The sequence below is a fragment of the Streptomyces sp. NPDC044033 genome (assembly GCF_056434425.1).
The window spans coordinates 248,297-290,718 of record NZ_JBWKFF010000002.1 but is presented as its reverse complement, the minus strand read 5'-3'; the positions used below and the strand labels follow the sequence as shown (position 1 = coordinate 290,718).

Annotated in this window: 15 protein-coding genes and 1 tRNA gene (1 of these 16 cut by a window edge); 5 read left to right on the top strand and 11 right to left on the bottom strand. The window is 73.5% G+C overall.

Features of this window, described 5'->3' with window-relative positions:
- Positions 1–85 precede the first annotated feature (85 nt).
- On the bottom strand, positions 86–3,340 hold the full coding sequence (locus tag AC07AB_RS05035) for an amidohydrolase family protein (RefSeq protein WP_478560187.1): 3,255 nt from the start codon (positions 3,338–3,340) through the stop codon (positions 86–88).
- 276 nt (positions 3,341–3,616) lie between these two features.
- Here AC07AB_RS05035 and AC07AB_RS05030 point away from each other — a divergent pair, with 276 nt between their 5' ends.
- Positions 3,617–3,979 (top strand): MmcQ/YjbR family DNA-binding protein, encoded by a 363-nt coding sequence (locus AC07AB_RS05030; protein WP_478560184.1) that lies wholly within the window; start codon positions 3,617–3,619, stop codon positions 3,977–3,979.
- A gap of 10 nt (positions 3,980–3,989) precedes the next feature.
- Here the strand turns inward: AC07AB_RS05030 and AC07AB_RS05025 are convergent, their stop codons facing one another.
- Complete coding sequence (locus AC07AB_RS05025) at positions 3,990–4,283, bottom strand: YiaA/YiaB family inner membrane protein (protein WP_478560181.1); 294 nt, start codon at positions 4,281–4,283, stop codon at positions 3,990–3,992.
- 180 nt (positions 4,284–4,463) lie between these two features.
- On the opposite strand from AC07AB_RS05025, the gene AC07AB_RS05020 reads away from it, so the two are divergent.
- Together AC07AB_RS05020 and AC07AB_RS05015 are read left to right on the top strand one after the other, a co-directional pair.
- Positions 4,464–4,537: transfer RNA gene (locus AC07AB_RS05020), tRNA-Pro, on the top strand.
- 239 nt (positions 4,538–4,776) lie between these two features.
- Positions 4,777–5,805 (top strand): sulfotransferase, encoded by a 1,029-nt coding sequence (locus AC07AB_RS05015; protein WP_478560178.1) that lies wholly within the window; start codon positions 4,777–4,779, stop codon positions 5,803–5,805.
- Between the two features lie 66 nt (positions 5,806–5,871).
- Here AC07AB_RS05015 and AC07AB_RS05010 read toward each other — a convergent pair whose 3' ends face one another.
- From AC07AB_RS05010 to AC07AB_RS04970, 9 genes are all read right to left on the bottom strand, one after another.
- Positions 5,872–6,645 (bottom strand): class I SAM-dependent methyltransferase, encoded by a 774-nt coding sequence (locus AC07AB_RS05010; RefSeq protein ID WP_478560175.1) that lies wholly within the window; start codon positions 6,643–6,645, stop codon positions 5,872–5,874.
- Positions 6,646–6,654: 9 nt separating this feature from the next.
- Positions 6,655–7,425, bottom strand: a complete 771-nt coding sequence (locus AC07AB_RS05005; RefSeq protein WP_478560173.1) for an SDR family oxidoreductase — start codon at positions 7,423–7,425, stop codon at positions 6,655–6,657.
- On the bottom strand, positions 7,407–8,246 hold the full coding sequence (locus AC07AB_RS05000) for a TauD/TfdA family dioxygenase (protein ID WP_478560170.1): 840 nt from the start codon (positions 8,244–8,246) through the stop codon (positions 7,407–7,409). Before AC07AB_RS05000 ends, AC07AB_RS05005 begins: the two co-directional genes overlap by 19 nt.
- 43 nt (positions 8,247–8,289) lie before the next feature.
- Positions 8,290–9,555, bottom strand: coding sequence for an aspartate aminotransferase family protein (locus tag AC07AB_RS04995; RefSeq protein WP_478560167.1), 1,266 nt, complete (start codon positions 9,553–9,555; stop codon positions 8,290–8,292).
- 89 nt (positions 9,556–9,644) lie between these two features.
- Positions 9,645–13,949 (bottom strand): AMP-binding protein, encoded by a 4,305-nt coding sequence (locus AC07AB_RS04990; protein WP_478560164.1) that lies wholly within the window; start codon positions 13,947–13,949, stop codon positions 9,645–9,647.
- Positions 13,946–14,497, bottom strand: coding sequence for a DUF6309 family protein (locus tag AC07AB_RS04985; RefSeq protein ID WP_478560161.1), 552 nt, complete (start codon positions 14,495–14,497; stop codon positions 13,946–13,948). Before AC07AB_RS04985 ends, AC07AB_RS04990 begins: the two co-directional genes overlap by 4 nt.
- A 15-nt stretch (positions 14,498–14,512) precedes the next feature.
- Positions 14,513–15,313, bottom strand: a complete 801-nt coding sequence (locus AC07AB_RS04980; protein WP_478560158.1) for a phytanoyl-CoA dioxygenase family protein — start codon at positions 15,311–15,313, stop codon at positions 14,513–14,515.
- A 269-nt stretch (positions 15,314–15,582) separates the two neighbouring features.
- Entirely contained in the window at positions 15,583–16,920 is a 1,338-nt protein-coding gene (locus AC07AB_RS04975) for an MFS transporter (protein ID WP_478560155.1), read from the bottom strand.
- A 1,011-nt stretch (positions 16,921–17,931) separates the two neighbouring features.
- Positions 17,932–18,441, bottom strand: coding sequence for a hypothetical protein (locus AC07AB_RS04970; protein WP_478560153.1), 510 nt, complete (start codon positions 18,439–18,441; stop codon positions 17,932–17,934).
- 567 nt (positions 18,442–19,008) lie between these two features.
- Here AC07AB_RS04970 and AC07AB_RS04965 point away from each other — a divergent pair.
- Positions 19,009–33,918, top strand: coding sequence for a type I polyketide synthase (locus AC07AB_RS04965; RefSeq protein ID WP_478560150.1), 14,910 nt, complete (start codon positions 19,009–19,011; stop codon positions 33,916–33,918).
- Positions 33,919–33,934: 16 nt separating this feature from the next.
- On the top strand, positions 33,935–42,422 hold the 5' portion of the coding sequence (locus AC07AB_RS04960) for a type I polyketide synthase (protein ID WP_478560147.1). 6,674 nt of this gene lie beyond the right edge of the window; the window shows 8,488 of its 15,162 coding nt (coding positions 1–8,488); the start codon lies at positions 33,935–33,937; its stop codon lies beyond the right edge, outside the window.

Here is a 42,422-nt window from a genome sequence, read left to right as displayed (position 1 = left end):
AGAAAAAAAAAACAAACCTCCCCCCCCCCCCCCCCTCCCCCCCCCCCCCCCCCCCCCCCCCCCCCCCCCCCCCCCCCCCCGGCGCTCAGCCGTCCATGTCGCAACACGAGTCGCGGCGCAGTTGGCGCCCGACCGCCAGCCACCCCTCGTCGTCGTGGTGCGCCGCCGCCCGCTTCGCCGCCGTGCTCGTCGCCTCGTACGCGCCGACCAGCTTCCGCTGCTCGAACGGCACCCCGCCGCGCAGCACCGACACCGTCCGTACGAGCGAGTCGAAGTCCGTGAACGGGTCGCCGTCCACTACCACCAGGTCGGCGAGCTTGCCGACCTCCAGCGTCCCCAGGTCGCGGTCCGCGCCGTAGACGCGCGCGGGCAGGATCGTCGCCATGCGCAGCGCCTGAGCGGCGGTCAGGCCGCAGCGGTGCAGCGCCCGCAGCCCCATGTGGAGCGAGAGGCCGACCGGGACCAGCGGGGCGTCGGTGCCCAGCGCGACGAGCCCGCCGCCCGCCAGCACCCGCCGGTACACGCTGACCTCCGTGCGCAACGCCTCCAACTGCGCGGCGGTCGGCGGCGTTCCGGCGGTCTGCTTGACGAGCGCGGTATCCCAGGGCGGCATCAGCTCTGTGACCCGAGGGTCCTTCGCCAGTTCCGGTGAGTCGCCGATCAGCGGGGTGGATGTGAAGAGCGTCGCGACCATGTGGAAGTCGGTGGCCGTATAGATATCGGCCACGTCCTCATAGGCGTGCCCGGCGGCGGTCACCGCGTGGCCGAACTCCAGCCGCTGCGTCGCCTGGAGATGGGTCGTCAGGTCCTGCCCGACCTGGATGCCCGGCGTGCACAGATGGCTGCCACTGCGCACGCCCAGCTCCTCGTGGGCGAACTCCGCGGCCTCCTTCATCACCCAAGAAGGCGCACGGACATAGGTTTTGACGAAGTCCCAGTCCAGCGCGGCCGCCCGGTCCAGGGATCTGCGCAGCCCATCGCGGGTGCGGTGGGCGCGGCCCATGCTGTACGCGACGCGCGAGCCGTCCAGCAGTTCCCCGGTCGACAGCAGCCGCGGCCCGGCCAGCCCGCCCGCCGACACCGCCTCGCGGACCCGGGCCTCCTCGTACGCGAAGCCGCCGAGCGCGACCGCCGTGGTGATGCCGTACGCGAGCTGCAGCGCCGTCTGCCGCCCGCCGTAAGTGCTCTGCCAGGGGTGGGTGTGCGAGTCCCACAGGCCGGGGATGACGGTGCCCGCCGACGCGTCCACCGTGTGTCGGCCGGACCGGCCCGCCCGATGGGGTTCGACGGCGGCGATCCGCCCGCCCCGCACCACCACGTCGACGTCCTCGCGGACCGTGTCGCCCGTGGCGTCCCAGAACTTCCCGGCGTGCACGACCGTGTCGGCGGGCCGTGGCCGCCGGTAGTCCAGCGGGATCCGGACCGTACGCGCCGAGCCGCCCGCCACGTCCAGCAGCCGCAGCCGGCCCGCCGAGAGATACATCAGCGAACGTGAATCCCCGGACCAGGACGGGTGGTCGGCGGCCTCGTCGGTGAGTCGCCGGGGCGCCCCGTCCGGCGTACCGTCGGGCCGCACCGGCAGCACCCACAGCGCGGACTCGATGATCAGTGCCATCGAGCGGCCGTCCGGGGACCACACGGGGCCCGAGTCGTAGCGGTCGGAGATCGAGACGTGTGGGGCCGCGGCGTGCAGCCGGTCCTCGCCGGTCGCCGCGTCCACGACGCGAATGAGGTTGTAGCCCTCGCGGAACCGCTGATTGAGGCGGTTGCGATCGCACAGGGCGATAGAGCGGCCGTCGGGGGACCAGCTCGGCCTGCCGGGCAGCCCGCCGCCGCCCATCGGGGCGGCCAGCACCCGCTCCGCGCCGCTCGCCAGCTCGCGCACGACCAGATTGCCCGACATGTCGACGGCGGCGAGCCGCTTGCCGTCGGGCGAGAGCGCCGGGTGCACCCGGCCGCCCTCGGCCAGCACCGTCTCCTTCCCGGAGGCGAGGTCGCGGCGGCGCACGGCCAGGAGCCCGTCGCGGTCGTCCGCGTAGACGAGCGCCTTGCCGTCGCCCGTCCAGGACGGGGCCAGTACGTACCGGGTCGGGTCGGCCCGTACGATCCGGCGCGGCTTGCCGCCCGCGACATCGGCGACCCAGAGGGAGTTGAGGGCGGCGAACGCCACCTGACGGGCGTCCGGCGACAGGGCGGGCAGATGCAGGGACCGCACCGGGCGGACCCCGTAGCCGTTGAAGTCGTAGCGCTTGACGCGGTAGCGGGGCCGGTCCACGGACAGGGACCCCTTGAAGGGGATCGCCGTTCCGGCCTCCGGCTTGTCCGGCCGCACCAGCCGGAACTGCCCGTCCACCGTCAGCAGCACCTCGTCCCGCGACACCCAGCGCACCGGCACCGGGGCCACATCGCCGTGGACCGGCACGGCCTCGCCGTCCACGACGAGGGTGCAGGACCCGCGGCCGGACGCGGCCGCGGCGGCGGTCCGCAGATAGGCGAGCCGCCCCGCCGGGGAGAGCGCCGGGGTCATCACCTGCGCTTCCGTGCTCTCGGTGTGTTCGGTCTTGACCGCGCCCCCGCCGTCGGCCGGCAGGGAGGCGACCGTACGGGCCTCCAGCGCGGACCCGGCGACCGCCGCCCGTACGAACAGCAGGCGCGCGCCGTCCGGCGACCAGGACGGGTCGAAGTCCTCCCACGCGCCGTCCTGCAACGGGCCGTCCTGCCCCGCGAGCCCCGTGACCTGCCGCAGCGCCCCGGTCCGTACATCCACCACCCAGACGCGGTAGGGACTGCCCGCCACCGGATCGCCGCCGCGCTCGGAGGCGAACGCGATCCGGGTGCCGTCGGGCGACCAGGACGGGCCGCGGTCGTCCCACGGGCCGTCGGTGAGCTGCCGGAGCCCGCTTCCGTCGGGCCGCAGCGTCCAGATGTGGAAGCCGCCGCCCCGGTACGCGCAGACGGCGAGCGTCCGGCCGTCGGGCGAGAAGACCGGACGCGTGGGCTCCAGATCGGGCGGGGTGAGGGGGACGGCCGTACCGGGCTCGTGCGCCTTCCGGCCGACCGAGGCACCGCGGGGGATCGACCACAGGATGTTCTGCACCTCGACGACGAGGCGGTCGCCGGTGGGGGAGAGGGTGCCGGAGCCGTTCGTGGCGGCGGTGAACGACAGGGTGGCCGGTGCGGTGCCCGTAGGCGTCGCGGTGGCCGTCCCGGCGGCCAGCGCCTCCGAGGGGATGGCCACGGCAGCACCCGCCGCGGCGGCGGTGCCGGCCGCCGCCTGGATGAACCTGCGCCGGGAGAGCGCGGAGGGTTCGGGGGTGTCCGTGGGATCGGCGGTGGCCAACTGTCCTCCTGGGGCGCGGGGATCGTGCGGGTCAGGGGTGGGACGTCCGCAGGTTGCCTCCCGCCCGGGTCCTTGGTCAACACCGCGTCACAAGATCGTCGAATCGATACCGGGGCCGCCCGAACGCGGAAGACGCGCGGAAGACGCATCGTCGCCGACGCCGTTGTCAGTGCCGGGCGCTACGGTCGTTCGTACCGTACTGATCCAAGGAGGACCGGCACGCCACCCGACGGTGCGCGCCGGTATCGCCACGAACGGCTGAACGGAGAGGCCCTGATGCCCACCGCCGAGGATGTGCGCGCCCTCGCGCTCTCGCTCCCCGAAACGCAGGAAAAGCTCGCCTGGGGCCTGCCCACCTTCCGGGTCGCCGGCAAGATCTTCGCCTCCCTCTCGGACGACGACGCCTCCGTGGGCGTGAAGTGCCCGCAGGAAGAGCGCGCGGAGCTGATCGCGGCGGAGCCGGAGAAGTTCTTCCTGAGGCCGGGGCACGACGACAACTACGACTGGCTGCGGGTGCGGCTCGCGTCCGTCGAGGACACCGAGGAGCTGCGGGCCATCCTCATCGACTCCTGGCACCAGGCCGCGCCCCGCAAGATCGCCGACGCGCATCCCGGCCTGGCGGGTACGGCCGGAGCCTGAGCGGGCGTCTTCAGACGCTGCCGGGGTTGAACACGTCCTGCTCGACGAGCAGCTTGTCGATCCGGGCCTTGTCCACCCGGTTGGTCACCTCCTCGACCTCCTGCCGGTCCCGCACGCACTTCGCCAGCGTGAAGGCCGACGACACGACGAAGATCAGCCCCAGGGCCAGAAACGCCCGCTCCCACGCCCCCACGGGCAGCTTCGCGATGCCGACCGCCAGCGCGGTCAGGGACAGCCCGAACGAGATCGCGGCCTGAACGAAGAACGCGGCCGTCGTCGGCCGCTGGATCGATGGAGTGCTCATGTGCGAAGCGTGTCCGACCAGTGACGTGCGCACATGAGTACACCTACTCATCCGGACCCGGGCCCGCCCCCTCATCACCCGAAGACTCACAGGTCAGAAGGTGGGAGCGACCACCCGCCGAAGTGCGGTATCGTTCTCGTGCGCGGTCGGTCAGGGCAGATGCCAGGGCCGGGTGAGCATCGGGACGTGGCGCAGCTTGGTAGCGCACTTGACTGGGGGTCAAGGGGTCGCAGGTTCAAATCCTGTCGTCCCGACTCGAAAGAGTCGCAGGTCAAAGGGTCGTATCAGAGAAATCTGATGCGGCCCTTCGCTGTTGTCGGGGGTTCGTTGTTGGGGGGGCTTCGGCGGTGTGGAGAAGGTCGGCGGGCGCCAGTGGGGCGCCGGCCGGTTCGACCGTCACGAGCCGGGTCACTCGCGTCACCGTGGGTAAGGATGGGCGCGGGCGATCACTCGGCGGACGGCGGCGCCCGACCGTCCTGGAAGGAGAACGGCTGTGCGCACCCTGACCTTCGTCGTCGGCACGGGACGCAGCGGGTCGACCGCACTGTCCCATATCGTGAACGCGCATCCGGACGTGCTCAGCCTCAACGAGCTGATGGCTTCGGTGGGTTCGGACGGAATGCCCGCGGGCGAGCTCGACGGCCCGGGGTTCTGGCGGCTCCTCGCCGAGCCCAACCGGGTCTTCGACACCATGATCCGCAGCGGTGTGCCGATGCCGGAGTTCGTCTACATCCGTAAACCGGGGCGGTTCGGGACGGAGACCACCGGGATTCCCGCGCTCTCCCTGATGGTGCTGCCGCACCTCACCGACGATCCCGACGGGCTCTTCGACGCGCTCGGAGAGGAGGTCACCCGGTGGCCGAGCCGCAGCGCGGCCCGGCACTACGAGGCGCTGTTCGAGACGTTGTGCGCGCGGTTCGGCCGGGGTGCGGTGGTCGAGCGCTCCGGGTACTCGACGCACTCGGTGCCGCGCCTGCGGGCCGCCTTTCCGCAGGCGCGGTTCGTCCACCTGTTCAGGGACGGACCCGACTGCGCGCTGTCCATGAGCCGTCACACCGGGTTCCGGATGATCTTCCTGCTGCGGGAGCTCATGGACCGGGCCGGCGTCCGGAGCCTGAAGGAGTTGGCCGAGGACGACGTACGGGCGCTGCCACCCGAGATGTCGGCGCTGCTCGGCCACCGCTTCGATGCCGCACTCGTACGCGACCGCGACCTGCCGCTCGAAGAGTTCGGCGCGCTGTGGTCGGAGCTCGTGGCGCAGGGAGAGGCCCACCTCGGTGACGTGCCGGACGCCATGCGCACCCAGCTCGCCTACGAGGAACTGCTCGACGCTCCCCGCGAGGAGCTGACGCGGCTCGCCGAATTCATCGGCGTCGAGCCGCTCCCGGAGTGGCTCGACGCCGGGAGCGCGCTGCTCGACAGCGGGCGGCGCGGCGCTTCCCGGCGGCTGCCGCCCCGCGAACTCGACGCCCTCAAGGAGCGGTGCGCGCCGGGAGCGCGGGTGCTGGCGGCCCGGCGCTGAGAGCCCGGGGCGCCGGCCGGCCGGCTGCCCTGTCCGGGGAGCCCATGACACGGCAGCCGGTTGGCCCTACCCGCGCTGCGCGCCCACCGTCGGGGACCCGCCCGCGTCCCCGAGGTGGCGCCACCGCACCGGGTCGTGGGCGTCCGCCCCCTCCCGGGCCGAGGGCAGCGCGCCCCGGTCGGCGCACTCCAGTACGAGCATCTCGTCGCCGCCGGGCTGGAATTCGTAGTCGACCCGGTCGAGCCGCGAAGTGACGCCGTAGCCGTCGAGCGCCTTGCGCATCCGGTCCAGCGGCTCGTAACGCCTGTCGCTGGTGTGCTGCACCAGGGGGAACAGCCGCACCTGCCGCCGGGCCACACGGGCCAGCTCGATCAGCGAACTCAAGTGGAACGCCTCGTCGAGCTGGGCCCCGTAGGAGAACAGGAGATGGGAGCTGAGCACGAGGTCGAAGGAGCGGTCGGGGAACGGCAGGCTGGGCAATGAGCCCTCGACGTAGCGGTCCGGGCGCGTGCGCAGGTCGGCCGCGAAGGTGCGTGCGGCCTCGGTGCGCAGCCGGGTGTAGCGCTGGGCGTCGCCGAACCAGCTCCAGACGAAGCTGGAGGCGTTCTCCGTCATGAACGCGTGCTTGTGCGCTATCTCGTGCTCCACCAGAGACCCCAACCCGGCGCGTCGAGAGCCGTATTGGGGGTCCACGGCGACGGCGTCGGTGCCGCGCTCCCCGGCCAGGGCCGTGAAGCTCGCGGACCCGCCGGGGCAGTCCAGCACACGCAGCGCGAGATCGGCGTCCGACAGCGCGAACATCGCACGGTACTCGTCGAAGGAACGAGCGCTGATCAGCATGGCACCGCCTCACCCTCTGCCGATGAACGGCATGGTCGTGGGCAGGACCGTGAGGAACTGCACATTGGCGTCGAGCGGCATCGACGCCATCAGCAGCAGCGCCTCGGTGAAGCGCTCCACGGGGATCGTCGCTTCCACGGCCATCGTCCCGTCGCCCTGCATCGCGGGCGGCTGCGGGCTGCCGTCCACCGGGGTCACGTTTCCGACGTCGATCTGCCCGCAGGCGATGCCGTGTTGGCGGCCGTCCAGTGACAGTGCGCGAGTGATCCCGAGGACCGCGTGCTTGGCGGTGGTGTAGGCGATGGCGTTCGGGCGGGGCGAATGCGCGGACGGGGCACCGTTGTTGATGATGCGTCCGCCCTGCGGCGACTGGTCCCGCATCATGCGGAACGCCTCCTGCGCGCAGAGGAACGTCCCGGTGACGGTCGTGTCCATCACCCGGCCCCAGTCCTCGAAGTCCACGTCCGCCACCGGCCGGCGCGGAACGGCCGCGCCCGCGTTGTTGAACAGCAGGTCCAGCCGGCCGAAATGGGCCCGTACGGTCTGGAACAGGGCCGCGACCTCGCCCGGGTACCTGATGTCCGTGGGGACGGTGATCACCCGGTCCGGGCCGGCGCCCGAGTGGGCGGCGGTCTCCTCCAGCGTGTCCTTGCGGCGGCCGGCCAGCGCGACCGACCAGCCCTGGTCGAGCAGGGCGAGCGCGCTCGCCCGGCCCAGTCCGCTACCGCCGCCCGTGACGACGGCGATCTTGCTGTCGCCGGTCACCGTTCGTTCATCCAAGCGCGAAGGATCCGCCGGGACTGAGGTCCGGGGACATCGGTGTAGGGCGAACGGCCGTGCAGCACACGGCTGTTGCGGATCATCAGCAGATCGCCCGCGTCCAGCCGCAGCCCGAAGGCGATCTCCGGCCGGTAGAGCACCTCGTCGAGATAGTCCAGGGCCGCCAGACGCTCGGCGTCGAGGTCGGCGGAGGCCCGTACGGTCCGGGTCTGGTAGTAGCAGCCGACCGTCCCGTCGTCCTGGGTGAACAGGATGGGGGTGACGACGATCTGTCGGCCCGCCCGGCCGGTGCGGTCGAAGGTCCACTCCTCCTTGAGGAGGGCGAGTACGTCCGGGCGCTCCCGCTCGATGATGTCGTGGACGTGCCGGGCGCTGGCCAGCTTGGTGTTGCCGCCGCCGTCCGCGGCCGGCTGGAGGCACAGCAGCACCAGCAGGTCGCAGGTGTCGCAGTGGAAGCCCAGCTCGGTGGCGCCGTCGCCGTCGCGGTCGCGCAGGATGGTCCACAGGTCGCCCTGGGCGTTCTGCGGGATGGCCCCGGCCACGTCCCGCAGGACGAACGACAGCTGGGTGATGAGGTCCGCGTCGGGCGCGTCCGGGGAGATGAGGTTGCGGACGTTCACGAACCCCACGGCGTCCAGGCTCCGCCCGATGAAGGAGCGTACGGCCGTAGACGCCTGCTCGCCCGCGCCCCAGCGCTCGGCCAGCGCGTCGGCCCCCAGCAGCCGCCGGTCTCCGTCGCCGACCGACAGCGACCACACATCGCGTGCGGACTCCAGGTACTCACTGGTCCAGCCGATGTCGCCGATCGTGGTTCCGGTCATGGTGCGATCAATCCCTTCGGGAGTCGTGCGGACTTACGGTCGTTCACTCCGCGGCCGTGGCGGACGACGAGACGGCCTTGGCCCAGAGACCCAGCGCCTCGTCGATCTGCTCAGCGGTGACCACGAGCGCCGGAACCATCCGGATGACGTTGCCGTGCACCCCGCAGGGCAGCAGCAGAAAGCCCAGGTCGGAGGCGGCGCGCTGGGCGCGCTGGGCGGCCGCCGCATCGGGGGAGCCGTCCGGCCGGCAGAACTCGTTGCCGGCCATGAGCCCCAGCGCGCGTACGTCCGCGATGGCCGGGGCGTCGGCGGCGATCTTCCGCAGCCCGCTCGCCAGCCGCCGGCCCTGCTCGGCGGCGTTGTCCACCAGCCGTTCGTCGCGGATGACATCGAGCGTCGCGAGGGCCGCGGCGCACGCCACGGCGTTGCCGCCGTACGTACCGCCCTGCGACCCCGGCCTTGCCTTGGCCATCAGTTCGGCGGGCGCCGCGATCGCGGAGAGCGGGAAACCGCTCGCCAGACCCTTGGCCGTGGTCACGATGTCCGGCACGAGACCGGCGCTGTGCTGGTGCGCCCAGAACTTCCCCGTCCGGCCGAACCCGGTCTGGATCTCGTCGAACACCAGCAGAATCCCGTGCCGGTCCGCGCGCTCCCGAAGGCCCGTCAGGAAGCCGGCGGGCGCGGGCACATAGCCGCCCTCGCCCAGTACCGGCTCGATGAACATCGCGGCGGTCTCCTCGGGCGCGCTGACGGTGGCCAGCACCCGGTCCAGCCCGCGCAGGGCGTGCTCGACGGCCTCCTCCTCGCTCATCCCCAGCCGGAAGGCGTCCGGGAACGGCGCCACCGCGACGCCCGGCATCACCGGACCGATCCCGGCGCGGAAACGGTGCCCCGCCGTCGTCATCGCCGCCGCGCCCATGGTGCGGCCATGGAACGAGCCCTCGAAGACGATCACGTTCTGCCGGCCGGTGGCGTGCCGGGCGAGCCGCAGCGCCGCCTCCACCGCCTCACTGCCGGAACTCATGTAGAACAACGAGTCCAGACCGGGCGGCAGCACCTCGCCCAGGCGCTCGGTGAGCGTCAGCAACTGGTCGTGCAGCACGGTCGTGTACTGCCCGTGGATCAGCCGGCCCGCCTGCCGCTGCACGGCCTCGACCACCCGCGGATGGCAGTGGCCCGTGTTGGTGACGCCGACCCCGGAGGTGAAGTCGAGGTAGCGCCGGTCGTCGGCGTCGAAGAGGTACATCCCCTCACCCCGGGTGGCGACGACGGGAGTGGCCTGCTTGAGCACGGGGGACAGCTGGGACATTGCTTCACCTTCTGTTCGGACGGGCGCGGTCATCGGGTCGGCGGCCATTGGGGCGGTGGTCCTTGAGTCAGCGGTCATCGGGTCAGCGGTCATCGGATCAGCTGGGGGGAGAGGGCCGGCGCGGGGAGGAAACCGGCGGCGGCCGCCCAGGACAGGGCCGCGGACCACCACTGAGGGCTCGGCTCGGCGAACCGCACGCCGAGCCGGTCGAGCACGGACGTCGTCCACGCGCTGTCCACGGCGACGTTGCGGTCCCCGAGCTGGAACCAGGTCGACGCCAGCCGGGCCGTGGTCGGATCGTCCCGCTCGGCACGGGCCAGCGCCGCCGCGAACGTGTCGTCGTCCGTCAGGCTGATCGGGTAGCCGTGCTCGATCATCCAGGCCACGAGGTCGTCGTGGGCCACCGTGTGCGGGGTCTCGACGTGGTAGACGCCCGGCGCGGCGTACGGATGGGCCGCGATCGCCGCGATCCCCGCCGCCACCGTGTCGACGTAGGAGAACTCGAAGGTCGTCGACGGCCGGCTCGGCGCCGCGCCGGCCAGCACATAGCCGCGGACGGTCTGGTAGATCCGGTTGTCCTGGACATTGCGCTGGAAGGCGCCGGTGCGGCTGTGCGCCGCTATGTGGCCGCTGCGGTGGATGTACGCCTGACGCCCCGTCGCGGCCCAGGAGCGCACGGTCTCCTCGGCCCGGAACTTCGCCTTCTCGTACGGCGTGCGGAAGCTCTGGCCGATCCGCAGGTCGGCCTCGCTGAACCGGCGTACGGGCCCGTCCACGCCCCCCGACACGGCGAGCGTGGAGACGTGGTGGAAGCGGGCCGCGGGGGTCTCCGCGTCGATCCAGGCCAGCAGCCGCCGGACCGCGAGATTGTTGGTCCGCTCCAGATCGGTGGGCGAGGCCACCAACCTGGTGTCGGCCGCGGCGTGCACGACGACCTGGGCCTCCCGGGCCCGGGCGAGACCGGCGGCGGACAGGCCCAGGTCCTCGCGGTCGATGTCACCGGCGATCGCGTCGACGCCGCCGAGCCTGCGGGCCGCGTCGGCGTCGCTCTCGCCGCGCACCAGGCAGGTGACCCGCGCGCCCCGCTCGGCCAGTTCGGTGAGCAGATGGCCGCCGAGGTAGCCGGTGGCCCCGGTGAGCAGCACCCGGGCCGGCTCGCGCAGTATTCGCCAGCCGCTCCGGGGCGCTGGGACGCCGGTGTGCAGCAGCTGGCCGGAGGTCGATACCGCCGCCCTGACGTGCGGGGGAGCGGTGGCGTCCGCCGCGGCGGCCACGTCGCGGGCGAAGGCGGCGAAGACCCGGTCCGCGTTCTCGTGGGACAGCCGCGGCCACGCGTACACGAGGTCCGTCACCAGCCTGCCCTCGACGACGCGTGCGGTGAGACGGATCCGGTAGAGCGAATCCCCGGTGGCGCAGCGGGCCGAACCGGCCTGCTCGTCCGCGACCGACCACCCCAGGGACGGCTCGTCGGGCAGCCGGAACGTACCGAGGAAGTTGAAGGCGACCTCGGGGCGGATGCCGTCGACGTCCATCGGCAGCTGAGCGGCCTGCCGCAGGCGGCTCTCGACCTCGCGCACCCGCTCCGCCCCGCCGAGCCCGGCACGGGCGCCGGGGGCGTCGAGGGCCACCCACTTCACGGCGGTGAACCAGCCGATCGTGTCCAGATACCGGCCGGCGTCGCCGTCGGTCTCCCGCCCGTGCGTCTCCACCTCCACGCCGAGGCGGTGCTGACCGCTCCAGGCCGCCATGGCATCGGCGAACGCCGACAGCAGGACCGCTTCGAGCCGTTGCGCGCGCCCGTGCCGAGCTACGAGCCGCTCGGTCGCCCGCTCGTCGAGCCTCCAGGTGAGGGTCGCCGGTTCGGCGTCGCCGGCCGGTTCGTCCACGGGCAGCAGCGGAGCGACCGCTCCGTGCACGGCGGCGGTGGCCGGCGGCGCGGTGGAGGCCCACTCGTAGAAGTCCGCCGTCGGCGGGAGGTCGGCCGGGTCCCCCGACAGCGCCGCTCGGTAGGCGGCGGCGAGATCGTCGAGCAGGATCCGCCAGGACAGCCCGTCGACGGCGAGATGGTGCGCGATCACCGCGAGCCGGTCGTCGACGCCGGGCCCGCCCGCGAAGAGATGTACGCGCAGCAGCCGCCCGGCCTCCGGGTCCAGGCTGCGGTGCAGCTCGGTGCAGACGCCGCCCACCGTCTCGGCGACGGGGTCCGCCGGCCGGATCGGCGAGTGGGACACCGCGTCCAGGTCGCCCACGTGCCGCGGCTCTCCCGGACCGTCCGGGCCGATGGGCCGGCGCAGCGCCGGGTGGCGTCCCAGGACGGTCGCGAGGGCTGACGAGAGGGCCTGGGCGTCGACCCGTACGCCGCAGCGCAGGACGACGGACTGGTTCCAGTGCCGCGGTTCGTCCACGGGCTGCCGGAACAGCCACCGCTGCGCGGGGGCGAGATGGCGCGGCGCGGCGGAGGCCCCGCCGGCCTGCGGCTGGGGGCGTTCGGGGGCGGCGGGGGCGGCGAGCGCGGCCGACGCGAGGAGCGCCGGGGTCGGGTGCTCGTAGAAGTCCTCGAACGCGACGCGGTGGCCGCGCCTGCGCAGGAACGCGATCGTGCGCATCGCGAGGATCGAGTCGCCGCCGAGGCTCAGCACGTCGGCGTGCGCGTCGACGACGGGCAGGCCGAGGGCGTCCGCCCACAGTTCCGCTACGGCGCGGGCCAGCGACTCGGCGGGCCGGTCGGCCTCCGGGGGACGTCGGGACTCCGGGGCCGCGGAGGCGGCGCTCGGGTCGCGGCCGTCTTCCGTGGCCCGGCCGTTGTCCTCGGTCCGGCCGTCGTCCGTGTTCCGGCCGTTTGCCGTGGTCAGGCCGGGGCCCGTGCCGCGCGCCCGGGACGCGATGAGACCGGTCACGATCTCACCGAGGCGCTCCCGGTCGAGCTTTCCGTTGGCGCCGTACGGGAAGTGCGGCACCGCGAGTATCGGCTGCGGCACGGAGTAGCCCGGCAGCCGGTCGCGCAGGTACGAGCCGAGCGCGGCGATCGTCTCGCTCTCGCGGCCTCCGTCGGCCAGCCGCACCGCGGCCAGCAGTTGACTGCCCGTCGGCGTGTCGCGGACGATCACCGCGGACTGGGCGGCGCCGGGAAACCGCTCGATCGCGTGCTCGATCTCGACGGGATCGACGCGGAAGCCCCGCACCTTCACCTGGCGGTCGGAGCGGCCGACGAAGACGAGGTTCCCGTCCGGCCGGCGGCGGCACACGTCGCCGGTGCGGTACACCCACGCGCCGTCGTGCTGGATGAAGCTGCGCGCCGTCTCCTCCGGCCGGCCGAAGTACCCCGCGCTGACACCGCGCCCGCCGATGTGGAGTTCGCCTTCCGGCCCCCCGGGGACCAGCTGGAGATCCGCCTCGCCGATCGCGGTGCCGATGGGCACCGTCGGTTCATCCAAGGGCAGTTCGGCCGCCGAGGAGGCGAGGAAGCACGTGGCGCCGACCGTCGTCTCGGTCGGGCCGTAGTGGTTGACCACCCGCGCCGCGACCCCCTGCTGGAGCAGGCTCGCGGCGAGCGAGCGCGGCAGCGCCTCGCCGCCGAGCAGCACGGTTTCCAGCGCCGGGCTGTCCGACGGCCGACCGGCCAGCAGCGCCGTCAGATGCGACGGCGTCGTCTTGAGGACCGACACCCCCGCTCCCCGCAGCGTGGCCCAGAAGGACTCCGGATCGCGCGCCCGGTCGTCGGGCACGACGTGCACCGAACCCGCCGTCGCGAGCGCGAGCAGCCAGGCCGTGTGGCCGAGGTCGGCCGCCAGCGTGGTGACGTGGGCGACGCACGGCGCGTCGGCGTCGGTGAGCCCCAACCGCTCGCGGAGCGATTGCGCGTAGTGCACGGTGTTGGCGTGGGTGACCGCGACGGCCTTCGGCTCCCCGCGCGACCCCGAGGTGAACGACAGATACGCCACATCCGTCGGCAGGCAGCGGGCGGCGCTGGGCGCCTCCACGGGCGCCGCCGCGGCCAGTGCGTCGATGTCGAGCGCTTCGGTACGGTACGGCTCGGGCGCCCGGATCGCCGCGGCCGTGGTGAGCGCGCAGCGCGCCTCGACGGAGTCGAGGCGCCTGAGCACGTCGGCCGCGCTCCACCCCGCGTCGACCAGCACCGCGGCGGCCCCCGAGCGCAGCACGCCGTACAGCAGGGCGCACATCCGGGCGTCCCTGGCCCCGAACAGCGCCACCCGGTCGCCGCGGCCGACGCCGAGACCGCTCAGGCGGGCCGCGACGTGGCCGGCCACGACATCGAGCTCCCGGTAGTCGAACGTGCGGTCGCCGTCGCTCAGGGCGGGGCGGTCCGGGAAGGCGGCGGCGTTGCGTATGAGCAGGTCGGACAGGGATGCGGTGGAGCGAAGGGCACGCGTCATGTTCGTTGGCCTCCGGTTGTGGCATGCGAGGAGATGTCGCCGGCGATGAAGGCGGTCAGTTCCTCGCCGGCCGGCAGCCGCTGGGCCAGCTCCCACGCGACCATGCGGTGCAGACCGTCGAGGTGGATGAAGCCGTCGCCGACGCGCACGTCCGCGTAGTGGTCATGCGGTACCGGGTGAGTGCTGAGGTAGAGCGAGGTGAACGCGGAGTCCCGGAAGAGGGAGAGCTTCGCCGTGCACACCGGGTTCGCCCCGGCCCACTCCGCCTCACCCGCCCCGATGAGCCGCGCGGCCTGACCGACGGTCAGTCCGGTGCGCGGTACGAGCTCGTACGCGCCGCCCTCGCTGAGGTGCCAGGGCAGCATGACGTCGAGGACATCGGCGCGGCACAGCCGTACCTTCGACCAGCTGCCGAAGGACTTGTCGGCCAACTCCAGGCAGTTCTCCGTGTCCTGATTGGTGTTCCCCTGGTGCTGCCGCGCGATGGGGTGCTCCCGGCGGAATTCCGTCTGCACCTCGTCGAAGGTGACTGAACTGACGACCTGCATGCTTAATGCCCCTCCTCACAGTGAGTCGGCGTACTCGGTGAAGTGCCGCTCCGAGAACAGCTCCGGCCACCGGCCGCCGTCGAGGTCGAGGTCCCGCGCCTTGGCGAGCATGCCTCGCCAGTAAGGCTTCACGGGCCGCCATCGAGCTCCGGTCTGGCAGTATGACGCGTCGACGAAGTAGCGGGGGCGGGCCGGCTCGTCGGATTCCGCGACGGGCCTGCGTGCGTGCAGCAACGCCGAGTTGACGAGCACCGTCGAGCCCGGGGGCAGGGTATCGATCTCGATCTCGCCGGGCAGCTCGGTGGTGCCGAGGTGGGCCAGCGCGGACTTGCTCCGGGGATCGCGGTGGGAGCCGGGCAGGACCGTGAGGTTGCCGATCGTCCCGTCCAGCCCGCCGATGTAGTGCAGCGTGTGCACCATCAACAGCGAGGGATCCCCGTCGTCGTTGGGTTCGTAGTCGTGATGCCACGGCTTGCCGGCCATCCCGGGATTGTGCCGGTCGCTGTGCAGATGATGGAAGACGAATGAGGTTCCTATGAGTTCCCGAAGCACCCGCATCAGCGGCTCATAGGTCAGCAGTTCACCGTGTGCGGACAGCTCCAACTCCAGTACTGGCAATAAACCGTTGGGGGAGGGGTCGACACAGGCGGCAATGGAACGGGCGCGCAGGCCGTCGTCCACCCAGTGGTCCACCTCGACCGTGAGGCGGTCCCGCAGCGACTCGGGCAGCAGGCCGGGGAGAACGAGGTAACCCGACTCCGCGAACTGCTCCCGCCGCGTCAGGACGGTCCCGCTGTCCTTGTATATCGGTGGCATGTGGGCATTCACACCCTCTCACGTGGCGATCACGTCGTGAACGTGTCTTCCAAGCGGCCGGTTTCAATGGGACGAACCCGGTTCAATGTCTGTTCGATACCGCGCGGTAGCTTTGCCGAAATGCTGGGGATCGGCTTGTCACGGGGCCGGTGGACACCAAGACGGCTGCGGTGATTCCGTCCCGGTACGGCTGCCTTGGATTCTGTGCCATTCAGCTGTGGGCGGCATGGTCAAGGTTTGGTTCAAGGTTGGGAAAATTCGCGACGGCGTCATCCCGGATCTCCGGAGTCGACGACCGCGACGCGCTCGGTTTCGCGTGGTGGGGATATGTGGGGGAGCGGCGGGGCCGGGCGTGCGGCGGCCGGTGCTTCAACCTCTCCGGTATCGGGGGCAGTCGGCGAACTCGCGCTGCCCAGCGGTGAGAATTTGGTGCCGAGCCATACGAGGAACTGAACGGCGGCCGCGGCTGCGAACAGCGTCGGGGCGCCGAACTCGGTGAGCAGCAGGCCGCCGCTGACCGCGCCCAACGGTACGGCCGCGAACGGAACGGCGCGTTGCAGTCCCACGACTCTCCCCAGGAACTCGGCGCCGACGGCGCCCTGACGGTAGGTCCGCCACGGCACGATGAAAAGTGAAGTGGAGGCACCGGCGAGAAACCAGGCCACGGCCAGAGCGCCGACATCGATCCGGACAGCGGGCAGCAGCAGGGCGAGGGCCATCGCCCCCATCGCGCTCTGCATGAGCGCGCCCGCTCGGAACCTCCGCAGCAGCGCCGGCGCCGCGGCGGCGCCGAACACGGCACCGAGCCCCTGCGCCGCGGACACCACCGCGAGCGACACCGAGAGCTGCCCGTCCGGGCCGGCCACGATGTAGATCAGGTTGGCCGTGACGGCGGGGAAGGAGAAGTTGGACAGCGTCAACAGAATCGTGGCCCACAGCAACCCCCTATTCCTCGTGACCACGCGCAGGCCCGCGAGGGAATCCGCGCCCAGGGAACGGCACATCGCGCCCAACGGCGCCCGCCGGCGCCGCCCGGTCGCGAGGACGGCCGTGGCGCTGATCAGCACGGCGGACAGCATGAACGAGACCGCGTTCGCGAGGCTCGCGACGGTAGGTCCCAGCAGTGCGACGACCGCGACGCCCGCGATGGGGCCGAGCATGCTGAGCGTGCCGTCCGCGCCCTGGATCCAGGCGTTCATGGCGGCCCGCCGCTCCGGCGCCACCCGCTCGGTGAGGAACCCCTGGAAGGCGGGGAACGAAAACGGCCGAACACAGCCCAGCAGGAACGCCGCCGCCAGGACGGGCCCGACCGACGCGTGGGCCAGGCACAGGGCCCCGACCCCGGTGACGATCACCGCGGAGACGGCGTCGCATCGGATCATGAGCTGCCGCCGGTCGGTACGGTCGGCGATCACCCCGCTGAACAGGCCGATCACCACGTAGGGCACGAACTCGACGGCGTAGGTGAGCGCCGTGGAGATCGCCGAGCCGGTCAGCTGGAGCACCAGGACCGGCAGCGCGAACCGGAAGATCCAGTCGCCGCCGCTGGAGACGATGAACGCCGCCCGCAGCAGCACCTCGTCCCGGCGCCGGGCGCCGTCGCTCATGACGAACCGGCGACTGCGTCTCCGAGCGGTGGTCGGTGGCCGTGGGGAGCCCCTCTCGTATCAGGGCGGCGTGCGCATCGTAATGGGGATTCGCCCAGTTGATTCCGGTGCTCACGGTGATTCCGGTGCTTGCCCGGGGAAACGCTGTCGACCCGCGGTCGGCGGGTGGGTGCTGCCTGGTCGAGGGGCGGCCGCGAACAGGATTCGACCGAAGGCCGTGCGTTGTTCATCAACAATCCCCTCGGCTGCGTCCGTGTATGCCGCACGATATGGAAGCCGTTTCGGCGTGCGTGCCGGGTAGGGGCGATACTGCAAAGTCAGGCAGACCCATGTCTGATGCCTCATCAGGAAGAAAGCCCGGATCGGTCGCGACTGGCCGGGATTCGGTTTCGACGCGCTGGGAATGGGCGGCCGCTGAGCGAGGTCGCGCCTAGTGGTGCGGCCCCCGGCCAGGGTTCCGGCGGAGTGCGGAGAGCGTGACTAACGGATGCCCTCGGCAACGCAGTTGGTATACGTAGCGATCAATGGGATGTGAACTTAACAAGGGCTCAAGCATCATGTCTAGACCTCTGCGGAGGGGCGCTCCGGGTTCGACACATGACGCGGCGTCACTAATGTGTGACCTGGGACACATAGTTCTTGACAGTTGTCCGGGCACTCCTCAAGCTCGACCTGCGTTGGCCGGAACCAAAACATTGCTCTGGGCCGAGTCGGAGACGGAGGCTCATGCTCCAGCTGTCATGTGTTTTCTGCGCGGGCGACCGGCATTCACCCGATGAACACCGAGTGAGCGTAATGCGGAAGTCGCCGCAGGGCGGTGCCGTCTCAGGACGGCTCGCTGTTCGCTAATTCTCCAGGGCGGCATTCGCAATCCGGTCGGCCGCGGGCCGCCGCCCTCGTGCCTCGATGCCATGCCGCTGTCGAGCCGCGCCCTGTGGCCGAGCGGGCTGAGACCGTCACACGCCTGCCCCGGCCGACGGAGGTGTCGACCGGGGCAGGCGTGTGACGGCCTCAGATGTCGCAGCGGCCCCGGTCCGCGGCCTCCACCGAGAAGTCCGACACCTTGTCCTGCTCGTCGAAGGCGAAGCGGTAGCGCTGGCCATGGGTCCCGCCGGGGACGGGGGTGTCGAAGATCCAGTCGCTGACCTTGTGCAGTCGGGGGTAGGCGGCCTTGACCCGGTCCAGACCGGTGCCCATGGTGACCCCCTCGGGCGTGTGGATCAGGTCCGTCCCGGTGATCATCGCGACGCCTTTACGGGACTCGATGAACACACCGCCGCCGGGGTTCGGCTTCCCCTCGGCGGGGCGCAGGCGGTAGATGGCGCAGTTGCCGTCGGTCTGCTTGTCCACCAGCAGACCGGTCTTCTCCGCATCGTGCTCGGATTGCCCGAGGCGGAGACTCTTGTAGCCGTTCGGGCCCAGAACGCCGCCGCCGGGGGCGTCGGCCGAGGCGGTGGCGGTGCCGAGCGGTGCGAGCAGCAGCAGTCCGGCTGCCGCCGCGGTCGCGATGAAGCGCTTCATCATGAGCTCCGTTTCTCTTCTGACATGTCTGACGTGTCTGACGTGATCCGTACTGGTGTCCGATACTTGGCCCTCAGTACTGGCCCTCAGTACTGGGGATGAGTGCTTGCGGTCCGTGTTCTCGTGCGGGGCGGGGCCTCCGACTGCACGTGCCGAACGGGGGTCCGGGGGCCGGTGTGCAGGTCGATGCGTACGGTCAGTGGCTCTGTACCCCGGACCCGAGCGGCGATCACCTGGCCGGAGCCCGTAGGAGTGTGTACGCCTCTCCGCCCCGCGCGTTCCCCCGGCCGCCCCGCGCGTTTCCCCGGCCGCCCCGCGCGTTTCCCCGGCCGCCCCTCCCGCGTACCCCGGAGTGCGTACCCGAGCGGCATCCCCCACACACCGTCCGCCGCTGTCGCGCCTTGCGATATCGGGTTGCTACACCGGCCCGGCAAGATCTCCACTGCACGTCCCGTAGCGGCTGCCAAAGGGCGTTGATCAGTCCGCAGGTGACCGGCGCGCTCTTGAGCACCCGCTGAGAGCACCGAACTTATGGCCCGACTCGCTGCGAAGGAGCCCTGAGGCGCGATGGTGCATGGAACCGGTTCAGGCTCACCGCTGTTGTGGATGCTGACCGGCAGCGGCAGGGAGTCGCTGGCGGCCCGGGCGCGGCACCTGCGCGAGCACCTGAGCCGCCGGGAGGACTGGCGCGCGGCCGATGTCGGGCTCGCCCTCGCCGGTTCCGCGCTCACCGGAAGACGGCGCGCGGCGCTGATCGCGGAGGACCGGAGCGGATTCCTGGACCTCCTGGAGGCGCTCGCCGACGGCAGGGGCGCGCCCGGGCTGGCCGAGGGCGAGGGCAGCCGCGGCAGGACGGCGTTCGTGTACCCCGGGCAGGGCGCCCAGTGGCCCGGCATGGCGGTCCGATTGCTGGAGACCTCCCCGGTCTTCGGGCGCCGGATGGACGACTGCGCCCAAGCGCTCGAAGCCTTCACCGACTGGTCCCTGATCGACCTGCTGCGCGGCGCGCCGAACTCGCCCGCCCTCGGCCGGGCGGACGTCGTGCAGCCCGTGCTGTTCGCGATGACGCTGTCGCTGACGGAGCTCTGGCGCTCGTACGGAGTGGAGCCCGGCGCGGTGCTCGGCCACAGCGTCGGCGAGATCACCTCGGCCGCCGTCGCCGACGCGCTGTCCCTGGACGACGCCGCGCGGGTCGTCGCCCTGTGGAGCCAGGCCCAGGCGACGCTGGCCGGCCGTGGCGAGATGGTCTCTGTCATGGCGGCGGCGGAGGAACTGGCCCCGAGGCTGGAGCGCTGGTCCGGCCGGCTGGTGGTCGCCGCGGTGAACGGACCCCGAGCCGTGATCGTCTCCGGCGACGCCGACGCCGCCGAAGAACTGCTCACGGACCTGGCGCGGGCCGGTGTGCACGCCCGGAAGGTCGCTGTGGGGCTCGCCGCCCACTCCGCGCACATCGACGACATCCTTCCCCGGATGCGTACGGACCTCGCGCCCATCCGGCCCCGCCCCGCCAGGCTCCCCTATTACTCGGCGCTGACCGGCGGCCTCCTGGAGAACCCCGTCCTGGACGCCGACTACTGGTGCCGAAATCTGCGCAGCCGTGTCAGCTTCGCCTCGGCTACCAGGGCCTTGCTGGCCGACGGCTACGACACGCTGCTGGAGGTCAGCCCGCACACCGTCCTCACCTCCGCCATGCAGGACACCGCCGAGGAGGGCGGCGCCGAACCACACATCATGGGGACGCTCCGACGCGAACAGGGGGACCGCACAAGGTTCCTGACCTCGCTGGGCGAGCTGTACGCACACGGTGTCGCACCCGACTGGCAGGCGGTGTACGCGGACCACGACGCCCGGCCCGCCGAACTTCCGCAGCACCTCCTCGAACCCGACTACCCCGGCCGCCCCGCCCGCCCCGGCCGCGCGGAGACCGGTCGCGCGGAGACCGGCCACGCGGAGGGGACCGCCGACGATCCGGGGTGCGCACTCCGCGCCGAGCTGGCCGCACTCCCGGCGGCGGGGCAGCGCGCGGCGCTGCTGAAGCTCGTCACCCGCGAGGTCGCCGGGCTCACGGGCCGGTCGGGGCCCGTACCGGCGGACCAGCCGTTCCTCGACCTCGGTTTCGACTCCGTCACGGCCGTGGAGCTCCGCAACCGGCTGAACGCGGCGACCGCGCTGCGGATTTCGGCCACCGCCGTCTTCGACCACCCGACACCGGGCGCCCTCGCCGACGCACTCTGTACCGAACTGGCCGGTGACCGGACCGACGCCGGCGCTGAGGAAGCGGAGCGGACGCCCCTCGCGGCCGCCGACGACAACGACCCTGTCGTGATCGTGAGCATGGGCTGCCGCTACCCCGGCGGCGCCCGCACCCCCGACGAACTCTGGCAGCTGGTGTCCGACGGGGCCGACGCCGTGTCGCCCTTCCCGGCCGACCGGGACTGGGACACGGCGGCCCACTACGACCCCGAGCCGGGCCAGCCCGGCCGCTACTACCAGCGCGAAGCGGGCTTCCTGCACCACGCGGCCGAGTTCGACGCTCGCTTCTTCGGCATCTCGCCCCGTGAGGCCCTGGCGATGGACCCGCAGCAGCGGCTGCTGCTGGAGACCGGCTGGGAGGTCTTCGAGCGGGCCGGAATCGACCCGACGTCGCTGCGCGGCAGCCGGACCGGGGTGTTCGTCGGCGCGATGACCATGGACTACGGGCCCCGACTCCAGGAGGGCGCCGAGGTCGGCGGACACCTGCTCACCGGCAACACCGGAAGCGTCGCGTCCGGCCGACTGGCCTACACCCTCGGGCTGGAGGGCGCCGCGATCACCGTCGACACGGCCTGTTCCTCATCGCTGGTGGCCCTGCACCTCGCGGCCCGCGCCCTGCGCTCCGGGGAGTGCTCCATGGCACTGGCCGGCGGTGCGACGGTGATGTCCACCGTGGGCATGTTCGTCGAGTTCAGCCGCCAGGGCGGCCTCGCGCCGGACGGGCGCTGCAAGGCGTTCGCGGCCGACGCCGACGGGTTCGGCCTGGCCGAGGGTGTGGGGGTGCTGTTGTTGGAGCGGTTGTCGGATGCGCGGCGGTTGGGGCATCCGGTGTTGGCGGTGGTGCGGGGGAGTGCGGTCAATCAGGATGGTGCGAGTAATGGTTTGACGGCGCCGAATGGTCCGTCGCAGCAGCGGGTGATTCGTGCGGCGTTGGCGGATTCCGGTGTGCGTGCGGTGGATGTGGATCTGGTGGAGGCGCACGGTACGGGGACCCGACTGGGTGATCCGATCGAGGCGCAGGCGCTGCTGGCGACGTACGGTCAGAACCGCGCGGCAGAACACCCGTTGAGGCTCGGGTCGCTGAAGTCGAACATCGGGCACACGCAGGCGGCCGCCGGTGTGGGCGGTGTGATCAAGACGGTGTTGGCGATGCGGCACGCGGTGATGCCGAAGACGCTGCATGTGGACCGGGTGTCGCCGGAGGTGGATTGGTCGGCGGGTGCGGTGGAACTGCTGACGGAGTCCCGTCCGTGGGAGGAGGCGGCCGGCCGTCCGCGTCGGGCCGGGGTGTCGTCGTTCGGTGTGAGCGGCACCAACGCGCACGTCATCCTCGAAGAGGCGCCGCCGACGCCCGACGAGCCGGTATACGGCGTGGTGGCGGACGCTGGGCCGCGTAACGCGACGGTTCTGCCGTGGATGCTGTCCGCCCGGAGCGAGCAGGGGCTGCGAGATCAGGCACGCCAACTGCTGGATGCCCAGGCCGGGTTGAACGCGGCGGACGTGGGCTACTCCTTGGCCACCGGCAGGGCGGCGCACCAGTACCGGGCGGTGCTGATCGGCGCGGACGCGGACGGCTTCCGGCAGGGCCTGAGCGCCCTGGCGGAGGGCTCTGCCTCCCCTGGGCTGGTACAAGGGGCGGTCGGGGCGAGCAGTGAAGTGGTGTTCGTCTTCCCGGGGCAGGGTTCGCAGTGGGTGGGGATGGCCGCTGAACTGCTGGATGTGGAGCCGGTGTTCGCGGCGCGGGTCGCGGAGTGTGAGCGGGCGTTGTCCCCGTTCGTGGACTGGTCGCTGGAGGCCGTGCTGCGTGCGCGCGCTGACACACCGTCGCTTGAGCGGGTCGATGTCGTGCAGCCGGTGCTCTTCGCGGTGATGGTGTCGCTGGCGGCCCTGTGGCGTTCGTACGGGGTGGAGCCGGGTGCGGTGGTCGGCCATTCCCAGGGTGAGATCGCTGCGGCTTGCGTCGCGGGTGCGTTGTCGTTGGACGATGCGGCGCGGGTGGTGGCGTTGCGGAGTAAGGCGCTGCGTGTCCTGTCGGGTCGTGGCGGCATGGTGTCGGTGGCGTTGCCCGCCGTGGAGGTGGGGGAGTGGCTGGCTGATTGGGACGGCAAGCTCTCTGTCGCCGCTGTCAACGGACCTGCTTCTACTGTGGTATCGGGTGACGCGGGGGCGCTGGATGAGTTGCTGGAGCGTGCCGAGGAACGGGCGGTACGGGCCCGGCGCGTACCGGTCGACTACGCCTCGCACTCCGCCCATGTCGAGGACATCCACGAACAACTCCTGGAAGAACTAGCTGCGCTGACGCCACGACAGGCCGATGTGCCGTTCTATTCAACGGTCACCGGTGAACTGTTGGACATCGCTGCCCTGGACGCCGGTTATTGGTATCGCAATCTGCGGCAGACGGTGCGTTTCGAGGAGGCGACGCGGGCGCTGCTGGCGGAGGGGTTCCGGTTCTTCGTGGAGCCGAGTGCGCATCCGGTGCTGGCGGTGGGGGTGCAGGAGTCGGCGGAGGCGGCCGGTGTCGAGGCGGTGGTGCTGGGGACGCTGCGCCGCGATGACGGCGGCCGGGACCGTCTGCTGTTCTCGCTCGGCCAGGCGTGGGCGAACGGGCTGCCGGTGGACTTCTCCGCCGCCTACCCCGGCGCCCGCCGCGTGGACCTCCCCACCTACCCCTTCCAACGCGAACGCTTCTGGCTGAAGGCTGCGCCGTCGACATCGCTGTCCGCTCCGGCCGCCGACGATCTCTTCGAGGGGCTGGAACGGCAGGATCCCGCGCAGTTGTCCAAGACGCTCGGGGTCAGTCTCCAGGCTCTGGGCGAGGTGCTTCCCGCTCTGTCCGCCTGGCGTTCCGTGCAGACGCGCGAGCGGCGCGCGGACTCCTGGCGCTATCACGTCGGCTGGCGGCCGGTGCCGGTGCCGGTCCGGTCCGGTGTCCCGATCGCCGGCCGCTGGATCGCGGTGGTTCCCGAGCTTCTTGACACCCCCGCGAGCGGCGCCGTGGCGGCGATCCTCGACGCCCTCGCCGGTGTCGGTGTCGGTGTCGGTGTCGAGCTCACCCTTATCGCCGCCGCCGGCCCGGGCGCGACACGGGAGGAACTGGCCGCCGCCCTGGCGGAGGCGGCCCTGGCGGACGCGGCACCGACGGACGCGGCACCGACGGAAGCGGCACCGACGGAAGCGGCACCGACGGAAGCGGCGACGGACGCGACGCCAACCGACCCGACCGACGCGCCCGGGGGACAACCGGTCGCCGGCGTGCTCTCACTCCTTGCCTGGGAGGAACGGCAGCACCCCGAACACCCGGAACTTCCCGGTGCGTTGGCGCTCACCCTCGCCCTGGCGCAGGCGCTCGGGGACGCCGGGATCGACGCCCCGCTGTGGCTGCTGACCCACGGCACGGCGGCCCTGGGCGGGGCCGAGCGGCCCGGCGCGCCCGCCCATGCCGCCGTCGCCGCTCTGGGCCGTACGGTGGCGCTCGAACACCCCCAGCGCTGGGGCGGACTCGTCGACCTGCCGGTGGCGCTCGACGAGCGCGCGGCCCTTCGGCTGTGCGCGGTGCTGGCCGGCGCGGCGGCCGACGAGGAGCAGGTGGCGGTGGGCTCCACCGGGGTGTTCGGGCGGCGGCTGCTGGCCGCGCCGCCGCGACCGTACGCGACCGGCGGGCGATGGGAACGGGGCGGTACGGTCCTGGTGACCGGCGGTACCGGCGGCGTCGGCTCGTACACGGCCCGCCGGCTCGCGGCGCAGGGCGCGGAGCGGCTCCTCCTCGTCAGCCGCCGCGGCGCCGAAGCGCCCGGCGCGGAGGCGCTGCGCGCGGAACTCACGGACCTGGGCGCGGTGGTGTCCATCGCCGCCTGCGACATCGCGGACCGGGAGGCGCTGGCCGCGCTGATCGCCGGGATCCCGGCCGAGTCCCCGCTGACCGGAGTCTTCCACGCGGCGGGCGTGCTGGACGACGGGCTGCTCGACGCGTTGAACCCCGCGCGGCTCGCCGTCTCGATGCGGGCCAAACTGACAGCCGCTCAGAACCTGCACGAGGTCACGGCACACCTCGACCTCGCCGCGTTCGTCGTCTTCTCCTCGGTGATGGGCGTCGTCGGCAACGCCGGCCAGGGCAACTACGCGGCAGCGAACGCCGCGATGGACGCCTTGATCGCGCTTCGCCGGGCTGACGGCCTGCCCGGCACCTCCATCGCCTGGGGCGCGTGGGCCGTGCCGGGGATGCTCGACGACGGAGTCGCCGCACGGCTGCGGGGCTTCGGCATGCCGGTGATGGACCCCGAGTCCGCCGTCACCGCGATCGACCGGGCCGTGGCGGAGAACGACGGCCTCGTCCTGGTGGCCGACGTCGACTGGCACCGGTTCGCCGAAGGGACGGGCCTGCGGTCCCGCGCGCTGCTGGCCGAACTGCCGGGCCCAAAGGGGAAGACCGGCGCCGGGGACGCGCCGACCGAGGCGGCCGGGGCCTATGCGGGCGATCCAGGCGCTTTCGGAGGCTCGGGCGACTCCGTACGAGCCCGGCTGGCCGCGCTGTCGAGCGCGGAGCACCGTACTCAGTGCGCCACTGACCTGGTACGCACCCACACGGCCGCCGTTCTGCGGCACCGCACCGCCGACGCGGTACGGCCCGCCGAGGCGTTCGCCGCACTGGGCCTCGACTCCTTGACGGCGGTGGAACTGCGCAACCGGCTCGGCGCGGCGACCGGCCTCAAGCTGCCCGCCACCGTTGTCTTCGACCACCCCACGCCGAGCGCCCTCGCCGAGCGGATCATCGGCGAACTGACCGAACTGGGGGAGCTGGGGGAGCTGAACGGGTCTGCCGCCGCCCACTCCGGTCAGGCGGTGACGGTTGCCGGTACCGCGCCCGGCCGGCCGCCTCACGACGAACCCATCGCCATCGTCGGCATGGGGTGCCGGTTCCCCGGCGGCGTCGAACGCCCTGAACAGTTCTGGGAGTTGCTGGCCGGTGGCGTCGACGCGGTGGGTGACTGGCCGCAGGACCGGGGCTGGGACACCGAGGGGCTGTACGACCCCGACCCCGACCGGCCCGGCACCACCTACAGCGATCAGGGCGCGTTCCTCTTCGATGTCGGCGGCTTCGACGCCGAGTTCTTCGGGATCTCGCCGCGTGAGGCCCTCGCCATGGACCCGCAGCAGCGGCTGCTGCTGGAGACTTCCTGGGAGGCCGTCGAGGGGGCAGGGCAGGATCCGACCTCCCTGAGAGGCCGTCAGGTCGGGGTGTTCTTCGGTACCAACGGCCAGGACTACCTGGCGCGGTTGGAGGGCGCGCCGGGCGCGTCCGAGGGGCACTTCCTGACCGGCAACACCGCCAGTGTGCTCTCCGGGCGGGTCTCCTACGTCCTCGGTCTGGAAGGGCCCGCGCTCACCCTCGACACGGCGTGCTCGTCCTCCCTCGTCGCCCTCCACCTGGCGGTGCAGGCGCTGCGGCGCGGCGACTGCGAGCAGGCGCTCGCGGGCGGCGTCACCGTGATGAGCACGCCGAAGCTCTTCGTGGAGTTCAGCCGCCAGCGCGGACTTGCGCCCGACGGGCGGTGCAAGGCGTTCTCCGCGGACGCCGACGGCACCGGCTGGGGCGAGGGGGCCGGGGTGCTGCTGCTGGAGCGCCTGTCGGACGCCCGGCGCCATGGCCACCCCGTACTCGCGCTGGTCAGCGGCACCGCCGTGAACCAGGACGGGGCGAGCAACGGACTCAGCGCGCCCAACGGGCCCGCGCAGCAGAACGTCATCCGCGCCGCCCTCGCCGACGCCGGACTGCGGCCGGAGGAGATCGACGCGGTCGAGGCGCACGGCACCGGGACCCGGCTCGGCGACCCCATCGAGGCGCAGGCGCTGCAAGCCGTCTACGGCGCGCGGCGGACCGACGACCGCCCGCTGTGGCTCGGTTCCGTCAAGTCCAACATCGGGCACACCCAGGCGGCGGCGGGCGTCGCGGGCGTGATGAAGATGGTGCTGGCGATCCGCAACGCCGAGCTGCCGGGCACCCTGCACCTCGGCGAGCCCAATCCGCACGTCGACTGGTCGCAGGGCGGGCTCCGGCTGCTCGCCGAGCGGACGCCCTGGCCGGAGAGCGGAGGTACGCGCCGCGCGGGCGTGTCCTCCTTCGGCATCAGCGGGACCAACGCCCACGTCGTCCTGGAGCAGGCCCCGGCGAGCACGGGCGACAGCGCGACCCCCCGCACGCCCGACGGCGGCGACCACCCGGCCGCCCGGCCCCTGCCCGTACCGCTGCTGCTCTCCGCCGCGACCCCGCAGGCGCTCCGGGCCCAGGCGGAACGGCTCCACGCCCACCTCGCCGACCGTCCGGGCGCCGACCTGGCGGACATCGCCTACTCGCTCGCAGCCGGCCGCGCCGCGCTGGAGCACCGCGCGGCGGTCCTCGGTACGGAACCGGAGTCCGTGCGGCGTTCGCTGCGGGCGTTCGCCGACGGCCGCCGCCCGGCCTCGGTGCTCACGGGCGCGGCGGGCCTGCCCGGCCGCACGGCCTTCCTCTTTCCCGGGCAGGGCAGCCAGCGCGCGGGCGCCGGAGCCCAGCTCTACGGCCACGACCCCGTCTTCGCCGACGCCCTCGACGAGGTGCTGACCGAGCTGGCCCCGCACCTCGAAGTCCCCCTGCGCGACGTCCTGTTCGCCGATGCGGGCACGACCGAAGCTGAGCTGCTGGAGCGGACCCTTTACACCCAGCCCGCGCTGTTCGCGCTGGAGACCGCGCTGTTCCGGCTCGTACGGCACTGGGGCGTACGACCCGATCTGCTGATGGGGCATTCGATCGGCGAGCTGGCCGCCGCCCACGCCGCGGGCGTCCTGGACCTGCGCGACGCCTGCGCGCTCGTCGCCGCCCGCGGCCGGCTGATGGACGCGCTGCCCGAGGGCGGCGCGATGGTGGCGGTCGAGGCCGAGGAAGCGGAAGTTCGGGAAGTGCTCACTGACGCCCACTCACCAGGCCATGGCACGTCGGGTATCGCCGCCGTCAACGGACCCGCCTCCACCGTGGTGTCCGGCGACACGGAGGCGGTGCTGCGGCTGGCCGAGGAGTTCCGCTCCCGTGGCCGCCGCACCAAGCGACTGGCCGTCAGCCACGCGTTCCACTCCGCGCGGATGGACGGGATGCTGGACGAGTTCCGGCGCGTCGCGGAGGGGCTGACCTACTCCGCGCCCCGGATCGCGGTCATCTCGAACCTGACCGGCGAACCGGCCGCCGCCGAAGAACTGTGCTCCCCCGACTACTGGGTACGGCACGTGCGCGGCACCGTACGGTTCCTGGACGGCGCCCGCAGGCTGCGGGCCGAGGGCGCGACGACATTCCTCGAACTGGGCCCGGGCGGAGTGCTCTCCGGCATGCTGCACGGCTGCCTGGAGGACGCCGACGGCTGCGAGACGCTGCCGACGCTGCGGGAGGGGCGGCCCGAGACCGCGGCCGTACGGGGCGCGCTGGCGGGGCTGCACGTGCGGGGCGTGCCGGTGAACTGGTCCGCGGGCTGGAGCGAGAGCGACGTACGCCGCGTCGCCCTCCCCACCTACGCCTTCCAGCGCAGGCGCTACTGGCCCGAGTCCGCGCCCGCTCCCGTGCCCGCGGCCACCGGAGCGGCGCCGGACGGACTGTGGGACCTGCTCGACCGGCCCGACGGCGTACGGGCCTTCGCCGCCGAACTGGGTCTGGACCAGGGGGCCGCGCTGGAGGACGTACCGCAGGCCCTCGCGGCCCGGCGGTCACGGCGCGCGGCCGACGCCGCCGTCGACCGCCTGCGCTACCGGATCGTCTGGCAGCCGCTCGCCGCGCCGTCGGAACCCCGCCTCTCCGGCAGCTGGCTGCTCGTCGCCCCGGACGCCCCGGACGGCCCGGACGGCGCGGGCGGCGCGGAACGGGTCTTCGCCTGCGAACGCGCCCTCACCCGGCACGGCGCCGGGGTCACGGTCCTGCGGATCGCGGCAGGGACCGGGCGCGCGGAACTGGCCGGGCTGCTGCCCGCCGACGGCTCCGGCATCACGGGCGTACTGTCCCTGCTCGCCCTCGCCGACCACGGCCCCCTGGACCCGGACCCCGGCGCGCCGAGCGCAGTCCTGGCGGCGACCCTGCTGCTCATCCAGGCGCTGGGCGACCGCGAGCTGAACGCGCCGCTGTGGTGCGTCACGAGCGGGGCGGTGACGACGGACGGCGATGCGGCACCGGGCGGGCCGGTGGCGCGGGACGGTGATGCGGTACCGGACGGGGGCGTGGCGCGGTTCGGTGATGCGGCATCAGACGAGGGCGTGGCGCGAGACGGCGATGCGGCCCCGGACGGGCCCGAGACGCGGGACGGCGCCCCGACGGCGTACGGAGCCACAGCTCCGTACGGACCAGCCTCCGCCGACCCCGTACAGGCCCAGGTCTGGGGCCTCGGCCGGGTCGCCGCGCTCGAACACCCCCACCGGTGGGGCGGCCTGGCCGACCTGCCCGGCGCGCTGGACGACGCCGCGCTGAGCGGCCTGTGCGCCGTACTGGCCGGGCTGGACGGCGAGGACCAGGTCGCCGTGCGCGCCACGGGGCTGTTCGGCCGCCGCCTCGACCGCGCGCCGGTCCCCGCCGGGCCCGCCGCCGAGCCCTGGAAGCCGCGCGGCACCGTGCTCATCACCGGCGGCACGGGCGGCCTCGGCGCGCACGTGGCCCGCAAGCTGGCGGCGGACGGCGCCGACCACCTCGTACTGCTGAGCCGGCGCGGCCCGCGGTCGCCGGGCGCCGCCGAACTCACCGCCGAACTGTCGGCGCTCGGCGCCCGCAGCACCATCCTGGCCTGCGATGTCGCCGACCGCGCCGAACTGGCGCGGGTACTGGAGGGGCTGCGGGCGGAACAGGAGACCGTACGGGCCGTCGTGCACACCGCGGGGGTCACCTCCGACACCAGGATCGAACACTGCACGCTCGACGAAGTGGCCCGGGAGACCGCAGCCAAGACGCGCGGCGCCGCCCACCTGGACGCCCTGTTCGACGGCCCGTCGCTGGACGCCTTCGTCCTCTTCTCCTCGATCTCCGCGACCTGGGGCAGCGGCGGCCAGGCCGCCTACGCGGCGGCCAACGCCCACCTCGACGCCCTGGCCGCCGCGCGGCGCGCCCGGGGACTCGCGGCGATCTCCGTCGCGTGGGGCCCCTGGTCCGGCGCCGGCATGGCGCACGGCGACGTCGGCCGGCAGCTGCGGCGGCACGGCCTGGTGCCGATGGAGCCCGCGGCGGCGCTGGCCGCGCTCCAGCGGGCGCTGACGCTCGGGGAGAGCGAACCGGTCGTCGCCGACATGGACTGGCCGAGCTTCACACCGACGTTCCTGTCGGCCCGCGACAGCGCGTTGCTGCGCCGGCTGCCGGACGCCGGGCCCGCCGACCGCCCCGCGGCCTGCGGGCCGGACGCCGACGACGCGTGGCGGCGGGAACTGGCGGAACTGCCGGAGGCCGAGCGCGGGCACCGGATGCGCGAACTCGTCCGCGCCGAGGCGGCGGAGGTGCTCGGCCACGACTCGACCGGCTCCATCGCGGCCGACCGGCCGTTCCGCGACGCGGGCTTCGACTCGCTCACCGCCGTCGAACTGCGCAACCGGCTGATCGCCGCCACGGGCCTGCCGCTGCCGCTCACCACGGTCTTCGACCACCCGACGGCCACCGCGCTCGGCGACCACCTGCTCGCCGAACTGACCGGCGCCGCGCCGCGGACCGCCGCCGCGCCGTCCCCGGCGCCGGCCGCACCGGCCGGTGAACCGCTCGCGATCGTCTCGATGGCCTGCCGCTTCCCCGGCGGCGTCCGCTCGCCCGAGGACCTGTGGCGCCTGGTGGCCGACGGCGTCGATGCCATCGGGGACCTCCCGGCCGACCGCGGCTGGCCACTGGCCGAACTGTACGACCCGGACCCCGAGCGGCAGGGCACGTTCTACGCCACGGGCGGCGGATTCCTGGACGGCGCGGGCGAGTTCGACGCCGAGTTCTTCGGGGTCTCGCCGCGCGAGGCCCTCGCCATGGACCCGCAGCAGCGGCTGCTGCTGGAGACCGGCTGGGAGGCGCTGGAACGGGCCGGGATCGACCCGGCCTCCGTGCGCGGCGGACAGGGCGGCGTCTACGTGGGCGTGGCCTCCCAGGGGTACGGGACCGGGCCGCAGGACCCGGCCGCCGACGTCGAAGGGCACCTGCTCAGCGGCACCGTCACCAGCGTGGCGTCCGGCCGGGTCTCCTACGTCCTGGGCCTGGAGGGGCCCGCCGTGACCGTGGAGACGGCCTGCTCCTCCTCCCTGGTGGCGCTCCACCTCGCGGGCCAGGCGCTGCGGTCCGGGGACTGCTCGTTCGCACTGGTCGGCGGGGCGGCGGTGATGGCGAGCCCGGATGTCTTCGTCGAGTTCAGCCGCCAGCAGGGGCTGTCGCCCGACGGCCGCTGCCGGTCCTTCGCCCAGTCCGCGAACGGCACGGGCTGGGGCGAGGGCGTGGGCGTGCTGCTCGTCGAGCGGCTGTCCGACGCGCGGCGCCTGGGCCACCCGGTACTGGCGCTCGTACGCGGCACCGCCGTGAACCAGGACGGGGCGAGCAACGGCCTGACCGCGCCGAGCGGGCCCGCGCAGCAGCGGGCCATCAACGCGGCGCTCGCGGGAGCCGGGCTGTCCGGCGCGCAGATCGACCTGGTCGAGGCCCACGGCACCGGCACCACGCTGGGCGACCCGATCGAGGCGCAGGCGCTGCTGGCGACGTACGGTCAGAACCGCCCGGAGGAGCGGCCGTTGTGGCTCGGTTCGCTGAAGTCGAACATCGGCCACACCCAGGCCGCCGCCGGTGTCGCCGGTGTCATCAAGACCGTCATGGCACTGCGGCACGGAGTGCTCCCGCGCACGCTGCACGCCGAGGAGGCGTCGAGCCGGGTGGACTGGACCACGGGCGCGGTGCGGCTGCTCGCCGAGTCCCGCCCGTGGGACGCCGCGGGCCGGCCACGCAGGGCCGGGGTCTCCGCGTTCGGCATGAGCGGCACCAACGCCCACGCCGTGCTGGAACAGGCACCCGAGGACGCGGCGATCGCGAACGGGAGCGCTGTGCCCCCCGCTTCGGACGATGGCGCTGCACTCCTCGCTTCGGACGACGGCGCTGTACCTCTCGCCTCGGATGCTGGGGACGCCGGGGACGCCGGGGACGCCGGGGGCGCCGCCAGGGACGCCGGGGTCGCCGTGCCGTGGTTGCTCTCCGCCCGGACCCCCGGCGCCCTGCGCCGCCAGGCACGGCAGACGCTGGCCCGAGTCGAAGCCGACCCGGACATGCGGCCCGCCGATCTCGCCCGGGCGCTCGCCACGACCCGTACGGCCTTCCCCTGCCGGGCGGCGGCCGTCGGCTCCGACCGGCAGGAACTGCTGGGCTGGCTCGGCGCGCTCGCCGAGGGAGCGCCCGCGCCCGGCGCGGTGCGGGGCCGGTCCCGGGGCGGCCGGACGGCCTTCGTCTTCCCCGGGCAGGGATCCCAGTGGGCGGGCATGGCCGCCGAACTCCTCGACCGCGAACCGGCGTTCACGCAATCCGTCGACCGGTGCGAACAAGCTCTGGCCCCCTATACGGACTGGTCCCTGACACAGGTGCTGCGAGGCGGTGCTGACGCGCCGTCACTCGACCGGGTCGACGTCGTACAGCCGACGCTGTTCGCCGTGATGGTCGCGCTCGCGGAGTACTGGCGCGCCATCGGCGTCCGGCCGGACGCCGTGGTCGGCCACAGCCAGGGCGAGATCGCCGCCGCCTGCGTCGCGGGCGCGCTCTCGCTCCAGGACGCCGCCAAGGTGGTGGCCCTCCGCAGCAAGGCGCTGCTCCGCCTCGCCGGCCGGGGCGGCATGGTGTCCGTCGCCGCGTCCGAGGCGCGCGTCCGGGGCCTGCTCACGGACGGCGACGGCGGCTGCGTCGCCGCGGTGAACGGCCCGGACGCCGTGGTCGTCGCGGGCGAGCCGGACGGGCTGTCCGCGCTGCTGACCGCGTGTGAGCGGGACGGCCTGCGGGCCCGGCGCATCCCCGTCGACTACGCCGCGCACTCCGCCCAAGTGGCCGAGATCAAGGACGAGTTGCTGACCGCGTTGGCCGACGTGCGGCCACGCTCCTGTGTCGTTCCGCTGTACTCCGCGGTCACCGGCGGCCCCGTCGAAGGTGCCCTGCTGAACGCCGACTACTGGTACCGGAACCTGCGCGAGCCCGTCGACTTCGCGGGCGCCACCCGCTCGCTGCTGGCGGCGGGGCACGACCTGCTCATCGAGGTGAGCCCGCACCCGGTGCTGCTCGCCGGGGCCGAGAGCGTCGCCGAGGAGGCCGGCCGGGCGATGACGGGCGTGGGCACGCTGCGGCGCGACGACGGCGGCCGGAACCGGCTGCTGGCCTCCTCGGTCGAGGCATGGGCGGCAGGCGCACCGGTCGACCGGGCCGCACTGCTGCCCGCCGACGCGGGGGCCCGCCCCGTACCGCTGCCGACCTACCCGTTCCAGCGGGACCGCTACTGGCTGCCCACACCGGGCCGCAGCGGCACCTTCCCCGCCACCGAGCCGCCACCGGCCGACCGTACGTCCGACCGCACGTCCGACCGCACGTCCGGCCTCGCGGCGGCTCCCGGAGCGGACCCCGCGCCGGAGCACGCGTCGGCCGCCGACGAAGAGGAGGCGCCCGCCGCCCGGCTCGCGGCCCGGCTGGCGTCACTGGACGGGCCGGGGCGCCGCCAAGCCGTCCTCGACCTGGTCACCCGGCACGCCGCCGCGATCCTCGGCCACCCGGGCTCCGGCGCCGTACCGCCGGACCGCGCCTTCTCCGATGTGGGCTTCGACTCGATGCTCGCGATGCGATTCCGCAACCAGCTGTGCGCGGCCACCGGGCTGCCCATCCCCCCGACGGTCGTCTTCGAGCACCCGACGCCCGCCGCGCTCGCCGACCACCTGCACGACGAACTGAGCACCGCCGCCGCCCCTGCGCCGACCCGGCTGACCGAGCTGGACGACCTGGCCGCCAAGCTCGCCGCCCTCACGCCGGGAGCACCGGGTACCGAGGTGATCGGCGACCGGCTGAACGACCTGCTGCGCGACTGGACGCGGCGGGCCGGCCCGGCCGCCGGACCCGGTGGTCCCGGTGGCCCCGGCGGTCCCGGCGGCGGCCCGTCGGAGTCCGCCGCCGGCCACCCGGCCGACGAGACGGCCACGGCCTCGGCGGACGAACTGTTCGCACTGCTCGACGACAACTTCGGCATGGCCTGAGAGAGAGCTGACACTGATGTCCGACGCCCAGAACCTGGACGACAAGAAGCTGCTCGACTACCTCAGGCGCGCCACCGCCGACCTCGGCGAGGCCAAGCGGCGACTGCGGGACGCGGAGGAGGCCCGGCACGAGCCGATCGCCATCGTCGCCATGGGGTGCCGCTACCCCGGTGGCGCCGACACGCCCGAGCGGCTCTGGGACCTCGTCGCCCGCGGCGGCGACGCCATCACGCGGTGGCCGGTCAACCGGGGCTGGGACACCGAGGCCCTGTACGACCCCGACCCCGACCGGCCCGGCACCTCCTACACCCGGCACGGCGGCTTCCTCCATGACGCCTCGGAGTTCGACGCCGAGTTCTTCGGCATCTCGCCGCGCGAGGCCCTGGCCATGGACCCGCAGCAGCGGCTGATCCTGGAGACCGCGTGGGAGACCGTGGAACGGGCCGGGGTCGACCCGACCTCGCTGCGCTCCACCCCGACCGGCGTCTTCCTCGGCGCCATGGGCAACGACTACGGCGCGGCATCCCGCCATCTGCCCGAAGTCCAGGGCCTGTTGGACACGGGAACGGCCAGCAGTGTGGTCTCCGGGCGCGTCGCCTACACCCTGGGCCTCGAAGGGCCCGCGGTGAGCGTGGACACCGCCTGCTCCTCCTCCCTGGTCGCCCTGCACCTGGCGATCCGGGCGCTGCGGGCGGGCGACTGCTCGCTCGCCCTGGCCGGCGGCGTGGCGGTGATGGCCACCCCCGACGCCTTCGTCGCCTTCAGCAGGCAGCGGGCGCTGTCCGCCGACGGCCGCTGCAAGGCGTTCGGCGCGGGCGCGGACGGCACCGGCTGGTCCGAGGGCGCCGGGGTGCTGCTGCTGGAACGGCTCTCGGACGCGACCCGGAACGGCCACCCCGTGCTGGCCGTGATCCGCGGCTCCGCCGTGAACCAGGACGGCGCGAGCAACGGCCTCACCGCGCCCAGCGGCCCCGCCCAGCGTCAGGTGATCCGGGCCGCCCTGGAGGACGCGGGGCTGTCCGGCGCTGACGTCGACGCGGTGGAGGCGCACGGTACGGGCACCCGGCTGGGCGACCCGATCGAGGCGCGGGCGCTGCTGGCGACGTACGGTCAGGACCGCCCGGCAGGGCGGCCGTTGTGGCTGGGGTCGCTGAAGTCCAACATCGGCCACACCTCCGCCGCCGCCGGTGTCGGCGGGGTCATCAAGACCGTGCTGGCCATGCGCCACGGCGAACTGCCGCCGACCCTGCACGCCGACGAGCCGACGCCCATGGTCGACTGGACGGCCGGCGCGGTGCAGGTGCTCACCCGGGCGGAGCCGTGGCCGGAGACCGGCCGCCCGAGGCGGGCGGGCGTCTCCGCGTTCGGCGTCAGCGGCACCAACGCCCACCTGATCCTGGAACAGGTACCCGAGCCGACCGCGCCCGACGCGACTGCCCTCGACGCGGATGCCTCTGACGCGCATGCCCTCGCCACGGCGGAGGCCCTCGCGACCGTGCCGCCGAACCTCCCGTGGGTGCTGTCCGCCCGGAGCGAGGAGGCCCTGCGGGACCAGGCGCGGCGGCTGCTGAACCACCTGGACGGCGGCACGCCGACACGGCCCGCCGGGATCGGCCGCGCCCTCGCCACCACGCGTGCGGCCCTCAAGCACCGGGCCGTCGTCGTGGGCGCGGACCTGGCCGATCTGACGGCCGGGGTACGGGCGCTGGCCGATGGAGAAGCCGCGCCGCACCTGGCACAGGCAGGCGTCGAGACGTCGGGCCGTACGGTGTTCGTCTTCCCCGGCCAGGGTTCGCAGTGGACGGGGATGGCCGCTGAACTGCTGGACGCGGAGCCGGTGTTCGCGGCGCGGGTCGCGGAGTGCGAGCGGGCGCTGTCGCCGTACGTGGACTGGTCGCTGGAATCCGTGCTGCGCACGCGGGCTGACGCTCCGTCATTGGAGCGGGTCGATGTCGTCCAGCCGGTGTTGTTCGCGGTGATGGTGTCGCTGGCCGCCCTGTGGCGTTCGTACGGCGTGGAGCCGGGCGCGGTGGTCGGCCATTCCCAGGGTGAGATCGCGGCGGCCTGCGTCGCTGGTGCGCTGTCGTTGGACGACGCGGCGCGCGTCGTGGCGCTGCGGAGCAAGGCGCTGCGCGCCCTGTCGGGGCGCGGTGGCATGGTGTCCGTCTCCCTTCCCGCCGTGGAGGTGGGGGAGTGGCTGGCCGACTGGGACGGAAAGCTGTCCGTCGCCGCCGTCAACGGCCCCGCCTCGACCGTGGTGTCGGGTGACGCGGGGGCGCTGGACGAGTTGCTGGAGCGTGCCGAGGAACGGGAGGTGCGGGCCCGGCGCGTACCGGTGGATTACGCCTCGCACTCCGCCCATGTCGAGGACATCCATGACCAACTCCTTCATGACCTGGCCGAACTGACGCCTCGGCAGTCCGATGTGCCGTTCTACTCCACGGTCACTGGAGACCTGCTGGACACCACCGCCCTGGACGCCGGGTACTGGTACCGCAACCTGCGGCAGACCGTCGAATTCGAGCAGGCGACGCGCGGCCTGCTCGACGCCGGGTTCCGGTTCTTCGTGGAGCCCAGCGCGCACCCCGTCCTCACCTTCGGGGTGCAGGAGACCGCCGATGCCGCGGGCGTCGCCGACTCCGGCCAGGGGCCCGCCGTCGCCTTCGGCACACTGCGGCGGGACGACGGTGGCCCGGACCGGATGCTGCTCTCGCTCGGGGAGGCGTGGGCCAACGGGCTGTCGCCCGACTGGGGGCGGGTGTTCGCCGGCTGCGGGAGCGGGCACGTGCCGCTGCCGACGTACGCCTTCCAGCGCAAGCCGTACTGGCTTGAGGACCCCGACGGCGCGCGGAGCGGTACGGACGGAACCGGTCGTGCCGATCAGGACGGGTTCTGGGAAGCGATCGGCGGCGGCGACCTCGACCGGCTGACCTCGGCCATCGGCGTCGCCCCGAGCGACCCGCTCAGCGTGGTGCTGCCCGCGCTGACCGACTGGCGGACGCGGCGCCAGGAGCGGTCCGTGGTGGACTCCTGGCGGTACCGGCTGACTTGGCGGGCCCTGCCCGAGGACGCGCCCGCCACGCTGTCCGGCACCTGGCTGGTGCTGTCGTCGGCCTCGCACCCCGAGGACGTACGCTCGGCCGACTGCGTCCGCGCCCTGGAAGCAGCCGGGGCCGACGTCGTACGCATTCCCCTCACCGAGGCGGACACCGACCGTGCGACCCTCGCCGCGCGCCTGGCCGAGACCGTGGACCCGATAGCCGGCCCCGTCGCGGGCGTGCTGTCCCTGCTGGGCCTGGACGAGAGCCCCCACCCCAGCCACACCACCGTCCCCATGGGCACCGCGCTCAACCTCGCCCTGGCGCAGGCGCTCGGCGACGCCGGAGTCGAGGCTCCCCTGTGGTGGGCGACCCGCGGGGCCGTCTCGACCGGCCCCGGCGACGGGCCGGTCAGCGCCGCCGCGAACCTGCTCTGGGGTCTCGGCCGGGTGGCCGCCCTGGAGTACCCGCGCCGCTGGGGCGGCCTCGTCGACCTCCCGGAGACCCTGGACGAGGCCACCGCCGCCCGGCTGTGCCGGACCCTGGCCGGCAGCCTCGGCGACGAGGACCAGGTGGCCGTGCGCGCCTCGGGCTGCCACGGCCGCCGCCTGGTACGGGCCCCGCTCGGCGACACCCCCGCGCCCCGCGACTGGCGCCCCCGCGGCACCGTCCTGGTCACCGGCGGTACGGGCGGCATCGGCGCCCAGATCGCCCGCTGGCTGGCGCGGCGCGGCGCGGAGCACATCGTGCTGGTCAGCCGGGGCGGCCCCGACGCGCCCGGCGCCGCCGAACTGTCCGAGGAGCTGTCCGGCCTCGGCGCCCGCACCACCCTCGCCTCCTGCGACGTCGCCGACCCGGACGCGCTGCGCTCCCTGAAGGAGGGGCTGGAGCGGGACGGCTGCGAGATCCGCACCGTCCTGCACGCCGCGGGCGGCGGATCGCTGGTGCCGCTGCCCGACACCCACCTGGACGAGTTCGCCGAGACGCTGTACGCGAAGGTCGGCGGAGCCCGCAACCTGGACCTGCTCTTCGACGGCGACTCGCTCGACGCGTTCGTGCTGTTCTCCTCGATCTCCGGGGTATGGGGCAGCGCCATCCACGGCGCGTACGCAGCCGCCAACGCCTACCTCGACGGGCTGGCCGAGCGCCGCCGGGCCCACGGCCTGGCCGCGACCTCGGTGGTGTGGGGCATCTGGAGCCCCGAGGAGGGCGGCGGCATGGCCGCGAACCTCGTCGAGGAGGAGCTGCGCGGGCACGGCATCCTCTTCATGCCGCCCCCGGTGGCCATCACCGGGCTTCAGCAGGTGCTGGACCACGACGAGACCGTGGTGCTCGTCGCCGACGTCGACTGGGACCGCTTCGCCCCCGTGTTCACCTCGGCCAGGCCCAGCCCGCTGATCGGTGAACTTCCAGACGTACGCGCCGCATTGACGGAGGATCAGCAGGCGGAGCCGGACGAGGGCGGGGCGACCTCCGCGCTGCGCAACAGGCTGCGGGCGCAGTCGGCGGCCGAGCGGAACCGGACGCTGGCCGACCTGGTGCGTACGCACGCGGCCGGCGTGCTCGGCCACGACTCGCCGGACGCCGTCACACCGGGCCGCGCCTTCCGGGAGCTGGGCTTCGACTCGCTGACCGCCGTGGACATGCGCAACCGGCTCAACGCCGCCACCGGCCTCAAGCTGCCCGTCACCGTCGTCTTCGACTACTCCTCGGCCACCGCCCTGGCCCGGCATCTGGGGACACTGCTGCTCGGAGACGAGAGCGCGGGAGAGGCGGCGGCGGGCTCCGCCGGGCCCCTGGCCGCACCGGCCGCACCGGTGGACGACGACCCGATCGCCATCGTCGCGATGAGCTGCCGCTACCCCGGCGGCGTACGGACCCCCGAGGACCTGTGGCGCCTGGTGGAGGAGGGGCGGGACGCCGTCACCGAGCTGCCGGCCGACCGCGGCTGGGACCTGGACGACCTCTACGACGCCGACCCCGACCGGCCCGGCAAGAGCTACGCGGCGGCGGGCGGCTTCGTCCACGACGCCGGGCGGTTCGACCCCGCGTTCTTCGGGATCTCCCCGCGCGAGGCCCTGGCCATGGACCCGCAGCAGCGGCTGCTCCTGGAGACCTCCTGGGAAGCCGTCGAGCGCGCGGGCATCGATCCCGCCACCCTGCACGGCACCCGTACGGGCATCTTCGCGGGCGCCTCGTACCAGGGCTACGGCGGCAGCATGCAGGACGTGCCCGACGAGCTGGAGGGCCTGTTCATCGCGGGCATCTCCACCAGCGTCCTGTCCGGCCGGGTCGCCTACCAACTCGGGCTCCAGGGGCCCGCGATCACGGTGGACACCGCCTGCTCATCGTCGCTGGTCGCCGTGCACCTGGCGGCCCGCGCGCTGCGCGCCGGCGAGTGCACGCTGGCGCTGGCCGGCGGGGCCACCGTCATCGGCACCCCCCTGTCGTTCACCGGCTTCAGCCGCCAGCGCGGGCTCGCCGAGGACGGCCGCTGCAAGTCCTTCGCCGCCTCGGCGGACGGATTCGGCATGGCCGAGGGCGTCGGCCTGCTGGTCCTGGAGCGACTCTCGGACGCCCGCCGCAACGGCCACCCGGTGCTCGCGCTCGTCCGCGGCTCCGCCGTCAACCAGGACGGCGCCAGCAACGGCCTGACCGCGCCGAGCGGACTGGCCCAGCAGCGGGTGATCCGGGGCGCGCTGGCCGACGCCGGACTGGCAGCCGCCGACGTGGACGCCGTCGAGGCGCACGGCACCGGCACCCGGCTCGGCGACCCCATCGAGGCGGACGCGCTGCTGGCGACGTACGGTCAGGACCGCCCGGCGGAGCGGCCGTTGCTCCTCGGCTCGCTGAAGTCCAACATCGGCCACAGCCAGGCCGCGGCCGGGGTCGCGGGCATCATGAAGATGGTGCTCGCGATGGACCACGGCGTGCTGCCCCGCACCCTGCACATCGACGAACCGACCCCCAACGTCGACTGGAGCGCGGGCGCGGTCTCCCTGCTGACCGAAGCCGCCCCGTGGCCGGAGGCGGGCCGCCCCCGCCGGGCCGGGGTGTCCTCCTTCGGCCTCAGCGGTACCAACGCGCACATCATCGTGGAGCGGCCGGACCCCGAGCCGGAGCCGGACCCCGAGCCGGAGCCGAACGCGGATGCCGCCGAGACCGTGGCCGACACCGTCCCCTGGGTCCTGTCCGGCCGTACCCCCGACGCGCTCACGGAACAAGCCTCCCGACTGCACACATATCTGACGGTGCATCATGAGATTTCCGCGCGGGACGCCGGATACTCCCTCGCCACCTCCAGGACCGCCTTCGAGCACCGCGCGGCCGTCGCCGGGGACGACCGCGCGGCGCTGCTGAGCGGGCTCGCCGCCCTGGCGGCCGGAGAGCGCGCCCCCGGCGTGGTCAGCGGCACAGCGGCCCGGTCGGACCGGACGGTGTTCGTCTTCCCCGGCCAGGGCTCGCAGTGGACCGGCATGGCGCGCGAACTCCTCGACCGCGCCCCGGTCTTCGCGGCGCGGATCGCCGCCTGCGAACAGGCCCTGGCCCCGCACCTGGACTGGTCGCTGACGGACGTCCTCCAGGGCGCGCCGGACGCTCCGCCGCTGGACCGGGTGGACGTGGTGCAGCCGGTGCTGTTCGCCGTCATGGTCTCGCTGGCCGACCTGTGGCGCTCGTACGGCGTCGTCCCCGACGCCGTCATCGGCCACTCGCAGGGCGAGATCGCCGCCGCCTGCGTCGCGGGCGCCCTGTCCCTGGAGGACGCCGCGAAGATCGTCGCGCTGCGCAGCAAGGCGCTCCGCGCGCTGACCGGCCGCGGCGGCATGCTCTTCGTGCCGCTCCCGGCCGAACGGCTCCGCGAGCGGCTGACCGCCTGGGACGGCGTGCTGGGCGTCGCCGCCGTCAACGGGCCGACCTCCGCGACGGTCTCCGGCGACCCGGCGGCCCTCGCCGAACTCCAGGACGCGCTCTCCGCCGACGGCGTGCTCTGCTGGCCGATCCCCGGCGTGGACTTCGCCGGCCACTCCGTACAGGTCGAGGAGATCCGCCGGGAACTGCTGGACATCCTCGCCACGGTCCGGCCGCGCCCCTCCCAGACCCCGTTCTACTCCACGGTCACCGGCGGACTGCTCGACACCGCGGAGATGGACGCCGAGTACTGGTACCGCAACCTGCGGCAGCCCGTGGAGTTCGCACGGACCGTGGACGCGCTGCTCGCCGACGGGCACGGCGTGTTCGTCGAATGCAGCGCCCACCCCGCCCTGGCGGTCTGGCTCCAGGAGGCCGTCGAGGCCGCCGGATCGGACGGCGGCGTCGTCGTGACCCTCCGTCAGGACGAGGGCGGGCTGGGCAGGTTCCTCACCTCCCTCGCCCACCTGCACGTCCTCGGCGCAGCGGTGGACTGGAAGGCCGTGTTCGAGGGCGCCGGCGCGCGCGTACGGCCGCTGCCCACCTACGCGTTCCAGCAGCAGCAGTACTGGCTCACCGCCACCGCCACCGCTTCCGACGGCACCCAGGACGCCCCCGCGCTCGACAGCGGATTCTGGGACGCCGTCGAACGCGAAGACCTCGACGCCCTCGCCGACACGCTCCGCGTCGACGACGCGGAACTGCGCTCCTCCCTGGCCGGCGTCGTCCCCGCGCTCTCCGGCTGGCTCCGCGAACGCCGCGGCCACTCCACCGTCGACGGCTGGCGCTACCGCGTCACCTGGAAACCCCTGCCGACGCGAGGCAAACCCGCCCTCCACGGCACCTGGCTGGTCGTCGTACCCGCCGGGGCCGCCGACGGCCCCACCGCGACGGCCTGCGTACGGGCCCTGCGCGAGCACGGGGCCGATCCGGTCCTGATCGAAGCCGGACGGGACGCCGCCGACCGCGGCCGGTTCGGCGAACTGCTCCCGGACGACACGGCGTTCGAGGCCCCCGCCGGAGTCCTCTCCCTGCTGGCGCAGGACGAATCGCCGTACGCCGAGGGCTCCGAAATGCCGACCGGGCTCGTCCTCACCGTCGCCCTGCTCCAGGCGCTCGGTGACGCCGGACTCGACGCGCCCGTGTGGTGCGCGACCCGCGGCGCGGTGTCCATCGGCAGGTCCGACCGGCTGCGCAGCGCCCCGCAGGCCCTGGTCTGGGGGCTCGGCGGGGTCGCCGGGGTCGAGTACCCGCAGCGCTGGGCCGGGCTGATCGACCTCCCCGAGCACCTGGACGACCGGGCCCTGACCCGGCTGGCCGAGGCGCTGTCCGGCATCAAGGACGGCATCGAGGACGGCATCAAGGACGCCGGCAAGGGCGGCATCGAGGACGGCGGCAAGGGCAGCGGCAAGGGCCGTGTCGACGGCGAGGACCAGCTCGCGCTGCGGGCCTCCGGAGTGTTCGGCCGACGGCTCGCCCCCGCCACGCTCGGCGACACAACACCCGTACGCACCTGGACCCCTGACGGCACGACACTCATCACCGGCGGTACCCGCG

Bases quoted from the DNA above. Each gene is read 5' to 3' on its own strand.
- AC07AB_RS05030 (WP_478560184.1), top strand. From the start codon at position 3,617: ATGCCCACCGCCGAGGATGTGCGCGCCCTCGCGCTCTCGCTCCCCGAA.
- AC07AB_RS05025 (WP_478560181.1), bottom strand. From the start codon at position 4,283: ATGAGCACTCCATCGATCCAGCGGCCGACGACGGCCGCGTTCTTCGTT.
- AC07AB_RS05010 (WP_478560175.1), bottom strand. From the start codon at position 6,645: ATGCTGATCAGCGCTCGTTCCTTCGACGAGTACCGTGCGATGTTCGCG.
- AC07AB_RS05000 (WP_478560170.1), bottom strand. From the start codon at position 8,246: ATGACCGGAACCACGATCGGCGACATCGGCTGGACCAGTGAGTACCTG.
- AC07AB_RS04995 (WP_478560167.1), bottom strand. From the start codon at position 9,555: ATGTCCCAGCTGTCCCCCGTGCTCAAGCAGGCCACTCCCGTCGTCGCC.
- AC07AB_RS04990 (WP_478560164.1), bottom strand. From the start codon at position 13,949: ATGACGCGTGCCCTTCGCTCCACCGCATCCCTGTCCGACCTGCTCATA.
- AC07AB_RS04985 (WP_478560161.1), bottom strand. From the start codon at position 14,497: ATGCAGGTCGTCAGTTCAGTCACCTTCGACGAGGTGCAGACGGAATTC.
- AC07AB_RS04980 (WP_478560158.1), bottom strand. From the start codon at position 15,313: ATGCCACCGATATACAAGGACAGCGGGACCGTCCTGACGCGGCGGGAG.
- AC07AB_RS04975 (WP_478560155.1), bottom strand. From the start codon at position 16,920: ATGAGCGACGGCGCCCGGCGCCGGGACGAGGTGCTGCTGCGGGCGGCG.
- AC07AB_RS04970 (WP_478560153.1), bottom strand. From the start codon at position 18,441: ATGAAGCGCTTCATCGCGACCGCGGCGGCAGCCGGACTGCTGCTGCTC.
- AC07AB_RS04965 (WP_478560150.1), top strand. From the start codon at position 19,009: ATGGTGCATGGAACCGGTTCAGGCTCACCGCTGTTGTGGATGCTGACC.